This window comes from Sphaerisporangium sp. NPDC049002, from assembly GCF_040649355.1.
In the GTDB taxonomy this organism is placed as follows: Bacteria; Actinomycetota; Actinomycetes; order Streptosporangiales; family Streptosporangiaceae; genus Sphaerisporangium.
The window spans coordinates 1-57142 of record NZ_JBEZFH010000011.1; the positions used below are offsets into that span (position 1 = coordinate 1).

54 protein-coding genes (1 of these 54 cut by a window edge) are annotated in these 57142 nt (G+C 69.5%); 32 read left to right on the top strand and 22 right to left on the bottom strand.

Annotation, left to right across the window (positions count from 1 at the left end; all coding sequences use genetic code 11):
- Positions 1-114: BTAD domain-containing putative transcriptional regulator (locus AB0B89_RS04375; protein ID WP_358548120.1), on the bottom strand; the 114-nt coding region annotated here is incomplete at its 3' end.
- A gap of 204 nt (positions 115-318) precedes the next feature.
- Positions 319-1521 carry a cytochrome P450 gene (locus tag AB0B89_RS04380; protein WP_358547945.1) on the bottom strand — a complete coding sequence of 401 codons (1203 nt, stop codon included), beginning with the start codon at positions 1519-1521 and terminating at the stop codon, positions 319-321.
- A 284-nt stretch (positions 1522-1805) separates the two neighbouring features.
- On the opposite strand from AB0B89_RS04380, the gene AB0B89_RS04385 reads away from it, so the two are divergent.
- The 8 genes from AB0B89_RS04385 (at position 1806) to AB0B89_RS04420 (ending at position 10475) form a co-directional block, all read left to right on the top strand.
- Complete coding sequence (locus tag AB0B89_RS04385; protein ID WP_358547948.1) at positions 1806-2684, top strand: fumarylacetoacetate hydrolase family protein; 879 nt, start codon at positions 1806-1808, stop codon at positions 2682-2684.
- Positions 2681-3994: an L-fuconate dehydratase gene (locus AB0B89_RS04390; protein ID WP_358547951.1), complete on the top strand. Its 1314-nt coding sequence runs from the start codon at positions 2681-2683 to the stop codon at positions 3992-3994. The genes AB0B89_RS04385 and AB0B89_RS04390 overlap by 4 nt, the downstream gene beginning before the upstream one ends.
- Before the next feature lie 39 nt (positions 3995-4033).
- A complete protein-coding gene (locus tag AB0B89_RS04395) occupies positions 4034-4780 on the top strand; it encodes an SDR family oxidoreductase (RefSeq protein WP_358547954.1) in 747 nt (248 codons plus the stop codon).
- A 142-nt stretch (positions 4781-4922) separates the two neighbouring features.
- Positions 4923-5954, top strand: a complete 1032-nt coding sequence (locus AB0B89_RS04400; protein WP_358547957.1) for a sugar ABC transporter substrate-binding protein — start codon at positions 4923-4925, stop codon at positions 5952-5954.
- A complete protein-coding gene (locus tag AB0B89_RS04405) occupies positions 5954-7453 on the top strand; it encodes a sugar ABC transporter ATP-binding protein (RefSeq protein ID WP_358547960.1) in 1500 nt (499 codons plus the stop codon). The genes AB0B89_RS04400 and AB0B89_RS04405 overlap by 1 nt, the downstream gene beginning before the upstream one ends.
- The gene (locus AB0B89_RS04410) at positions 7450-8493 is read left to right on the top strand and encodes an ABC transporter permease (RefSeq protein ID WP_358547963.1); all 1044 of its coding nucleotides are present in this window, start codon (positions 7450-7452) and stop codon (positions 8491-8493) included. The genes AB0B89_RS04405 and AB0B89_RS04410 overlap by 4 nt, the downstream gene beginning before the upstream one ends.
- 130 nt (positions 8494-8623) lie before the next feature.
- Positions 8624-9601, top strand: a complete 978-nt coding sequence (locus AB0B89_RS04415; RefSeq protein ID WP_358547966.1) for an aldo/keto reductase — start codon at positions 8624-8626, stop codon at positions 9599-9601.
- 28 nt (positions 9602-9629) lie between these two features.
- Positions 9630-10475, top strand: a complete 846-nt coding sequence (locus tag AB0B89_RS04420; RefSeq protein ID WP_358547968.1) for an amidohydrolase family protein — start codon at positions 9630-9632, stop codon at positions 10473-10475.
- A 50-nt stretch (positions 10476-10525) separates the two neighbouring features.
- Here AB0B89_RS04420 and AB0B89_RS04425 read toward each other — a convergent pair whose 3' ends face one another.
- The 3 genes from AB0B89_RS04425 to AB0B89_RS04435 form a co-directional block, all read right to left on the bottom strand.
- The gene (locus AB0B89_RS04425) at positions 10526-10990 is read right to left on the bottom strand and encodes a hypothetical protein (RefSeq protein ID WP_358547971.1); all 465 of its coding nucleotides are present in this window, start codon (positions 10988-10990) and stop codon (positions 10526-10528) included.
- Entirely contained in the window at positions 10990-11520 is a 531-nt protein-coding gene (locus tag AB0B89_RS04430) for a helix-turn-helix transcriptional regulator (RefSeq protein ID WP_358547973.1), read from the bottom strand. The genes AB0B89_RS04425 and AB0B89_RS04430 overlap by 1 nt, the downstream gene beginning before the upstream one ends.
- Positions 11521-11671: 151 nt before the next feature.
- Positions 11672-11866, bottom strand: a complete 195-nt coding sequence (locus tag AB0B89_RS04435) for a hypothetical protein (RefSeq protein ID WP_358547976.1) — start codon at positions 11864-11866, stop codon at positions 11672-11674.
- A 692-nt stretch (positions 11867-12558) separates the two neighbouring features.
- Here AB0B89_RS04435 and AB0B89_RS04440 point away from each other — a divergent pair.
- Positions 12559-13143, top strand: coding sequence for a superoxide dismutase family protein (locus tag AB0B89_RS04440; RefSeq protein WP_358547979.1), 585 nt, complete (start codon positions 12559-12561; stop codon positions 13141-13143).
- A gap of 35 nt (positions 13144-13178) precedes the next feature.
- Here the strand turns inward: AB0B89_RS04440 and AB0B89_RS04445 are convergent, their stop codons facing one another.
- The 4 genes from AB0B89_RS04445 to AB0B89_RS04460 all read right to left on the bottom strand — a co-directional run bounded on the left by AB0B89_RS04445 (position 13179) and on the right by AB0B89_RS04460 (position 18902).
- The gene (locus tag AB0B89_RS04445) at positions 13179-14801 is read right to left on the bottom strand and encodes a serine/threonine-protein kinase (protein WP_358547982.1); all 1623 of its coding nucleotides are present in this window, start codon (positions 14799-14801) and stop codon (positions 13179-13181) included.
- 77 nt (positions 14802-14878) lie between these two features.
- Positions 14879-16153 (bottom strand): MFS transporter, encoded by a 1275-nt coding sequence (locus AB0B89_RS04450; protein WP_358547985.1) that lies wholly within the window; start codon positions 16151-16153, stop codon positions 14879-14881.
- Positions 16154-16248: 95 nt separating this feature from the next.
- Entirely contained in the window at positions 16249-17025 is a 777-nt protein-coding gene (locus AB0B89_RS04455) for a CPBP family intramembrane glutamic endopeptidase (protein WP_358547988.1), read from the bottom strand.
- Positions 17026-17420: 395 nt separating this feature from the next.
- Positions 17421-18902 (bottom strand): hypothetical protein, encoded by a 1482-nt coding sequence (locus AB0B89_RS04460; RefSeq protein WP_358547991.1) that lies wholly within the window; start codon positions 18900-18902, stop codon positions 17421-17423.
- A 461-nt stretch (positions 18903-19363) separates the two neighbouring features.
- Here AB0B89_RS04460 and fxlM point away from each other — a divergent pair, with 461 nt between their 5' ends.
- From fxlM to AB0B89_RS04490, 6 genes are all read left to right on the top strand, one after another.
- Complete coding sequence (fxlM, locus tag AB0B89_RS04465) at positions 19364-20608, top strand: methyltransferase, FxLD system (protein ID WP_358547993.1); 1245 nt, start codon at positions 19364-19366, stop codon at positions 20606-20608.
- Positions 20609-20677: 69 nt separating this feature from the next.
- Positions 20678-20872, top strand: coding sequence for an FxLD family lanthipeptide (locus AB0B89_RS04470; protein WP_358547995.1), 195 nt, complete (start codon positions 20678-20680; stop codon positions 20870-20872).
- 77 nt (positions 20873-20949) lie between these two features.
- Positions 20950-24030 (top strand): lantibiotic dehydratase, encoded by a 3081-nt coding sequence (locus tag AB0B89_RS04475; protein ID WP_358547998.1) that lies wholly within the window; start codon positions 20950-20952, stop codon positions 24028-24030.
- 8 nt (positions 24031-24038) lie between these two features.
- Entirely contained in the window at positions 24039-25235 is a 1197-nt protein-coding gene (locus AB0B89_RS04480) for a lanthionine synthetase C family protein (RefSeq protein WP_358548000.1), read from the top strand.
- Positions 25217-26185: a thiopeptide-type bacteriocin biosynthesis protein gene (locus tag AB0B89_RS04485; protein WP_358548003.1), complete on the top strand. Its 969-nt coding sequence runs from the start codon at positions 25217-25219 to the stop codon at positions 26183-26185. Before AB0B89_RS04480 ends, AB0B89_RS04485 begins: the two co-directional genes overlap by 19 nt.
- A gap of 2 nt (positions 26186-26187) precedes the next feature.
- A complete protein-coding gene (locus AB0B89_RS04490; RefSeq protein ID WP_358548005.1) occupies positions 26188-27327 on the top strand; it encodes a hypothetical protein in 1140 nt (379 codons plus the stop codon).
- Between the two features lie 195 nt (positions 27328-27522).
- On the opposite strand, the gene AB0B89_RS04495 is transcribed toward AB0B89_RS04490, so the two are convergent.
- Complete coding sequence (locus AB0B89_RS04495; RefSeq protein WP_358548007.1) at positions 27523-28218, bottom strand: ATP-binding protein; 696 nt, start codon at positions 28216-28218, stop codon at positions 27523-27525.
- Positions 28219-28475: 257 nt separating this feature from the next.
- On the opposite strand from AB0B89_RS04495, the gene AB0B89_RS04500 reads away from it, so the two are divergent.
- Together AB0B89_RS04500 and AB0B89_RS04505 are read left to right on the top strand one after the other, a co-directional pair.
- Positions 28476-29330 carry a helix-turn-helix transcriptional regulator gene (locus tag AB0B89_RS04500; RefSeq protein ID WP_358548010.1) on the top strand — a complete coding sequence of 285 codons (855 nt, stop codon included), beginning with the start codon at positions 28476-28478 and terminating at the stop codon, positions 29328-29330.
- A 24-nt stretch (positions 29331-29354) separates the two neighbouring features.
- On the top strand, positions 29355-29570 hold the full coding sequence (locus tag AB0B89_RS04505) for a DUF397 domain-containing protein (RefSeq protein WP_358548012.1): 216 nt from the start codon (positions 29355-29357) through the stop codon (positions 29568-29570).
- A gap of 92 nt (positions 29571-29662) precedes the next feature.
- Here the strand turns inward: AB0B89_RS04505 and AB0B89_RS04510 are convergent, their stop codons facing one another.
- The 4 genes from AB0B89_RS04510 to AB0B89_RS04525 form a co-directional block, all read right to left on the bottom strand.
- The gene (locus AB0B89_RS04510; protein WP_358548015.1) at positions 29663-30334 is read right to left on the bottom strand and encodes a FadR/GntR family transcriptional regulator; all 672 of its coding nucleotides are present in this window, start codon (positions 30332-30334) and stop codon (positions 29663-29665) included.
- 65 nt (positions 30335-30399) lie between these two features.
- On the bottom strand, positions 30400-31431 hold the full coding sequence (locus tag AB0B89_RS04515) for an MBL fold metallo-hydrolase (RefSeq protein ID WP_358548018.1): 1032 nt from the start codon (positions 31429-31431) through the stop codon (positions 30400-30402).
- Positions 31428-32588, bottom strand: a complete 1161-nt coding sequence (locus AB0B89_RS04520) for a steroid 3-ketoacyl-CoA thiolase (protein ID WP_358548021.1) — start codon at positions 32586-32588, stop codon at positions 31428-31430. The genes AB0B89_RS04515 and AB0B89_RS04520 overlap by 4 nt, the downstream gene beginning before the upstream one ends.
- Positions 32589-32672: 84 nt before the next feature.
- Positions 32673-33347: a TetR family transcriptional regulator gene (locus AB0B89_RS04525; protein WP_358548024.1), complete on the bottom strand. Its 675-nt coding sequence runs from the start codon at positions 33345-33347 to the stop codon at positions 32673-32675.
- Positions 33348-33533: 186 nt separating this feature from the next.
- On the opposite strand from AB0B89_RS04525, the gene AB0B89_RS04530 reads away from it, so the two are divergent.
- The 5 genes from AB0B89_RS04530 (at position 33534) to AB0B89_RS04550 (ending at position 38418) form a co-directional block, all read left to right on the top strand.
- Complete coding sequence (locus AB0B89_RS04530) at positions 33534-34619, top strand: acyl-CoA dehydrogenase (protein WP_358548026.1); 1086 nt, start codon at positions 33534-33536, stop codon at positions 34617-34619.
- Positions 34619-35773 (top strand): acyl-CoA dehydrogenase family protein, encoded by a 1155-nt coding sequence (locus AB0B89_RS04535; protein WP_358548029.1) that lies wholly within the window; start codon positions 34619-34621, stop codon positions 35771-35773. The genes AB0B89_RS04530 and AB0B89_RS04535 overlap by 1 nt, the downstream gene beginning before the upstream one ends.
- 51 nt (positions 35774-35824) lie before the next feature.
- The gene (locus AB0B89_RS04540) at positions 35825-36775 is read left to right on the top strand and encodes a bifunctional MaoC family dehydratase N-terminal/OB-fold nucleic acid binding domain-containing protein (protein WP_358548032.1); all 951 of its coding nucleotides are present in this window, start codon (positions 35825-35827) and stop codon (positions 36773-36775) included.
- Positions 36775-37182, top strand: coding sequence for a MaoC/PaaZ C-terminal domain-containing protein (locus AB0B89_RS04545; RefSeq protein WP_358548035.1), 408 nt, complete (start codon positions 36775-36777; stop codon positions 37180-37182). The genes AB0B89_RS04540 and AB0B89_RS04545 overlap by 1 nt, the downstream gene beginning before the upstream one ends.
- A 63-nt stretch (positions 37183-37245) precedes the next feature.
- Positions 37246-38418 (top strand): lipid-transfer protein, encoded by a 1173-nt coding sequence (locus AB0B89_RS04550; protein ID WP_358548038.1) that lies wholly within the window; start codon positions 37246-37248, stop codon positions 38416-38418.
- Between the two features lie 107 nt (positions 38419-38525).
- Here the strand turns inward: AB0B89_RS04550 and AB0B89_RS04555 are convergent, their stop codons facing one another.
- The gene (locus AB0B89_RS04555) at positions 38526-40238 is read right to left on the bottom strand and encodes a hypothetical protein (protein WP_358548041.1); all 1713 of its coding nucleotides are present in this window, start codon (positions 40236-40238) and stop codon (positions 38526-38528) included.
- Positions 40239-40615: 377 nt separating this feature from the next.
- Here AB0B89_RS04555 and AB0B89_RS04560 point away from each other — a divergent pair, with 377 nt between their 5' ends.
- The 4 genes from AB0B89_RS04560 to AB0B89_RS04575 are packed head-to-tail and all read left to right on the top strand — an operon-like array spanning position 40616 to position 43944.
- Positions 40616-41662 carry an ABC transporter ATP-binding protein gene (locus AB0B89_RS04560; RefSeq protein WP_358548044.1) on the top strand — a complete coding sequence of 349 codons (1047 nt, stop codon included), beginning with the start codon at positions 40616-40618 and terminating at the stop codon, positions 41660-41662.
- Positions 41655-42320: an ABC transporter permease gene (locus AB0B89_RS04565; protein ID WP_358548047.1), complete on the top strand. Its 666-nt coding sequence runs from the start codon at positions 41655-41657 to the stop codon at positions 42318-42320. Before AB0B89_RS04560 ends, AB0B89_RS04565 begins: the two co-directional genes overlap by 8 nt.
- Complete coding sequence (locus AB0B89_RS04570; protein WP_358548050.1) at positions 42317-42988, top strand: ABC transporter permease; 672 nt, start codon at positions 42317-42319, stop codon at positions 42986-42988. The genes AB0B89_RS04565 and AB0B89_RS04570 overlap by 4 nt, the downstream gene beginning before the upstream one ends.
- Positions 42989-43032: 44 nt before the next feature.
- Positions 43033-43944 (top strand): ABC transporter substrate-binding protein, encoded by a 912-nt coding sequence (locus tag AB0B89_RS04575; protein WP_358548053.1) that lies wholly within the window; start codon positions 43033-43035, stop codon positions 43942-43944.
- An 85-nt stretch (positions 43945-44029) separates the two neighbouring features.
- Here the strand turns inward: AB0B89_RS04575 and AB0B89_RS04580 are convergent, their stop codons facing one another.
- Positions 44030-45337 (bottom strand): CocE/NonD family hydrolase C-terminal non-catalytic domain-containing protein, encoded by a 1308-nt coding sequence (locus AB0B89_RS04580; protein ID WP_358548056.1) that lies wholly within the window; start codon positions 45335-45337, stop codon positions 44030-44032.
- Positions 45338-45857: 520 nt separating this feature from the next.
- On the opposite strand from AB0B89_RS04580, the gene AB0B89_RS04585 reads away from it, so the two are divergent.
- From AB0B89_RS04585 to AB0B89_RS04605, 5 genes are all read left to right on the top strand, one after another.
- Entirely contained in the window at positions 45858-46499 is a 642-nt protein-coding gene (locus tag AB0B89_RS04585; protein ID WP_358548059.1) for a hypothetical protein, read from the top strand.
- A gap of 257 nt (positions 46500-46756) precedes the next feature.
- Positions 46757-47002 (top strand): hypothetical protein, encoded by a 246-nt coding sequence (locus AB0B89_RS04590; RefSeq protein WP_358548062.1) that lies wholly within the window; start codon positions 46757-46759, stop codon positions 47000-47002.
- On the top strand, positions 46999-47358 hold the full coding sequence (locus AB0B89_RS04595) for a hypothetical protein (protein ID WP_358548065.1): 360 nt from the start codon (positions 46999-47001) through the stop codon (positions 47356-47358). The genes AB0B89_RS04590 and AB0B89_RS04595 overlap by 4 nt, the downstream gene beginning before the upstream one ends.
- A gap of 471 nt (positions 47359-47829) precedes the next feature.
- Entirely contained in the window at positions 47830-48309 is a 480-nt protein-coding gene (locus AB0B89_RS04600; RefSeq protein ID WP_358548068.1) for a flavin reductase family protein, read from the top strand.
- A gap of 192 nt (positions 48310-48501) precedes the next feature.
- Complete coding sequence (locus tag AB0B89_RS04605; protein ID WP_358548071.1) at positions 48502-49395, top strand: maleylpyruvate isomerase N-terminal domain-containing protein; 894 nt, start codon at positions 48502-48504, stop codon at positions 49393-49395.
- Positions 49396-49540: 145 nt separating this feature from the next.
- On the opposite strand, the gene AB0B89_RS04610 is transcribed toward AB0B89_RS04605, so the two are convergent.
- Positions 49541-50137, bottom strand: a complete 597-nt coding sequence (locus tag AB0B89_RS04610) for a MarR family winged helix-turn-helix transcriptional regulator (RefSeq protein ID WP_358548075.1) — start codon at positions 50135-50137, stop codon at positions 49541-49543.
- Between the two features lie 60 nt (positions 50138-50197).
- Between AB0B89_RS04610 and AB0B89_RS04615 the strand changes: the two genes are divergently transcribed.
- Positions 50198-50608, top strand: a complete 411-nt coding sequence (locus tag AB0B89_RS04615; protein WP_358548078.1) for a cupin domain-containing protein — start codon at positions 50198-50200, stop codon at positions 50606-50608.
- Positions 50609-50820: 212 nt separating this feature from the next.
- On the opposite strand, the gene sppA is transcribed toward AB0B89_RS04615, so the two are convergent.
- From sppA to treS, 5 genes are all read right to left on the bottom strand, one after another.
- Positions 50821-52512, bottom strand: coding sequence for a signal peptide peptidase SppA (gene sppA, locus AB0B89_RS04620; RefSeq protein WP_358548081.1), 1692 nt, complete (start codon positions 52510-52512; stop codon positions 50821-50823).
- A 115-nt stretch (positions 52513-52627) separates the two neighbouring features.
- Positions 52628-54877, bottom strand: a complete 2250-nt coding sequence (glgB, locus tag AB0B89_RS04625; RefSeq protein WP_358548123.1) for a 1,4-alpha-glucan branching protein GlgB — start codon at positions 54875-54877, stop codon at positions 52628-52630.
- A 161-nt stretch (positions 54878-55038) separates the two neighbouring features.
- A complete protein-coding gene (locus AB0B89_RS04630) occupies positions 55039-55578 on the bottom strand; it encodes a hypothetical protein (protein WP_358548084.1) in 540 nt (179 codons plus the stop codon).
- Positions 55579-55645: 67 nt separating this feature from the next.
- Positions 55646-57076: an aminoglycoside phosphotransferase gene (locus AB0B89_RS04635; protein WP_358548087.1), complete on the bottom strand. Its 1431-nt coding sequence runs from the start codon at positions 57074-57076 to the stop codon at positions 55646-55648.
- Positions 57073-57142, bottom strand: partial view of a maltose alpha-D-glucosyltransferase gene (treS, locus tag AB0B89_RS04640; protein ID WP_358548089.1) — the 3' portion only. Its footprint extends 1667 nt past the window's final position; the window shows 70 of its 1737 coding nt (coding positions 1668-1737); its start codon lies beyond the right edge, outside the window — the gene reads right to left on this strand; it ends in the stop codon at positions 57073-57075. Before treS ends, AB0B89_RS04635 begins: the two co-directional genes overlap by 4 nt.

Sequence of the window (57142 nt, forward strand, 5' to 3'; positions counted from 1 at the left end):
CCGCCGCCCCTCGGCGAGCGTGGCGAGGGCGTCGGCCTGCCGTCCTGCCTGGTAGAGCGCGTGGGCTCGCAGGCGGCGCAGGCGCTCGCGCAGGGCCACGACGGCGAAAAGCATGAGGCCGGCAAGGACGGCATAGACCCTGCGCACGGTATACCTCCATCGATCGGGTGGTTTACCGCGATGCTGGCCGAAACGGCCCGCCAGGTCGTCCGTCGTGCGGCCTCATGTCCCGTACGACGTGAGGAGTACGCCGCCGGGCGACGCCTAATCCGGCGGGCTCGAAGGAGACCCGTCCCGGGCGGCGCCTGGCGACGTGGGTCAGACCTCCACGGGGAGGGTCTTGATGCCGTTGATGAAGTTCGACCGCAGCCGCTTGGCCTCCCCGGCCTGGCGCAGGTTGGGCAGGCGCTGGGCGACGACCTCGAACAGCACCCGAAGCTCCAGCTTGGCCAGGTGGTTGCCCAGGCAGAAGTGGGCGCCGCCGCCCCCGAACCCGATGTGCGGGTTGGGATCGCGGCCGATGTCGAAGCTCGTCGGCGCGGCGAACACGTCCTCGTCCCGGTTGGCCGAGGAGTAGAAGACGACGATCTTGTCGCCTTCCTTGATCTGCTTGTCCTTGATGGTCGTGTCGCGGGTCGCCGTACGCCGGAAGAGGTTGACCGGGGACACCCACCGGACGATCTCGTCGGCGGCCGTGCGCGCGAGCGAGGGGTCGCGTACCAGCCGCTCCCACTGCGCGGGGTTCTCGAAGAGGGTGAGCATGCCGCCGGAGGCCGCGTTGCGCGTGGTCTCGTTGCCCGCCACGACCAGGAGCAGCACGAACAGGTCGAACTCGTCCTCGCTGAGCACCTCGCCGTTGTCCGCGGGCTGGAGCAGCCTGGTGACGATGTCGTCGCGCGGCTGCTCGCGGCGCTGCGCGGCGAGCTGGTTGGCGTACGCGTAGACCTCCCCGGCCGCCATCGCGCCTTCCTCGGGAGTGCCGGCGTAGTCCGGGTCCTCGCTCCCGATCATCCGGTTCGACCACTCGAAGATCTTGTTGCGGTCCTCGACGGGGGCCCCGAGCAGCTCGCAGATCACGTACAGGGGGAGGGGCGCGGCCACGTCGGTGACGAAGTCCACCGTGCCCTTGGCCGTGGCCTCGTCGATCAGGTTGTGGCAGATCTCGCGGATGTGCTCCTCCAGGGCGCCCATCTGGCGCGGAGTGAAGCCCCGGTTGACCAGCGACCGCCTGCGGGTGTGGTCGGGGGGATCCTGGTTGAGCATCATCATCCGCTGGAGCTCGCGCTGCTCCTCGGGCATCTCGTTGAACAGGGCCAGCTTCTTGCTGGAGGAGAAGAGCTCGGAGTTGCGGGAGACGTGGACGACGTCCTCGTGCTTGGTGACCGCCCAGAACCCGGGCCAGTCGAGCTGGGGATCCCCCTCGTGCCAGAAGACGGGATCGTTGGCCCGCAGCCACTTCAACTGCTCGTGCGGGACACCGTCCCTCGCGTAGTGATCCTGGTCGACGAGGTTGATTTCCATATGACCACCTGAGGTTTCGATCAAGCGCTTGGCCGAACCAGTTTTCTGAAACGTGTTCTATTACGGGTGTGCGGGCACGTCAAGTCGCGCGACCGCCACTGGTGCGCCTGCCGCGCCGATCAGCGGAAAGTGTCCGTCCCATCACCGTGCGGACGTAGTGGACATTGTACGGAAATGAAAATAGGGATCGGATGAATAAGGCCGCCTGACCTCGAAGTACTTGACGCTGGGCCATCTCCGCGTAGTCTTCTCTCTCAAGACATCCGATGAATTGAAGGAGACGCGTGAAGCTACTGCGAGTCGGACCACCCGGAGAGGAGCGTCCCGCGGTCCTGGACGACACCGGATATCCGCGTGACCTGCGAAGCCTGCTCGGCCAGGAAGCCGACCTCGACGGGGCCTTCTTCGCTTCGGGGCAGGCGGCGCGCGTCGCGAACGCGTTGCGGAGGAACGAGCTGCCGCTCCTCCGCGTGGACACGGCCTCCGGTGCGCTCGGAGGACGCATCGGGGCGCCGGTCGCGCGGCCGGGGAAGATCGTCTGCGTCGGCCTCAACTACCGCGACCACGCCGAGGAGACCGGAGCGGCCATCCCCGCCGAGCCGATCATCTTCATGAAGGCCCCCAACACCATCGTGGGGCCGAACGACGAGGTCCTCATCCCGCGTGGCAGTGTGAAGACCGACTGGGAGGTCGAGCTCGCGGTGGTCATAGGGAAGACCGCGCGTTACCTCGACTCCCAGGAGGCGGCGCTCGACTGCGTCGCCGGGTACGCCATCTCCAACGACGTCTCCGAGCGGGAGTTCCAGCTTGAGCGCGGCGGCCAGTGGGACAAGGGCAAGTCGTGCGAGACCTTCAACCCGCTCGGGCCCTGGCTCGTCACCGCCGACGAGGTGCCCGACCCGCAGAACCTTGGGCTCCGGCTCATGGTCAACGGCGAGGTCCGGCAGGACGGCGGCACCAAGAACATGATCTTCGGCGTGGCGGAGGTCGTGCGCTACCTGAGCCGGTTCATGGTCCTGGAGCCCGGCGACGTGATCAACACCGGCACGCCCGCCGGTGTGGCGCTCGGGATGCCCGGCCAGCCCTACCTCAGGAGCGGCGACGTGATGGAGCTGGAGATCGACGGCCTCGGACGGCAGCGCCAGATCGTGGGACAGGCATGAGCGGCCCCCTGATCGTCGCGCTGGACACCCACGACATCCGGTTTCCCACCTCAAGGCAGCTCGACGGCTCCGACGCGATGAACCCCGACCCCGACTACTCCGCCGCGTACGTGGTCCTGCGGACCGACACCGGCGTCGAGGGGCACGGGTTCGCGTTCACCATCGGCCGGGGCAACGACATCGAGACCACGGCGATCAGGGCCCTCGCGCCGTTCGTGGTGGGCAGGCGGCTCGACGACCTCGGCGCGCTCTACAAGGAGATGGTGTACGACTCCCAGCTCCGCTGGCTCGGCCCGGAGAAGGGCGTCATGCACATGGCGATCTCCGCGGTCGTCAACGCGCTATGGGACGCCAAGGCCAAGATCGAGGGCAAGCCCCTGTGGCTGCTCCTGGGCGAGATGTCCCCCGAGGACCTCGTCTCCCTGGTCGACTTCCGCTACCTCAGCGACGCGCTGACCCCCGAAGAGGCGCTCGGCATCCTCCAGAGAGCCGAGCCCGGACGGCAGGAGCGGATCAGCCGCCTCAAGGCCGAGGGCTACGCCGCCTACACCACCTCGCCGGGCTGGCTCGGGTACGACGACGACAAGCTGCGCCGCCTGTGCAAGGAGGCGCTCGAACAGGGGTTCACCCAGATCAAGCTGAAGGTCGGAGCCGATCTGGAGGACGACAGGCGGCGGATGCGCATCGCCCGCGAGGTCTGCGGGCCCCGGTTCCGCATCGCGATCGACGCCAACCAGCGCTGGGACGTCGGCTCGGCCATCACCTGGGTCAACGCGCTCAAGGAGTTCGACCCGTACTGGGTCGAGGAGCCGACGAGCCCCGACGACGTCCTCGGCCACGCCACGATCGCGCGGGCGCTCGCGCCGATCAAGGTGGCCACCGGCGAGCACGTCCAGAACCGTGTGGTCTTCAAGCAGATGCTGCAGGCCGGCTCGCTCTCGATCGTCCAGCTCGACTCCGCCCGGGTGGGCGGTGTGAACGAGAACGTCGCGATCCTGCTGCTCGCGGCCAAGTTCGGGATGCCCGTCTGCCCGCACGCCGGAGGCGTCGGCCTCTGCGAGCTGGTGCAGCACCTGGCGATGTTCGACTACGTGGCGGTCAGCGGCAGTCTGGAGAACCGGGTGATCGAGTTCGTCGACCACCTGCACGAGCACTTCGTCGACCCCGTCGTGATCGAGAACGGCCGCTACAGGGCTCCCCTGGCACCCGGTTTCAGTGCCACGATTCGCCCGCAGTCGATCGCCGACTACACGTTCCCCGAGGGGCCCGTCTGGGCCGTCGCGGAGAGCGGCGCTCTGGAGTCGGCGTGAGGCCGGAGAAAGTGCCGGAGGAAGAGATGGAGAAGTCAGATGAGTGAGTTCGGCGGACTCACCGCGCTGGTCACCGGCGGCGGTTCCGGCATCGGCCTCGCGACGGCGACCCTGCTCGCCGACCGGGGTGCCCGGGTGGCATGCCTGGACGTCAACCCGCCGGGCGATCCCTTCTTCGGCGTCAAGGCAGACGTCACCGACGACGCCGGGGTGCGCGCGGCGGTCGCCGGCGCGGCGGAGCGCCTGGGCGGCATCGACATCCTGGTCAACAACGCCGGAATCGGCGCGGCGGGCACGATCGAGCAGAACCCCGACGAGGAGTGGTTCCGCGTCCTCGACGTGAACCTCCTCGGCATCGTCCGGGTGACGCGGGCGGCGCTGCCGTACCTGCGGGAGTCCGCCCACGCGTCCGTGGTCAACACCTGCTCGATCGCGGCCACCGCCGGTCTGCCCAACCGGGCGCTCTACAGCGCGTCCAAGGGCGCCATCCTGTCGCTCACGCTGGCCATGGCGACCGACCACCTCGTGGAGGGCATCCGGGTCAACTGCGTCAACCCGGGCACCGCCGACACTCCGTGGGTGCAGCGACTGCTCGCCGCCGCGCCGGATCCCGACGCCGAACGCCGGGCGCTGGAGCGGCGCCAGCCCATGGGGCGGCTCGTGAGCGCCGAGGAGGTGGCCGCCGCGATCGCGTACCTGGCGAGCCCCCTCGCGAGCGGTACGACAGGCACCGTGCTGGCCGTCGACGGCGGCATGCACGGGCTACGCCCCCGCCCGAAGTCCTAGGGTTCATCAAGCCCCTGGCGCCGGAGACCCGACCGGCGGCTCAACAGATGAGACAGACCCGGGCCGCTCTCAGGAGCGTCCCGCCCCCCCAACTCCCGTTGAATAGAGGCGACAAGTGAAAATACGATCGTCGGCCACGTGCGTGGCTCTTTTCGCGGTCACCATGACGCTGTCGGCATGCGGGTCCACCGGCTCGGCGACCCCCTCGGCCTCCGCCGGGGCCGGTTCCGCCGCCACCGGTGGCAAGGTCGGCGTCGACTTCCCCCGCGCCGACTCGGACTTCTGGAACTCCTACAACAAGTACGTCCCCAAGCTGGCGAGCGAGCTCGGCATGGACCTGATGCCGCCCACCAACTCCCAGAACGACGTGTCCAAGCTGGTGTCCAACACCCAGGCGCTGGTGAGCCAGGGCGCGAAGGCCATCGTCATGGCCCCGCAGGACACCGGGGCGATCGCCACCACGCTCGACCAGCTCGCGAGCAAGAAGATCCCGGTCGTCACCGTGGACACCCGGCCCGACAAGGGCGAGACCTTCATGGTGGTCCGCGCCGACAACCGGGCGTACGGCGAGAAGGCCTGCAAGTTCCTCGGTGAGCAGTTGAAGGGCAAGGGCAAGGTCGTCGAGTTCCAGGGGTCGCTGGCGTCGGTCAACGGCCGTGACCGCTCGGAGGCGTTCGCCGAGTGCATGAAGGCGAACTACCCGGGCATCACGGTCTTCGCCGAGCCGACCGAGTGGGAGGGCACCAAGGCCTCGGCCGCGTTGCAGACCCGCCTCACCCAGCACCCCGACATCAACGGCATCTACATGCAGGCCGGCGGCGTGTTCCTCGCCCCGACCCTGCAACTGCTGAAGTCCAAGAACCTCCTGGTGCCGCCGACCGACCCCAAGCACATCTTCATCGTCTCCAACGACGGCATCCCGCAGGAGTTCCAGGCCATCCGGGACGGCGAGATCGACGCCACGGTGTCCCAGCCCGCCGACCTGTACGCCAAGTGGGCGCTCTCGTACGCCAAGGCGGCGCTTGAGGGCAAGGCCTTCGCTCCCGGGAAGACCGACCACGACAGCACGATCGTCGACGTGGGCGGCGGCCGGCTGGAGGACCAGCTCCCCGCGCCGCTGGTCACCAAGGACAACGTCGACGACCGCAACCTCTGGGGCAACCAGGTCAAGTGATGCCGGAATCCACCACCCCGGCCGTGGAGGCCCGGAGCGTCACCAAGCGCTTCGGGCCGACGACGGCACTCGACGACGTGGGGATCGTCATCGGACAGGGCGAGACCCACGCGCTGGTCGGCCGGAACGGGGCCGGCAAGTCGACGCTGGTCTCGATCCTCACCGGCCTCCAGCGTCCCGACCAGGGCGAGGTGCTCTTCCAGGGCGGCCCCGCCCCCGGCATCGCGGACCGTGACGGCTGGCGCGGGCAGGTCGCCTGCGTCTACCAGAAGTCCACGATCATCCCCACGCTCACCGTCGCGGAGAACCTCTTCCTCAACCGCCAGGCGGCCCACGGCCCGATCAACTGGCGCTCGCTGCGGGCCCGCGCCCGCGACCTGCTCGACCAGTACGGCGTGGACGTCGACGCCGGCCGCCTCGCGGGCGACCTCGACGTCGAGCAGCGCCAGCTCCTGGAGATCGCCCGTGCGCTGTCGTTCGGCGCGCGGTTCATCATCCTGGACGAGCCGACCGCGCGGCTCGACGGCCCGGCCATCGAGCGGCTCTTCGACCGGATGCGGGCATTGCGGGCCCAGGGCGTGACGATGATGTTCATCTCGCACCACCTGGAGGAGGTGTACGAGGTGTGCCAGTCGGTCACGGTCTTCCGCGACGCCCGGCACATCCTCACCAGCGCCGTCGGCGAGCTTCCGCATGACGAGCTGGTCGCGGCCATGACAGGGGAGGCCGCCGCCGGCTACCAGGCCCGCGCCCGTACGGCCGACGCCAGGGCGAAGGTCGTGCTCAGCGCGGAGAAGCTGTCGCTGGCCGGGCGCTACCAGGACGTGGACCTCACCGTCCGCGCAGGGGAGATCGTCGGGCTCGCCGGCTCGGGCAGCAGCGGCAAGATCGGCCTGGCGGAGACGCTGGTCGGCCTGCAGGCCGCCGACAGCGGTCAGGTGACGATCAACGGGGGCCGTCCCCGCCCCGGGGACGTCACCTCGGCGCTGCGCGCGGGGCTCGGGTTCGTCCCCGAGGACCGTCATAAGGAGGGCTTCGTGCCGTTGCTCTCCATCGCCGAGAACGCGACCCTTCCGATCGCCCACAAGCTGGGACGGTTCGGAGCGGTCTCCCCGGCCGCGCGGCGGGCGAGGGCCGAGCGGATGATCGACGAGCTGGCCATCAAGACCACCGGCCCGTCCCAGCCCGTCGGGGATCTCTCCGGGGGGAACGCGCAGAAGGTGGTCATGGCGCGCGCGCTCGCGGACGACCCGACGGCGCTCGTCGTGATCAACCCGACCTCGGGGGTGGACGTGCGGGCGAAGCAGGCGCTGCTCGGCGCCGTCGAGGACGCCGCAGAACGGGGCGCGGGAGCCGTGCTGGTCTCCGACGAGCTGGACGACCTGCGCATCTGCGACAGGGTCGTGGTGATGTTCCACGGCCGGGTGGTCAAGGAAGTGCCACGGGGCTGGGCCGACGCCGAGCTCGTGGCGGTCATGGAAGGTGTCGACGCACGATGACTGAAACGACCGTGGCCTCACCCGGCACACCGGGCGGACCCCCCGGCTCTGCGGGCAAGACGCGTTCGGGACCGCCCGTGGTGCGGCTCGCGCGGTTCCGCGACCTCGCGCTCGTTCCCGCCATCCTGGTTCTGATGGTCGTAGGCGCGCTGCTCGAACCGGCGTTCCTCAGCGGCGACAACCTCACCAACGTGCTCCAGCAGCAGACCGAGCTGTCCCTGCTGGTGCTGGCGGAAGCGATGATCCTCATCGCCGGTAAGTTCGACCTGTCACTGGAGTCCACCGTGGGGCTCGCCCCCGCGCTGGGCGTCGGGCTGGTCATCCCGGCGGCCTCCAACGGCCTCGGCACCGACTGGCCGGCCGCGCTCGGGATCCCGATCTGCCTGCTGATCGGCGTGCTCATCGGCGCCTTCAACGGGCTGCTGATCCTGCGGTTCAAGCTGTCGGCGTTCATCGTGACGCTGGGCATGCTGATCGTGCTGCGCGGCCTGCAGATCGGTTTCACCGGCGGGCAGAACCTGTTCGCGCTGCCCGAATCGTTCCTGTACCTCGGCAACGCGCGCTGGCTCGGGCTTCCGGCGTCGATCTGGATCTGCGGGGTCGCCTACCTCGCCGGCATCGTCACCCTCGGATATTTCCGGCACGGCCGGTCGATCTACGCCATCGGCGGCAACGTCGACGCGGCCCGCGCGGCGGGCGTACGTACCGACCGGGTGGTCTGGGTGGTGTTCATGATCGGCGGGTTGCTCGCGGCCCTTTCGGGGCTGCTGATGACCGGCCGGCTCGGCTCGGTGTCGGCCGCCCAGGGCGACGGCATGATCTTCACGGTGTTCGCCGCGGCGGTCATCGGCGGGGTCAGCCTCGACGGCGGCAAGGGCACGTTGTTCGGCGCGCTCTCTGGCGTGCTGGTGCTCGGCCTGATCAACAACATCCTCACGCTGGCCGGCGTCTCGGCGCAGTGGATCCAGGCCATCTACGGAGGAATCATCCTCGTCGCCCTGATGCTGGCCCGGGTGACCAGCGGAAAGGCGCAGGACTAGGTGGGCCGGGCCGCACGTACAAGGAAGCGAGGGACGTCGTGACGCAGTGCCTCGCCCTGCGCACCCGGCTCAGGCCGGGATCCGATGGATGCCGCTCGTGGAGGCCGGTCCGATGACGAAGGAGACGTGAGTGGAGCACGGGATCGTCGGCCGGGGAGCCCGGGTGACCGCGTTCGGGCTTGGCACCGCGCCGATCGGCAACCTGTTCTCGGCGATCAGCGACGAACAGGCCGGGGAGACGGTCGAGGCGGCCTGGGCCGCCGGGGTCCGCTACTTCGACACCGCCCCGCACTACGGGCTCGGGCTCTCCGAGCGCCGTCTCGGCGCCGCGCTCCGCGACAGGCCGCGTGAGGCGTACACGCTGTCCACCAAGGTGGGCAGGCTGCTGGTGCCCTTCTCGGCCGGCGGGCGCGACGACCAGGGATTCGACGTGCCCGCGGCATACCGCAGGGTCTGGGACTTCTCCCGCGACGGGGTACGCCGCTCGATCGACGAGAGTCTCGAACGCCTGGGACACGACTCGCTCGACATCGTCCTGATCCACGACCCCGACGACCACTGGGCGGAGGCGGCCGGCGAGGCCTACCCGGCGCTGGCCGAGCTCCGCGACGAGGGCGTGATCAAGGCGATCGGGGTCGGCATGAACCAATGGGAGCTCCCGGCGCGCTTTGTCAAGGAGACCGACCTCGACCTGGTCATGCTCGCCGGGCGCTACACCCTGCTCGACCAGTCGGGCGCGGCGGAACTGCTGCCACTCTGCGAGGCGCGCGGTGTGTCGGTGTTCGCGGCGGCGGTGTTCAACAGCGGGCTGCTCGCCACGCACGACGCCACAGGCACGTACGACTACGGGCCCGCGCCGAGTGACCTGGTCGAGCGGACACGGCGCATCGCCGCCGTCTGCGAGCGGTACGACGTGACGCTCCCGCAGGCGGCCCTGGCCTTCCCCGCGCGGCACCCGGCCGTGACCTGCGTGGTCGCCGGCGCCCGATCGGCCAAGGAGGTCGAGCGCAACGCCGCCCTGGCCACGACCCCGGTCCCCGCCGCCCTGTGGACCGCCCTCGCCGACGAATCCCTGATCCCCGCCCCGGCCACGCACCCCCACCGATGATCGCCGACCCGACCATGGAGACCCATCGATGATCGACGCGCACCACCACCTGTGGGACACCACGCGCCGCGAGTACCCGTGGATGGCGGGCGAGGCGCTCGCGCCGCTGCGCAGGCCGTACGGCATCGACGACCTGCGGCGCGAGACCACGGCGGCGGGCGTCGAACGCACGGTTCTGGTCCAGACGACCAGCTCGGCCGAGGAGACCGAGGAGTTCCTGGCGACCGCCGCCGCGTCGGGCGGGCTGATAGCGGGGGTCGTCGGGTGGGTGGACCTGACCGATCCCGGCGTCGCCGACGAGCTCATGCGGCTGCGCACCGGCCCGGGCGGCGACCTGCTGGCCGGCATCCGGCACGCCGTGCAGGACGAGCCGGATCCCGCGTGGCTCTCCCGCCCGGACGTACGGCACGGCATCCGTGCGGTGGGTCAGGCCGGGCTCGCGTACGACCTGCTCGTGCTCACGCCGCAGCTCCCGGCGGCCATAGAGATCGTCAGGGACCTGCCGGGGGTCCGCTTCGTGCTCGACCACGCGGCCAAGCCCCCGATCGCGTCGGGCGCCACCGAGCCGTGGGCGAGCGGGATCAAGGCCATCGCCGAGTCGCCCAACGTGACCTGCAAGCTGTCCGGCCTGGTCACCGAGGCCACCTGGACCGACTGGGACTCCCCCCGCGTCGCCCCCTACGCCGACCACGTGCTGTCGTGCTTCGGCCCCGACCGCGTGATGTTCGGCTCAGACTGGCCCGTCTGCGAACTCGCCGCATCGTACGGACAGGTGACCGACCTGGCCCGCGCGCTCACCACCGCCCTCAGTGAGAACGAGCGCGAACAGTTCTTCACCACCACAGCGCAGACGGCGTACGCCTTGCGTGTTTGATCGGGGTCCCGGTCCGCGCGAACCGAAAGGGAAAGGTGCGGGGTCTCTTCCTAGCCGGTGACATCCGGTTTGAGGCCACGGGCAGGACGGAGCATCGGCAACTGGAAGCCGTGTACGCGCAGGCGGCCCAGGACCGTCTGCAGTCCCTCACGCATGTAGGGGTACACCTCCACCCAGGCAACCTGGTCACCGAACACCTTTAGCGAGGGGGTGCCTTCGGTGAACGCGGCCTCCCGGCCGGAGTCACGGGGGCCGTAGGTCACCACCATCGATATGGCGAACGTGACAACGGTCTCGTCATCGTCGTCCAGGACCTCGCCGGTCAGGTCGAACTTGTAGGAAAGGGAGCCGTCGGCGGTGGCGGCCGCCGCGCGGAGCTCCAGCTGAAGCCTGGACCCGCTCCCAGGCTTCAGCCTCTCCCCGGAGAAGGCCACGGGCGCGATGTCCTGCAACTCGACGCGGTCGCTGATCCTCTTGACGAGATCGGCGGGGTCTTCTCCCGCGTGCTCGCTCATCACGTCACCAGCGAGCTCGTGCCGAGAGAGATGTACTGGTCCGGAGAGGGAACTCGTGGATCCATGGGGTGTACTTCGGCCTCCAGCCGGATGCTCTCCGTGCTTCCGATGGGTGCCGACTTCCATTGGATCAGCAGGGGGCGCCCCTCGGCCTCGCCCGTCAGGAAGACGCCGGATGAGGTGGCCTGAGGGCGCTTGACACGCCAATCGTGGCTCACCGGGCGTACGGCACGTTGCTCGACCGCGGCGCGTCGTGGCTCACCCGCGGGCACCAGTCGGATGTCCGCTTCGAACCCCATGGCGTGCAGGTAGTCCGCGAGGGTGTCTATCCGGAGGTTTCCGTCTCCGCGGAAGACCTGGTTTACGGCCGAACGACGAAACCCGAGCCGCTTGGCGAGATCACTCTGCGAACCCCCGAACAACTCCAGGGCCTGATGGAGAATCGAGAGAACTTCATGACGGAGCCGGGCCGCTGCCAGAGCTCTGGCACCCCTTGTGGTGGCCGCGAACCGCTCATACAGGTTTCTCACGACGCCAGATCCTCCTTCCTCACCCAGATGGCCTCGTCTATATGCATCCTCGGTGTCTTCAACGACCTCTTGAGGAACCCGCTGGTGATACGGATGGCGTTGGCAGGGGAGGCGGGGACGTCGAAAAATGGCAGCCGGACATCGCCCGCTTTTATCTCTTTATGCCATCACGAAGGTCGTTGAGCTCACGAGGAATGGCGAGCGAGCCTGTGTATGCATATCGCTCGAATCTCACGAGGATATCGGCGAGCCGTTTCGCGTCCTTCTGGCTGCGCGATTTTTCGAGCCTCGCGATGAACGCGTCGGCCCTGGCCTCTCCTTCACGGGTGCGTGCCGCCTCGATCATCTTGGCCGACCCCCGTTCGTAGTAGATGCGACCGCAATCGGGACACGCGCTTCGCTGTACAGTCAAAACTGTACCTCCTGGGGGGCCGCTTGTCTTCAGTAGAAGTCAAAGGATCAACCTTGACACAGAAGATTGCGATGGTGTGCTCGATTGCCGCTAATGCCCTGGATTCCAGGGCTCCCGCAGGGGCTAATTAGCCGCCTTGTAGTGGAATGTTCTGTATGCGCACTCGTACGAACGCATTGCTGCCGCTGGCCGTCGGGTTTGGCACTGCCTAGGTTTGGGGGAGTAAGCGGCGCCCGATATTGTGTCTTGTGGATTGCCGAAATTTGGTACCTGGGTATATTGCCTGGTTGATCTGTCATCGCTGCCGCGGCGTTCTGACGCGAGGTTCGCCTGTAAGACCATGAGTCGGTCCTGATCCGATGCCGCCGTCGCTCCGGATCGGGTGGGCTTGATCGCCAGGGTGTCGTTGCCGGTGCGTTCGCTGGGGCTGGTCGATCGGGGTTCCCGCGATCGTCGATGTCCATTCCAGGGGTGGAGCGCTCGGAAGGGTCCGGGGGTGGCCTCTGGTCGACGTGGCTGGTGATTGCGTACTTTTAGCGTGGTATTGGCTGAAATTAGCCCGATGTCGGGTATATCTGAAAATGCTGCCGAAGGGGCGGTCTGAATAAAGCGGGGGAGATCTCATAATGGTGGTGCGCAATGGGGTCGCGGCCATGTTGCTGCCGTTGGCGTTGCTTGATACGGGCGCCTTGGTCGCGAAAGCTCAGGCGGAGCCTGTGAGCACTGGTTCGGAGCCGGTACTGGCGCTGGGGAGATTTGGGGCGTATGTGCCGGGGCAGGTGGCCGTCACCTACGACCAGAAACTCGTTCCCGCCGGTGCCGCGGCGGCCGTGGCGTACGTGGCCTCGGGGGACGCGCTCGCTTACGTGCAGTTGAAGGCGCATGGGCTTCTTCCGAACCGCAAGTACGGCGCGCACGTGCACAACAACAAGTGCGGAGCGAAGGGCGACGACGCGGGGCCGCACTACCAGCACACGCAGGATCCCGTCACTCCCTCCACCGACCCCAAGTACGCGAACGCGCGTAACGAGATCTGGCTGGACTTCACGACCGATGCCCAGGGCAATGGATCGTCGCGCGCGGCGATGGACAGGAAGTTCACCGACCGGCATCCGCAGTCGGTCGTGATCCATGCCGAGCACACCCACACCGGAGCAGGTCACGCCGGCCAGGCGGGCGCCCGCCTCGCCTGCGTCGACGTCGGTTTCTGAGACGCGGCCGGGGACGGGGGCACGGGTGGGCGTGGTCAGGAGGATCGGGAGGCGGTGCCGGTGTAGCGGGAGGATGTCTCGCCCGGTCGGGTGACGCTGAAGGCCACCTGGTCGGAACCCTCGGGGGAGATCTCCACCGTGCTGGGGTAGCACTGGTCGCCCCGCACCTGGTCGAGCCGGAAGGCCGCCGTCGTGGCCTGTCCTTCGAGCCTGGTCAGCCGGCCCGTGCAGTGCAGGTCCGCACCCCACCGCATGGTCCCCGGCCCTGTGGCGCCCTTCAGCCAGATCTCCACGGGGAACACCCGCCCGGCGGTCGGATGCTGGGCGCTGCCGGTCCACCGGCCCGCGTACGTGAAGCCGGCGGGCGCACCCGGAGAGGCGTCCCTCGTAGTGACGAGGTCCGCCGCCCACAGCGTGACCCCGATCGCCGCGGCCGAGAGGACGGCGACCACGGCGACGAGTGCGCGCCACCTGGTGGCCGGACGGGCCGCGAGACCGGGGCTGGTCTCCGGGTGGCCATGACCGCCTACCTCCCGCCCTGAGGTGACGGTGGCCAAACCCTCGTGACCGGCGGTCCGCGGTGCGAAGGTGAGGGTCGAGGGGCCCTGGTGGTGGTCGTCCTCGGGGGTGAAGGTCAGGGTCGAGGGGCCGTCGTGGCCGGGTTCCAACGGGGTGAAGGTGAGCGTTGAGGGGCCCTGGTGGGGGGCCTCGGCCGGGGTGACGGGGTGGTGGTCGTCTTCGGGGGTGAAGGGGAGTGTCGCCGGGCCGTCGTCCACGGTGGAGGGGGGCTGTGAGGCCAGGGAGGCGCCGGTTTCCAGCACCTCGCCGGGCGACTGGGCCGGGAGGGGCGCCGCACCCTGGCCGAGGAGGCGACGCAGCACATCATCGGCGCTCGGCCGCAGGGACGGGTCCTCGGCCAGGCAGGCGACCACGATTTCGCGCAGGGGCCCGGTGAGCGCGTCGAGGTCGGCCTCGCCGAACAGGATGCGGCCCAGGGTCGCCTCGAAGGAGTCGGCGGCGTACGCGTGCCGGCCGCTGGCGGTGAAGGCGACCGTGAGAGCCCATCCGAACATGTCCGCCGAGGGCCCGGCGCGCTCACCCTTGAGCTGTTCCGGCGACAGGTAGGCGGGCGTGCCGATCGGCACCCTCCCCGTGGTGGCCGTGGTGTTCATCAGCCGCGATACGCCGAAGTCGATGACGCGCGGCCCGTCGGGGCCGAGCAGGACGTTCCCCGGCTTGAAGTCACGATGGACGACGCCCGCGCCGTGGATGGCCGCCAGCGCGGTGGCGGTGCCGACGGCCAGGCGGTCGAGCGAGCCGCCCGTACGGGGGCCCTCCGTCGTGATGTGCTGCTGGAGCGAGAGACCGTCCACGTACTCGCTGACGATGTACGGCCGGTCGCCGTCGAGGTCGGCGTCCAGCACCTGGGCGGTGCAGAACGGCGCCACCCGCCGCACCGCCTCGACCTCGCCGATGAACCGGCGGCGCGACTTCTCCTCGTCCAGCCGTGAGTGCATCAGCTTCACCGCGACGGGGGAATCGTCGGGGGAGCGGCCGAGGAACACGACCCCCTGGCCGCCCCTTCCGAGCCGTCCCTCCAGCCGGTAGCTACCGAGTTGCTCGGGGTCTTCGGCGCGGAGGGGGGCCAGGTGAGACATGTGCAATCCCTACCAGATGTGGCACCTTCGATCGCGCGATGGACGGAGATCCGCCACGCGACGAGCAGGGACCCGGGTCAGGACGGCTGGTGCTCGGTGGCCTTCGCCTCCTCGGGCTCGGAGGCGGACCGGGCCTGGTAGCGGGCGAAGGCGGGCAAGGTCAGGCCGATGAGGGCGGCGCCGGCGATGGTGGTCAGACCACCGCTCACGGCGCTGAAGGTCGGGGACACCAGCGAGCCGACCGCGCCTGCGCGGAAGTTCCCGAGCTCCGGGCAGCCCACGCCGACGACGTGGTTGGCCGCGCTGACCCTCCCGCGATAGCGGTCGGGCGTGGCGACCTGGACGATGGTCGTGCGGAACACCACGCTGAGCACGTCGGCGGCGCCGGCGACGGCGAGCAGGGCGAGGGCGAGCCACAGGTCGTGGGCCAGGCCGAAGCCGGCGAGACCGGCGCCCCAGACGGCGCCGGCGGCCAGGATGGCCAGTCCTTGGCGGGACACCTGCCCGACCCATCCGGACAGTGCCGTGCCGAGGATGCCGCCGACCGCGACCGCGGAGGTGAGCAGGCCGAGCGTCTCCGCCGCACCACCGAAGCGCTCGGCGTTGATCACGGGAAAGAGCGCGAAGGGCATCCCGAGGATCGTGGCGTTCATGTCGGCGAGGAACGCTCCGCCGAGGATCCGGTTACGGCCGATGAACCGCAGCCCCTCGCCGACCGCTCGCAGGCTGGGCCGCGTGCCGCCGCCCTCGGGCGGCATGGCCGGCAGCCGGGCGATCCCGTACAGGGCCGCGGCGAAGCTGAGCATGTCGACGAGGTAACACAGCTTCAACCCTCCTGCGGCGGCTATCACCCCGGCCAGAGCGGGGCCGATCGTCGCGCTGAAGTGGAAGGTGAACATATTGAGCGCGGCTCCGGCGGGAACCCGTTCGGCCGTGAGCAGCCGCGGCAGGAAGGTGCTTCTCGCGGGACCGTTCACGGCGCTCAGCACGGACTGGACCGCGACCAGGCAGTACAGCAGCCACAACTGGTCGAGGTCCATGAACGCCTGCACCGCGAGCACGGCCGACACTCCGGCCAGGCAACCGCTGGTGACCAGCACCAGCTTCCGGCGGTCGAAGGCGTCGATGAGCGACCCTCCGGCCAGCCCGAACACGATCGCGGGCAGGGCCGAGGCGAGGCCGACCGCGCCGACGGCGATCGCGGAGCCGGTGAGGACGTACACCTGCAGGACGACCGCGAAGCTCGTCATCTGACCGCCGACCGCCGACAGCGTCGCCCCCGCCCATAACCGCCGGAAAGCGGGTGACTCCTTCAGCGGCCGGATGTCCATGAGGAGGCGTCGCTCAGCCATGGCCTTCTCTTTCAGGGGGCGTCAGTGCCGGCGCGGGCTTTTCGCACAGGGCGGGCCTCTCGCGGTCCGCTCGGCTCGCGCGCCGTCCGGTCAGCTTAGGGGGGCGCGGCGTCGTTCGCAGGGGTCCTGGGGCGGCGCAGGAGGATGAGGCCGAAGACCAGGAGGATGACGTCCTGGGCGACCAGGATGGGGATCTTCGGGACCGCTCCTGTGGCGGCGAACAGGTCGGTGGCCATGTGCAGGACCATGAGCGGCCAGATGGTGCCGGTCCGATGGCGGAGCGCGGCGTAGCCGACGCCGAAGCAGAACGCGCCGACCGCCTGCGAGGCGACGAGGGCGGGGTTCTCGCGGAAGAGGATGTTGCTCAGGTGGGCGGCGCCGAACAGCGCCGAGCCGAGCAGGGCGGAGCTCAAGACCCCTGTCGGACGCAGCACGTGGGGGATGACGCCACGCCACATGGCCTCTTCCATGAAGCCGGTGAGGGCGTATCCGACCACGAGCATGGTCAGCAACCCGGGCTCGACGGGAGCGAAGCCCGCCACCAGCGGGGTGAAGACGAGGAGGGCCGGGAGGACGAGCAGGCGCAGGTCGCGCCACTGCCGCGGCGGGGTGAAGCCGGCCGCGTGCCATCCTCCGAAGCGCATCACGAGCACCGTGACCAGGACGACGAGAGGGATCATCGTCACGAGCGACTGGGCCGTCCCCGACCAGTGCGGCACGATCGCCTTCACGGCGAGGCCGGCGACGAAGGTCGTCAGCATATACGCGACATAGAGCAGCAGTGCGCGTACGCGGGGGCGGCGGGCGAGGTGGGCTGCGGTGCGGAGGCGTCCGCGCGGCTGGGGGGCGACGGCCGGGCCGGTCGTGGTCATTGCGGGTTCCTTGCGGTGGCGCTCAAAACGTACATATAGGGCAGACGTGACACCCTATATCTGGATAGGTGGCATGGGGAGAGGGAGTATGTTTCATCGCAGAAGCTGATATATCGGGCTAAATAGCGACAGAAATCCAAGCCGCCGAAGTGGTTCCACGACCTGGGACCACCGCGCGCATCGGCGGTCGCGCCCCGGCTACGAGACAGCCCCGTCCCCTGCCAGACGAGAGTCGGACGCGCGGGGACCTGAAAGGCTCTCGATCAGCGAGCGGAGCACGGCGTTGCCCGGCCTTTGGAATGGCCTGGCGCCCGTCGAGTACGTTGATCAGCGCCAGCGCGCACGGGCTCGCGGAGCGAGTTGCGGGAGAGTGCCTGGGCGAGGCACAGATGGGTTCAGGCGGTTGTGAAAGCTTCGGCGAACTCGCGGACTTTGGGCTGGTTAGGCCATCTTTGGGTGAGCTGGGTATGCAGGGGGCGGAGCTCAGCGACGACGTGCAGTGATCTAGCGCGGTGGGCTTCGGAGAGGGCTGCAAGGGCAGCGATGGCGGCGGCGTCGGGGGTGTCGGTAGCGGCGTGAGCGGTGCCGATGCGGGCCAGGTGCAGAGCGCGGTCGCGATGGTGGGTGGTCGGAAGACCGGTCAAACGGGCGTTGAGGATGGTGATGGCATTGGCGGGCTGTCCGCCGACCATGTAACAGGTGGCACGTTGCAGGTCTGCCCAACCGGGGCCGTAGAAGCGCAGGTAGGCAGGCTCGTCGGGAGAGGCGGACTGGGCGAGCAGCGCGTCGGCGGCGTCGAGTTTCGCGGTGTCGATGATGCCGGTAGCGGCGCTGCTACGTGCTTGGTAGAGGTGTGCGACAGCCTCCAGCGCAGGGGGGATTGTCCACAGTGTGCGGGCACGTTCGGCCAGGTTGTTCGCGCCTTGGTGATCTCCGGCGTCCAGAGTTACGGAGGCGTTGCGGAGCACCATGTAGGCGGCCATGGCCGTGTCTCCACCTGCGATCGCCCAGCTGGTGGCCCGCTCGGACCAGCGTCGGCAAAGGGTGAGGTCGCCGCGTTCGCGATGAAGCCAGCTGATGTGTTCGGCGAATTCGGCTTTGACCAGGCGTAGTTCCGTCTGGGTGGCCGGGGCGGAGGCGTCGAGGAGGGCGTCGATGTCGCGGAGTGCTTCGACCAGCGCGGTGATGTGCTGGGCGGGGGCCATGAGGTGGTGGCCGGCCTGGTGCGCGGCGAGCGTCGCGCGGAAGCGACCGGTGGGACCGGTTTCTGCCGATGCGGGGAGGGCGAAGGAGGCGGGCAGGAGCGCGGCCAGTCCGCCGGTGGCGATGAGGGCGGCGAAGTCCCTCCGGGTCAGTTTCAAGATCAGGATCCCTTCGCCGATTCCGGTATGGAGTGTCACAACGGCGTCGACGTCTTCAGGGTACGGGCCGGCGGGCGGGATGGGCAGTTCGGAGAGCAGGTCGCTGAGGACGGAGTAGGGCACGGTGACCGGGGAGCCGGCCGGGCGTCGGCGTGGCCCGACTAAGAGGTCGTCGATCAGGCACCCGTATAGCCCGGCCAGTCGCTGCAAATCCAGCATGGACGGCGGGCGTGCCGAAGCCGAACGGGATGTGCCAGGGCCGCCCCATTTCTCCCAGTAGGAAATGTTCTTCGCGGTCTTGACGACCGGATCGGGGAATCGGGCGTTGAACGCGTCGGCGGCTTGGGATTGTGACATACCGTTCGCATGCCGATAGGCGGCCAGCGAGGTGAGGCCAAAACGCTCGAACAGGGCAGCGGCGATCTGGTCGATCGGGGTGTTCTCGCGCCGCAGGCTCTGGGCCAGGTCCTTAATCTGCCCGAGGTGTGCGGCTGCGGTCATCTCACCGTCCTTCACGCGTGCATGTTCGCAGGACTCACCTCAACGGTAGCGTCTTGGGCCGTGTCACGCTGTCCCCCAATATGGGGGACAGCACGACCCTGTGCTCCTCCGGATTGGGGGAAGGCAGATCCTCGGCAGAGCAGTTGGATGAGAGATGTCCAGCAACACCGAGAGGACCGCCCTGTGATTGCCCCGCATCTATCTGCCCGGCCTCGGATCGCGTCGGACCCTGCCATGAACGTTCTGCCGGCACCCGGCGTGGTTGAGCCAAAAGCTCGCCGCTCTGCTCGCCGAGGGCCACCAGCTCGCAGGCGGTCGGCGCGTCGTTCCCCTCGTCGAACAGCGGGTCTCCAGCGGTCGTAGCTGAGTGGTAGAAGGCTTCTACGTGACACCGATCGCCACGGCGGCGGCCGAAGGATGGCCCGAGAAGCCAGTCGGCCTGCCAAACCGGCACACATCAAGACAGGGAGTGCCGCATGACTCAGACGGTTGAGATGTCCGAAGACTCCGACCAAGCGGGGAAGATCCGCGATGCTCTGACGGATAAGCTGCGTGCCAAGGGCTTGATCACGTCGCCGGTAGTAGAACGGGCCTTTCGTGTGGTGCCGCGGCACGAGTTCGCTCCGGCCGGCACATCGCTGGAGGTCGCCTACAACGCCGACGACTCGGTGACGACCAAGACCGACGAGCACGGCGCGGTCACCTCCTCGATCAGCGCGCCGTTCATCCAGGCCAGGATGATCGAGCAGGCGGAGATCGGGCCAGGCATGAGCGTGCTGGAGGTCGGATCCGGGGGTTACAACGCCGCGCTGCTGGCCGAAGTCGTCGGCCCGGAGGGTCGTGTCGTCAGCGTGGACATCGACCCGGAGGTGACCGCCCGGGCCAGTGCCCTGCTGGACGCGGCCGGGTACGGCAGCCGGGTCCGGGTCGTGCTGGCCGACGCCGAGCACGGTGTCCCCGAGCCCGGGCCATTCGACGCGATCATCGTGACGGTCGGAGCGTGGGACATACCGTCGGCCTGGCTGGAACAGCTGGCCGGGGACGGAGTGATCGTCGTGCCGCTGCGAATGAACGGGATCACCCGCTCGATCGCGTTCCACCAGCAGGGAGACCACCTGGTAAGTACGTCCGCCGAAGTGTGCGGGTTCGTCCCGATACAGGGCGACGGGGAGCACTCCGAGCGGGTCTTCCTGCTCCCTGACGCCCAAGGCCGCAACGTCAAGTTGCGGTTCGACGACGGGGTACCGCAGGAGCCGGGCCTGCTGGACGGGGTGCTGGCGACCGAACGTACGGCGGTGTGGTCCGCCGTCACGATCAATCACGGGGTGTCGTTCGCCGACCTGCACCTGTGGTTCGCCGGTTTCCTGCCCGGCTTTTGCAAGCTGGCCGCCGACAAGGGGACCGAGCTGGACCAGGAGCGGGGGAACTGGTTCCCCTTCGGTGTCGTGCGGGGAGACTCCTTCGCCTACCTGGCGGTGCGCCCGGCCCTGGAGGGCGCCGGAGTGGAGTTCGGGGCGCGCGCCTACGGGGCGCACGGCAAGGCGGCCGCGACCGCGATGGTCGAACAGATCCAGGCATGGGACCGGCAGGCCCGGTACAGTCCGGCGCCCACGTTCGCCTTCTGGCCGACTGGCAGCAACCGCGCCCAGATTCCTGACGGCTCGGCGGTCCTCAACAAAACCCATGGTCTGGTCACGATTTCCTGGCCCACAGTGGGCTGAGCAATCGCGCGCACGCGCGGGCCAGGATGCACCACACCCAACCCCCTATGGAATGAGGAGTGTGATTCGATGGCTCCATCGCTGACCCTCGACGCCACCGAGGCCCTGGACTCCACGGCCGCCGCCGACGAGGAGTTCGAGCTGGACATGCGCGTGGTGGAGGCCACCACGCCTCTAGTGATCATGATGTGTGACACCAACGACGGGTGCGGCAGCACGTGCGGCACCAGCGCGTGCAGCACCAGCTCCAACGACCCGGTCTGAACCACCATCCCTCTGCCGCCGGTGCCTGAGTCTGGCGCCGGCGGCGCGGTTCATCCCCGGCTGAGGAGGCGATCACGGTGACCGTACCACTGCGCTACCAGCACACCGGCCTGGTGATGGTGCGCGCGACGACAGACCCAGGCGACCTGGACCCGCCGACGCACCTGGAGGTGTCCGACCCGGCCGCGATCGAGCACGAAGGCCGGGCATGGCTGGCGAAGCTGTGGTCCCGCGGCGAGATACGCGAGGCGCTGCGGATGGCCAGCCCCGTCCTTGGGGCGCGCATTGACCAACTCCTCGCCGAAGGCACCGGCCCGGCGCCCGTCAAGGAGCTGCGCCGTGCCATCGTGTCCGCCGCGTCCTACCTGTTGCGCTGGCAGCGGCGCGCTACCCCGTTCGGGCTGTTCGCCGGCGTCGCCCCCGCCATGGTCGGGCCCACCATGGCGAAGGTCGGCGCCGAGCACCGGGCGGTGGTGCGGGCGGACGCCGAGTGGCTCACGATGCTGATCGACCAGGTCGAGCGGCACCTGGAGTTGCGCGCGCGGTTGATGGTGATGGCCGACAGCGCCGGGATTGTGCGCGATGGCCGCTTCATCGTGACCGCGCGGGCACAGGTGGGTGCCCGGACTCCCGGGCCCTTGCGTGATGCGTCGGTACGCCACACCCGGCCCGTGCAGTTCGCGCTGGCCAGGGCCGCCTCGCCGATTCAGTTCGACGCGCTCGCCGTGGAGTTGGCCGCCCGGTTCCCGGGCACCTCACCGGACAAGGTCCGCGCCTTGCTGCACGGCCTGGTCGACCAGGGCATCCTGATCACCAGCCTGCGTCCGCCGATGACGGCCGCCGACGGGTTGGCCCACCTGATCGGCGCGCTGCGCGCAGCCGGCGGAGAACGACTGACCGACATCGCGGCGCTGCTATCCCGACTGGAGGAGATCAGCGAGCAACTGGCCCGCCACAACGCCTGCGCCGACCCCGGGAAGGCCGCAGCGATCCGGGTATCGGCCACCGAACAGATGACCGCGCTCGCCCCCGGCGCCGGGCACGTGCTGGCCGTCGACGTGCGGCTTGACGCACAGATCGCCATCGCCGAGCGCGTGCTGTCGGAGGCCGCACGCGTCGCCAGCGTCCTGGTGCGGCTGACCACTCAACCGTTCGGCTCCGCAGCTTGGCTGGACTACCACGCCCGGTTCCGTACCCGCTATGGGCCCGGCGCTGTGGTGCCGGTGCGGGAACTGGTGGCCGACTCCGGGCTCGGTTACCCCGGCGGGTACCTCGGCGCGCCGCGCGCCCGGCCCGGCTGGCGGGTGCTGACCGAGCGCGACGCCGCTCTGCTGGAACTCATCCAGAAGGCCGTACTGGAGGGGGCCGAGGAGATCGAGCTGACCGAGGCCGACGTCCAGGCGCTGACGGTGGGCGAGCACGCCGACATCGTGCCGCCACAGCGCATCGAGCTCGGCGTCACACTGCACGCCACCTCCACCCAGGCGATTGAGGCCGGAGAGTTCGAGCTGCGCGTCATCGCCGCGCCCCGCGCTCATACCAGCATGGCTGGACGGTTCGCCTACCTGCTCGACGACGCCGACCGCGAACGGTTGGCCGCGTCCTTCACCACAGACGACGAGGACGCCGAAGTCGCGGTGCAGTTGTCCTTCCCCCCTCGCCGACCGCACAACGAGAACGTGGTGCGCGTCCCACGGCTTGTCCCCGACGTGGTGTCCCTGTCGGAGCATCCTGATAACGGCGTGATCGGCGTGGAGGACTTGGCCGTCACCGCCGACGCCGACCAGATGTATCTGGTTCAGCGGTCCACCGGGCGGCGCGTGGTCCCCCGGATACCGCACGCGCTGGACACCTCCCTCCAGAGCCCGACCCTGGCCCGGTTCCTCGCCGAGGTCGCTGACGCACGCAGTGCGGTATTCGGCCCCTTCGATCCCGGTGCCGCCCGTACCCTGCCTTACATTCCGCGTATCCGCTACCGGCGCACCGTGCTGGCCGCTGCCCGTTGGATTCTCACCTCCACCGACCTGTTGGGCACCTCGGCATGCGAAGCCTGGGATGCGGCGCTGTACTCCTGGCGGCAGCGGTGGCGGGTCCCGGCAAGGGTCGTGTTGTGCCTGGCGGAGCTGCGTCTGCCGCTCGACCTGGATCAGGGACTGGACCGCACCCTCCTGCGGACCCGGTTGGACAGAACCGGGCGGATCGAGCTGCAAGAAGACGGCGCGCCCGGCGGTCAGAGCTGGATCGGGAGGCCGGCAGAGCTGCTGATCCCGATGACCGCGATCACCCCTCCGCAGCGCAGGCCCCCGGCAACCGCAGCGCCGGGAGCTGTCCTTCGGCCGGGTGGCTCCGCTTTGGTGCACGCCCAACTGGTGGGCAACCCCGCACGGTTCGACCAGATCTTGACCACGCACTTGCCCGCGTTCGTCGACGAGTTCCCCGGGCTGGTCGAGCGCTGGTGGGTGCGGCGGCACCGCGACATGATCCGGCCCGAGACCGATCAGCACCTCGCCCTGTTCCTGCGCCTTGCCTCCCCCGACCAGTACGGACCGGCGGTCGCGCGCCTGGCCGGCTTCGCCGCCGACCTGGAGGCGCGCGGCCTGCCCGCCCAGCTCACCCTTGCCTCCTACCCGCAACATCTCGCCCGCTACGGCGAAGGCCCAGCGCTGGCAGCGGCCGAGCAGGTATTCGCCGCCGACACCGCGGCCGCCATCGCGCAGATCACGATGGCTGAGGCCGCCGGGCTTCCCGGCCAAGCCCTGGCCGCCGCGTCGATGGCGCAACTGGCCGCGGCTTTCGCCCCGGACACCGAATCCGGATACCGGGCGCTGATCCAGTGCCTGAAACAGGGCAGTGGGCCGTTGGAGCGGACGCTCCGCGACCACGCACTCCACCTGGCCGACCCCGCCGATGGTTTCCAGGCCGTCCGCGCTGCGCCGGGCGGCGACGCGGTGGCCGCCGCATGGCGCGCCCGGGATGCGGCGCTGACCTGCTACTATCGCGCGCTCGCCGAGCAGCGCGACCCGGCCACCGTGCTGCGCACCCTGCTGCACGAGCACCACGTGCGGGCTCTCGGCGTCGACCCGGTGTTTGAGAAGATGACCGGCCGCCTGGCCCGCGCGGCCGCGCTGCGCCGTCTGGCGCTGGCGGGTGCCCGGTGAACCCCGGCGTGAACACCGGCCTGGTGGCGCTCACCGCCGACGAGGCGACCGGCCAGTCCCTGGCGACCGGGATGGCCGGGGCCGCACTGCTGCATATCGAGCGGGCCCTGAACGGCTCCGGGGATTGGGCGAGCGCACGCGCGGCAATCCAGCAGGCCGCGGCCGGGCCGATCGACACTGCCGAGCACGCGGGACTGTTCTACGGGGCGCCGGCCATCGCCTTTGTGCTGCACGCCGCAGCCTCGGACGGGCGTCCCCGCTACCGTGCGGCGGCCACGACCCTGGATGGGTACGTACTCCGCCTGGCTCACCGGCGCCTGGCCACCGCCGCAGGCCGGATGAAGCGCGGCGAGACGGCAACGTTCGGCGAATACGATCTGTTCTACGGGCTGACGGGAATCGGCGCGCTGCTACTGCGTCATATGCCCGGCAGCGACGCACTCGCCGACGTCCTGCGCTACCTCACCCGGTTGACACAGCCGCGCCACCAGGATGGGCTTGAACTGCCGGGATGGTGGGTGGCGCACGACCCGGACCCGATCCTGCCGACCCCCGGAGGGCACGCGAACTTCGGGATCGCGCACGGCGTGGCGGGCCTGCTCGCCCTGCTTGCACTCGCCACCGCACGCGGCCATGTGGTCGACGGCCAAACCGAGGCGATCGAGTACCTGAGCGCCTGGTTCGACCGGTGGCGGCAGGACTCGGCTGAGGGGCCGTGGTGGCCGCAGTGGGTCACCCGCCAGGAGCTGCGCACCAGCCGCCTCGCCCAGGACGGGCCCGGGCGACCGTCCTGGTGCTATGGCGCGGTCGGGATCGCCCGCGCCCAGCAGCTCGCCGCCATCGCCACCAACGATCCGACCCGTCGCAAGGTTGCGGAGGAGGCCCTTGCCGCTTGTCTGACCGACCGGCAGCTCCACCGGATCACCCAGATGGGACTGTGCCACGGAATGGCCGGGGTGTACCAGACAGCCTACCGGGCTGCCCGCGACGCGCAGAGTCCCACGATCGGGGCACGGCTTCCTGCGGTGGCCGCCGCGCTGACCAGGTACGCGACCGCCACTCAGAACCACAGCGACGACATCGACGACATCGGCATCGGGACCGGGTTGCTGACTGGAGGCGCCGGGGTGGGCCTGGCGCTGGAAACCACGCGGCACACCACGCCGCCACGCTCGGGATGGGACGCATGCCTGCTGATCGTCTGACCGCCGCCCCGCCCTATCAGATCGCAGCAGGCGTGGGCGCGGTGCTCGCGGGCGCCAGCCTTGAGTCCACTGCGACCGCCAGCGGCATCGACCCCGCAGACCTCGCCGAAGCCCTACAGGTGTATCAAGCCGCCGGGCTCGCCGCCCTTGAGCGGCGCGCGGACAAGCAGTGGTATCAGCTGCGCGTTCAGTTCCCCGACTGGAGCACCGCTGAGAGCGCCGGCGCGGCGCGGCTCGGGCCGGGCCTGGACCAGCTCCAAGCCAGTGGAGCCGTGGCCGGATGGTGGTTCCTGCGCAAGCACCCCTGCTGGCGGGTTCGCCTGCGCGGCGCGGACACCGCAGAAGTGGACGGGGTGTTCGACGAGCTGACCGCAGCCGGGGTGCTCACCCGCTGGTGGCCGACCGTGTACGAGCCCGAAACCACCGCCTTCGGCGGCCCGGCCGGAATGTGCGCCGCCCACGACCTGTTCTGCGCCGACAGCCGCGGCGTGCTGAACTACGCCCGCCAGAGCGCACCGGGCCTGGGCCGCCGAGAACTGTCGGTCCTGCTGATCAGCGCCCTGCTGCGCGCGGCCGGGCTGGACCGGTTCGAATGCGGCGACGTCTTCGACCGGGTGGCCCAGCTGCGCCCCGCACCCTCGCATGCCGATGTCGCGCGCGTTGATGAACTGGCCACCAGCGTGCGCACCCTGCTGGCCGTACCCGCACAGGCCGGCAGCGCGCTGTTCGCGCCCGGCGGTCCGGTCGCGTTCGCCGCGCCCTGGATCGCCGCGTTCGAAGCCGCCGGCAGCCAGTTCGGCCACGCGGCGGCGGAGGGCAGGCTTGACCGCGGGGTGCGCGCCGTCCTCACCCACGTTCTGATCTTCCACTGGAACCGGTTCGGCCTGTCGGCCACCACTCAAAGCATCCTCGCCCGCGCAGCGACCGCAGCCCTCCTGCCTCGGAGCTGACCATGGACATCACGACGCTGAGCGCCGCCGCGCGCCGCTTCCCGCTCCTCGGCCGCCCCCGCCCGGCCTGCCCACCGCTCCCCGAGCGGGTGAAGGAGATCTGCGAGATCGCAAGCACCGCCGGACAACAAGGCGCGGACGTCATGCACCACGCGGCGCACGCCCTGAACAAGGCCGCGCTGCTGGCCAGCGACTGCGGCCTAGAGGACCTGGCCCGCGACCTGTGCTGGCAGCACATCAACCTCTACCGAGTGGCAGGCCTCCGGCTCACTGTGCGGCAGGCCAGGTACATGCTCGAACCCGTCCTCAACCTTGCCCGGCTCCAAATCCGCGCCGACGCCGGCGGGCAGGCCCTGCGACTTCTGGAAGCGATGTACCAGGCTGTCACGGCGAACACCGACCTGGTCGTCGACAGGAACACACTGCCGCTGGCCAATCTCACGGGCACGCGACAGGAGCACCGCAACCTGCGCGAATGGGTCTGGATGCACTATCTCGCGGACGGGATCCGTGCCCTGGCTCTCGCAGGCCGCTGGGACGACGCGGTCGCCCACGCCGAAGCACACCGGGGGATCGGACGGCACCTCATGGAGGGGCGGCAAGCCACGATCATCGCCCACTGCCTACACGGTGCCCTGCCAACGGCCCGCGCGGTACTGGCGGACAGTACGCCGACGCAACCGTGGGAACATCAGGTCGCTTCCTGCTTGAATGTGATGTGCGCGGACCCAAACAGGGCATCGATCAGCCAGGAAGTCGCAGCGATGGTCCGACACTTCCTCGAACAGGAGCCGGTGCCCGGCTACGCGGTCTTCCGGGCTCGGCTCGGGCTGACCGTGGTCAGCCTCGCTGGCGCCGCTGACCCGGAGGCGGCCGACGGCGTACTCGCCCGGGTGACGGCCGAGGCGATCGAGGCAGGTGATGGATACGCCGCACGCGACATGCTGGGTTATCTCAGCACCCGCACGGGCCTGACGAACATGCAGCGCGATGCGCTGTCCGAGCTGGTGACCCGCTCCGGGCTGGGATCTGGGACGCTGCCAGAGTCTCTGCTCAATTCGCTCGTCAACTCGGCGGAGGTCGCGAAAGAGGCGTTGGCCGCGTCGATGGTGCGGCCGGATCGTCCGGCCATCAGGCCATGACGAGGTCAGAGAGGTCTGAGCAGGGGGCGTCTCGGTCGTAGCCGTACCAGAGGCGGTCGGGGCGGTGCGGCAGGCTGGCTAGGTCGTGGGAGTAGGGCGGGCGGCCACACCAGCGGCAGCTGAGCGGCATGGGTGGCCGCTCAGGGTGCCAGCGGACCCGGATGACACGCGGGTTTCTGCTGAGGTTGTGCAAAGTCAGACCCCAGGGGCTGGAGTCGGTGACAACTCGGCCCAGGTAATGGTCTTGTGACGGCCGATGGTGAAGTCCCAGCACTCCGCCACCGCGTCGATTAGGCGCAGGCCCCGGCCTCGAAGATCAAGCTCGTCTAGCGACCCGGCCCAGTCCGGCAACTCCACCCCGTCCAAGGGGCGGAGCCGGGGGACGCCTTCTCCTCCGTCGTCGATCACCTCGATACGTACCCGGGTGCCGACGTGGAGGACATAAACCGTGACGGACCCGCCCGGAAGCGACGATCGCGAATGTTGAACGCTGTTGGACACCAGCTCGGAAACCACCAGCATCGCCGAGTCCAGCACCGGATCCCCGCTGAGCAGTTTCCGTATGAACGTCCGCGCCACACTCACCTGATCGGGGTTTCCGGCGAAGGTGATGAAGCCCGCGATCGTCCGCGGGGGCGGCGTCGGATCGCCCTCACGGCACCAGCCTTCGTGTCCGACCTTGTCCTCCGCGCCGATCCGGCGGGACTCACCCGAGCAGGTAGCCCGTACCGCCGGGACCAGCCCCAGGTTCTCACCGCTGCTGACAGGTGAGTGGCGCGTGAGCGGTACCTCGTTGTGGAGGCCGTTGATGCCCGCCACCTCACGTTCGAGCACTTGCAGCGCCCGCACCCCCGCGCCCAGCAGCTCGACTTGCCTGACCTCTTGTCTCACCTGCGACCTCCTTGCATTCGTGGCTGCCTTGCCGGAGTTCCGAGCAGGTGTCTTTCCACGTCCAGACGCGAGCTGATGTCACCTTGCGCCTCCACCTCAACCCCTTCCTTCATGCCGCATGCATCCGGAGAGTGTTGTTCCGGTGACCAAGAGTCTTACATGGGCTGTGAATATTTACATGGGTAATGGTGAAAGTTGGCAACGCTGGGTAGGCGTTAGGTAGCCTTCTGCAAGATTCAGTGGCATGGGGTGATCGCATGAGCATCAAGCGCGGCATGACTTTGCGTGCGCAGTGGCTGGGGCGTGAGCTCAGAGAGTTGCGAGAAGCCGCTGGGCTGACGGCCAGTGAGGTCGCTGGCTACATCGAGCGCACAGGAGCCACTGTCAGTCGATTCGAGGCCGGCCTTTACCCTGCCCGGACTTCGGATGTCCAGGTCCTGCTGAACCTCTACGGCGTAGATGATCCGCAGCGGAGGGACAACTTGGTGCGACTTGCGACCGAGGTATGGCAGACAGGGTGGTGGGAAAGCTATTCAGACGCTCTGTCTAAGAACACCATTGACTACGCCTGGATAGAGTCGCGGGCTCGACTTGTCCGCTCGTTCGATGCGTTGGTCGTCCCCGGCCTGTTACAGACCCGCGCGTACATGGAAGCGGTGATCAGCGCTGCTGATCCCGATGCGTCTGCCGAGCAGATGATGTCGTGGGTACGGTTCCGGCTCACACGTCAGCAGGTACTCACCGACCGTGAACCGCCTCACATCGAGGCCATTCTGGACGAGAGCGTCCTACATCGTGCGCCTGGGGCATTGGAGACCATGGCGTCGCAGCTTTCATACCTGATAGACCTGGCCGAACGCCCCACCGTCGACATCCGAGTGCTGCCTTTCGCGTCCGGAGCACATGCCAGTCCTGAAGGCGCCTTTATGATCTTCGAGTTGCCGTCACCTTACCCGGATGTCGCTTTCGTAGACACTCCCGCAGGCGGCATCTATGTTGAAACGCGGGGCGTACAACGGCTTGAGACGAAATATCGGCACATCAGGCGCAGAGCGTTGGACCCGGATGAATCTGTCGGGCTGATCCGAGCCGCTGCGGACAGGTACGCATAGACCCCCTAACTAGTAGGAGAGAGCATGTCGACTGAGTCACGGGCTGAGGTTGCGTGGCACATCAGTAGTTTCAGTCCCAATGGGGGTGGTGACTGTGTTGAAGCCGGTCCCGTTCTCGACGGGAGTGGGCGGATCGCCGTACGGCACAGTCATCAGCCCGATGGTCCAGCCATCCTCTACACCCAGTCCGAGTGGAAGGCATTCCTCGCAGGTGTCCGCATCGGCGAGTTCGACTTCTAAGCGTGCTTATCCGTTCGGTGTGGCCGCCCTTGGTCAGCGTCTTTCGAGGAAGGTGGCCTCCTGCTGAGCGCCGCCGCGAGGCCTGGTGGAGGTCACAGGGCCCTGCGGAGCCATTCTTCGACGCCGGCGACGTGAACGGTGGCCCAGGCGCGGGCGACGTCGGGCTGGTGGCCGGCGATCGCCTCGTAGATCGCCATGTGCTGCTCCCTGGTCTTCACGGTGGCCCCCTCCTGGGTGAGGCCCCGCCAGATGCGCGCCCGGGTGGTGGGACCCGACAGGCTCTCGATCAGCGAGCAGAGCACGGTGTTGCCCGACCCCTTGGCGATGGCCTGGTGGAAGTCGAGATCGTTGGCCACGAGCTGCTCGATGTTGGGGTCCTCCGGCAGGGCCTCAAGGATCATCCGCAGTTCCTCGACGCCCTCCGGGCTCATGTTGGCCGCGGCCATCGCCGTCGCCGACGGCTCCAGGATGCGGCGGACCTGGAAGAACTCCAGCACGGTGTCGTCGCGGTGGAAGTCGACCACGAACGAGAGGGCGTCGAGGAGCAGCCGGGGCTCAAGGCTCGTGACGTACGTGCCGTCGCCCTGGCGCACGTCCAGCACGTTGATCAGCGCCAACGCGCGCACGGCCTCGCGGAGCGAGTTGCGGGAAAGGCCGAGCCGTTCGGCGAGGTCGGCCTCCTTCGGCAGCCTCGCGCCGGGGGCGAGCTCACCCGAGACGATCATTCCCTTGATCTTGTCGATCGCCGCGTCCGTGACCGCCACGGAGTCACCACCCCTAGAGTTGCGCAGTTCAAGCCCATACATCCGATGTCTAGGAGTGTATGCCGTCAGTGTGTCGCGGCTGTGAACCGTACGGGATCGCCGGGAGCACCAGGCTCGCGACGGATCAGGCCGCGGACCTCCAGCGTGCGCAGGTGCGCGGCCGCCTCGCCCGCCGCCATGCCGCGCTGCATGGGCGCGAGGTCGGCCCAGGGGCGATTCCAGGTCATCCGCTCGGCGACGTCCCAGATGGTCGGTGAGGCCGGGGAGAGCCCGGCCAGCAGCTCGCGCACCTGGACCAGCTTGTCCTCATGGTGGGCGCGGATCTCGGCCGCGCGCGTGCCGACGTCGGGGAACGTCCACTCATGGGCGGGAAGGGCCTCGGCGCTCCCGAGGCCGCCCACGCGCTCCAGGGAGGTCAGGAAGTCGCCCAGCGGGTCGACGTCGCTCCTGTCGTACGGATAAATCCCGATATGGGGGGTGATGCCAGGCAGAACGTGGTCCCCGGTGAAGAGCCGGTCCGCGTCCTCCAGGTGCAGGCAGACGTGGCCGGGTGTGTGTCCGGGGGTCCAGACCGTACGGAGCCTGCGGCCGGGCAGGTCGATCAGGTCGCCGTCCCTGAGCTCCAGGTCGGGTACGGCGGGTGGGTCGGGACGGCCGGACAGGGCCACCGCGTCCGCGTCCGATCCCGCGCCCGCCCGGCGCATCATGTCGGCCTGGAAGTTGCGGTGTGACCCCTCGGCCAGCTCGTGGATCAGCCGTACGAGCGCGGCGTCCGCCTCGTGCATGGCGATCCAGCCGCCGGACTCCTCGCGCACCCGCCCGGCGAGCCCCGCGTGGTCGGGGTGGTGGTGCGTGACGACCACCCCGCGCACCGTGCGGACGTCGATGCCCAGGGTGGCGAGCCCGTCCCGGAGCGCCAGCCAGGCGTCCTCGTGGTTCCACCCGGCGTCGACCAGCACCGGCCCGGCCGGGGACTCGACGGCGTACACCAGCGTGTACCCGAGGGGGTTGCCGGGGATCGGCACCGGGACGCTCCACACCCCGCCGCCGAGGTCGGCGGGCCGCTGCGCGCTGTACGGCCTGCGGCGCGTCTTCACACGCGCTCAAGAACGGTCGCGGTCGCGAGGGCGCCTCCGGCGCACATCGAGACCAGGGCGGTCGAGGTGTCGGATCTCTCCAGCTCGTGGAGGGCCGTGGTGATCAGGCGCGAGCCCGTCGCGCCCACCGGATGGCCGAGCGCGATGGCCCCGCCGCTCACGTTGACGTGGTCCATGTCAGGCTGGTGGACACTCGCCCACGACAGCACGACGGCGGCGAACGCCTCGTTCACCTCGAACCTGTCGATGTCGGCCACCTTCATGCCCGACATGGCCAGCGCCTTGGCGGTCGCGTCCACCGGCCCGTCCAGGTGGTAGTACGGCTCGGCGCCGACCAGGGCCTGGGCCAGGATGCGGGCGCGCGGGCGCAGGCCCTGCCGGGCGGCGGCCTCCTCGCTCATCAGCAGCACGGCCGCCGCGCCGTCGGAGATCTGGGACGACGTGCCCGCGGTGTGTAACGCGTTCTCGCCGAGCACCGGCTTCAGCCTGGCGAGCCCCTCGGCCGTGGTCTCGCGCAGGCCCTGGTCCCTCGCGACCGTACGGCTCTCACCCGTCGGCCGTCCGTCGTCGTCCAGCACGGGGGCGGCAACCGGGATGATCTCGCGCTCGAACCGGCCGTCGGCCCACGCCTTGGCCGCGAGCCGCTGTGACCGCGCGCCGAACGCGTCGAGCCGCTCGCGCGTGAGCCCCCGGCGCTTCGCGATGCGCTCGGCCGCGTTGAACTGGTCGGGCATGTCGATCGACCAGTCGTCAGGCCGGGGCTTGGCGGGGAGCACGTTGCTGCCGAGCGGCTGGCGGCTCATGGCCTCGACGCCGCAGGCCACGCCGGCGTCGATGACGCCCGCCTGGATGAGCGCCGCGACCAGGTGGACGGCCTGCTGGGACGAGCCGCACTGGGCGTCCACGGTCGTCACGCCCGTCTGGTACGGCAGGCCCGCGTACAGCCAGGCGTAGCGGCCGATGTGCCCGCCCTGCTCGCCCGCCTGGGTCACGCACCCGGCGAACGCCTGGCCGATGGTCGAGGGGTCGACGCCGGACTTCTCGACCACGCCTCTCATGGCCGTCGCGAGCAGCACCTGCGGTTTGAGCCCCGAAAGCCAGCCGGCGCGCTTGCCGATCGGGGTGCGTACGGCCTCGACGATCACCGGCGTGCCCATGCGGGCCTCCTCAACGTCCGAACGTTGTTCTAGCCGAGACTGTAACGGGTTCTATTTTGACGTGGAAGTCCCCGGTGGCGGGGCTCAGCGGCCGAAGTCGCTGAGCAGGCGCCCGGCGGCGATCTCGATGCGGCGCTGGATCTGCTCGTAGGTGCGGCGGCCGCGCAGCATTTCGAGCAGCTCGTGCACCCAGATGCTCGCCAGCGAGCCCGCCAGGGCGAACTCCTCCTCGGTCGCCGACTGCGCGGTGAGGCCGTTGCCCGACACGCGCAGGAGCAGGCCGGCCATGCGGTCGCCGAAGGGGGTGTCGACCTCGGCCATGATCAGTGAACGGATCAGCGCGTCGGCCAGCTCGGGCTCGCGCATGAGACCGCGGGTCGCCCGCATGAGCACGTCGACGGCCCTGCCCGCGGGGGAGGCCGCGCTCGGCGGACGCCGCTCGATGCTGCTCTCAAGCAGGTCGAGCTCCTCGCCGACGACCGCGACCACCAGGTCCATCTTGGAGGGGAAGTAGCGGTAGAGAGTGCCGAGGGCCACCCCGGCGCGCTCGGCGACGGTCCTCATCTGCATGGCCTCCACGCCGCCGCGTGACGCGAGCGCGGCGGCGGCCTGGACGATGCGCTTGCGCCGCTGGTGCTGGCTGCGCGTGCGGACGCCGGAGGAGACCGGGGCCGCCGGAGGCGGGTGCGCCACGTGATCGTCGCCGTCGGGCCCGGTGGGCGCCGGGACGGCTGTGGTGCCGGCATGCGGAGTGCGCATAAGAACACGTTACCGGATTACTCGCAGGTAGGCCTTGTTACTCACCGGTCACAACGAATGCCGGTCTTCCATGACGTTTGTGTTGCGAGCAGATATCCGGTGGTCTCTCCGGAAATGCCCCTGGACAGATATTAGAATCTGTTCTAGTTTGCGGCTGACCAGGTCATGCCACCCCCTGGAGCGACGATGGACTTCACCCTGGACGAGACGCAGGCAGAGCTGAGGGAACTGGCCGCGCGCCTGTTCGGCCGGGAGGCCACGCAGGAGCGGCTCGCGGACCACGAGAAGGGCGGGCGGCCGTACGACGCCGGGCTCTGGGAGGGGGTGGCGCAGGCCGGGCTGATCGCCGCCTGCCTGCCCGAGGAGGCGGGTGGCGCCGGGCTGGGCGCGGTGGGGCTGGCCGTGATCCTGCGCGAGGCTGGGACGAAAGTGGTCCCGGCCCCGATCCAGGACAGCCTGGTCGCGGCGATGGTGATCGGCCGGTACGGGTCCGCGGAGCAGCGCGAGAGGCTGACCCGCCTTGCCGAGGGCGAGATCGTGCTGACCGCCGCGCTCCTGGAACCGGGGCGGGACCTCGGCGCGACGCCCCTGACGACGTCCCGGCGATCGGGCGACGGATGGGTGCTTTCCGGACGCAAGACCATGGTGTCCTACGCCGCCGAGTCCGAGGCCATCCTGGTGCCCGCCGAGACCGAGCACGGCACCGGCCTGTTCCTGGTGAGGCCCGGGGACGCGGCCGTACAGGCCGTGCCGGCCTCCACCGGAGAGCCCACGGCGGCCGTCGTCTTCGACGACGCCCCCGGTGAGCCGGTCGGCGAGCCAGGAGGCGCGGCGTACGGCACGCTGCGGCTGCTCATGCTGGTCGCGATCACCGCCAGTGCCTCCGGCGTGCTGGCGGGGGCACTGGAGCTGACGACGGAGTACATCAAGACGCGCAAGCAGTTCGGCCGCGCGCTGGCCGAGTTCCAGGCGGTGACCGTGCAGATCGCGGACGTCTACATCGCCGGGCGGGCGCTCGACGTGGCGGTCTGGTCGGGCGCGTGGCGGGTCGACGCCGGCCTCGACGAGGAGGCCGAGCTGGACCTGGCCGTCGCGGCGCACACTGTGACCGACGCCGCGCTCGCCGGCCTGTACACCTGTCAGCACCTGCACGGCGGGATCGGCCTCGACGTGACGTACCCGCTGCACCGCTACTTCGCCTGGGGCAAGCATCGTGCCCACCTTCTCGGTGGCGTGGAGGCCCGGCTCGACACGATAGGAGCGCTCGTCTGATGCTGATCGACCTCACCTCCGAGCAGAAGCGGCTCCGTGCGGAGCTGCGCGACTACTTCACCGCGTGCCTGACCGGCGAGGACCGCAGGAAGATCGCCCAGGACCCGTTCGGCCAGGCGTACATCGAGCACTGCCGCAGGCTCGGCCGCGACGGCAAGCTCGGCCTCGGCTGGCCCAAGGAGTACGGCGGCGCCGGCCTCGGGCCGCTGGAGCAGCAGATCTTCGCCAACGAGATCGCCCGCGCCGAGGTGCCGTACCCGATCATCACGCTGCAGACGGTCGGCCCCACCCTGATGCAGTACGGCACGGCGGAGCAGAAGGAGTTCTTCCTGCCGAGGATCCTCGCGGGGGAGTGCCACTTCGCCATCGGGTACAGCGAGCCGGGAGCCGGGACGGACCTCGCGTCCCTGCGCACCACGGCCGTCAGGGACGGGGACCACTACGTCGTCAACGGGCAGAAGATCTTCACCTCGGGCGCGCACTACGCCCAGTACATCTGGCTGGCCGCGCGTACGGACCCGGAGGCCAAGAAGCACCGGGGCATCTCAATGATGATCGTCGACACCACCGATCCGGGATACTCCTGGACGCCCATCATCACGATGGACGGGCGCCACCACACCAACTCGACCTACTACGCGGACGTGCGTGTGCCCGCGGACATGCTGGTCGGTGAGGAGAACAAGGGCTGGGACCTCATCGTCAACCAGCTCAACCACGAGCGGGTCACGCTCGGCCCCGCCGGGAACATCGCCCATGTGTACGACAGGTTCGTCGCGTGGGCCCGGCGCACAGGGGCGATCGAGGAGCCGGCGGTGCGGCGGGCCATCGGGCGTGTCTACGCCTACTTCCGCACCAACGAGCTGCTGAACTGGCAGGTCGCGGCCAACATGGACCTCGGCTGGCTGGGCGCCCCCGACGCCTCAGCCACCAAGATCTACGGCTCCGAGCGCATGCAGGACGTCGGCAGGATCGTCGGCGAGGTGCTCGCCCGGTACGGCGACCCGTCCGACCCGGAGACCGCCGCGTTCGTCGACGTGCTGGACCACGGGGTCAAGGGCGCGGTCGTGCTGACCTTCGGCGGCGGGGTGAACGAGGTCCAGCGCGAACTGATCGCGATGCTCGGCCTCGGCCTCCCGCGACCGCCTCGATGACGCCCTTCCCATGACCCGGCCCGAGGGCCACCGCAGCGCTGAGGAGAGACAGTGACGGTTGAGTCGAGCGTCCACGAGCGGCTGACCGCCCTGGCGGAGCGGCAGATCGCGGCGGGTGAGGTACGGGGGGTCGCCGCCACCGACCCGGTGAACCTGCCGATGATCCACCACTGGACGGACGCGATGGGGGACGCCAACCCCGTCTACACCGACGAGAAGTTCGCCGCCGGGAGCGTACACGGGGAGATCGTCGCGCCGCCCGCGATGGTCCAGGTGTGGACGATGCCGGGGCTGCGGCGCGACAAGGGCGTGGCGAGCCCGGTGGACGGCGTGCTCGCCCTGCTGGACGAGGACGGCTTCACCGGGGTCGTGGCCACCAACTGCGAGCAGACCCACCACCGCTACCTGCGGCTGGGGGAGCGGCTCACCCCCGCCACCCGGATGACGGGCCTGTCGGGCCCGAAGACCACGGCCCTCGGTGTCGGATATTTCGTGACATGGGTGGTGACCTGGTACTCCGAGGCCGAGCCGGTGGCGGAAATGATGTTCCGGGTACTGAAGTTTCGCCCCCGGGAGAAGAAAGCAGCGCCCGAAGCGCGGGAGCCGTACCCCCTGAAGCCGGCCGTCAACAGGGACACGGCGTTCTTCTGGGAGGGTGTGCGGCAAGGCGAGCTACGGATCCAGAAATGCGGCGACTGCGGCGAACCGCGGCATCCGCCGGGGCCGGTCTGCCCGTCGTGCCGGTCGGTCAACCGGTCGTACACCGTGGCGAGCGGGCTCGGCGAGGTCTACAGCTTCGTCGTCCACCACAACCCGCCCGTTCCCGGGATCCGGACGCCTTTCGTGGTGGCCGTGATCGAACTACTCGAAGGTGTGCGCATCGTCGGCAACGTCGTGGGATGCGCGCCAGAAAAGGTGGGTATCGGTATGCCGGTGCGTGTGACATACCGCGAGATGGACGACGACCTCGTCCTGCCGTTGTGGGAACCCCGGGAGCCGTGATGCGCACATTGACGGAAGACGAGATCGAGTGCGGGGCGGCGCTCCCGCTCCTGCGCGTCGAGCTGAGCCCGACGATGGTCATCTCGACGGCGCTGGCCACCATGGACTACACACCCGTACACCACGATGTGGAGATCGCGCAGGCTCAGGGCTCCAAGGACATCTTCCTGAACATCCTGACGACCATGGGGCTGGTCGAGCGCTACGTCACCGACTGGGCCGGGCCCGAGGCGCTGATCCGTGGCATCAACGTCCGGCTGGGCGTGCCCGCGTACGCGGGTGACGCGATCACCTTCAGCGGGACGGTCGCGTCGCGCGAGGGCCGCGAGGTCTCCGTCGACGTGCGCGGCACGGTCAGCCTGGGCGACCACGCCACCGGCACCGTCCGCTTCTTCCTCCCCGGCTGAGCCGCCGCCGGCGGAGACGTCGCCAGGGCTGTCACAAGGGTCGCCATCAGAAGGGCACATCACGTGTACTCGCTTTCCGGCCGTACGGCCGTCGCGGGCGTCGGCGCCACCGAGTTCTCCAAGGATTCCGGCCGTTCGGAGCTCCAGCTCGCCGCCGAGGCCGTCCTCGCCGCGCTCGACGACGCCGGGCTGTCGCCGTCCGAGGTGGACGGCCTGGTCACCTACACGCAGGACAGCAACCAGGAGATCTCGGTCGCCCGCGAGGTCGGGATCGGCGACCTGTCGTTCTTCTCCCGGGTCCACTACGGGGGAGGGGCCGCGTGCGGGACGGTCCTGCACGCCGCGATGGCCGTCACGACCGGGGTGGCGTCCACCGTCGTCTGCTACCGGGCCTTCAACGAGCGGTCCGGGCGCAGGTTCGGCCAGCCGGACGCCCGGCTCGGCGGCGAGCCCTCGTCGCAGGGCATGGAGATGAGCTGGCACGTGCCGTACGGGCTGATGACGCCGGCCGCCTGGGTCGCGATGTTCGCCCAGCGGTACATGCACACGTACGGCGCGACCTCGGAGGACTTCGGCCGGGTGGCGGTGGCGATGCGCCGCCACGCCGCCGCGAACCCGGCGGCGTGGTTCTACGAGAGGCCGATCACCCTGGAGCAGCACCAGCGGTCGAAGTGGATCGTGGAACCGCTGCACCTGCTGGACTGCTGCCAGGAGAGCGACGGGGCCGTGGCCCTGGTCGTCACCTCGGCCGAGCGGGCGAGGGACCTGCGGCGGTCCCCGGCGATCGTCACTGCCGCCGCGCAGGGGTCGGGGGCGGGGCAGATGATGATGACGAGCTTCTACCGCGATGACATGTCCGGCCTGCCGGAGATGGGGGTGGTGGGACGCGGCCTCTGGGAGATGTCGGGAATGTTGCCTGATGACATCCAGACCGCCATTCTCTACGACCACTTCACGCCATTCGTGCTGAGCCAGCTGGAGGAGCTGGGATTCTGCGGCAGGGGAGAGGCCAAGGACTTCATCGCCGGCGGCGGCATCGAGATCGACGGTCACCTGCCGGTGAACCCGCACGGCGGGCAGCTCGGCGAGGCGTACATCCACGGCATGAACGGCATCGCCGAGGCCGTGCGCCAGATCAGGGGAACGTCCGTCAACCAGGTGCCCGGCGTCCAGAACGTGTTGGTCACCGCGGGCACCGGCGTCCCGACAAGCGGCCTCATCCTCTCCCAGGACTGACCGCTCGTCCGGCGACGTCTCCCAAGGAGACGCCTCTGACGGTGAGCCCTCTGAAGGTGAGCCCTCTGACGGTGACGCCTCTGAGGGTGACGTCGGCCGGACGTCGGTCAGGGGGTGACGATCGTGGGGACCGCGAAGAACACGATCATCGCGATCGCGACGCAGAGGATGAACCCGGCCAGCTCCCAGAGCCAGTCGTAGTGGTGCTCGCCCAGCTTGATCGGCTTGGGCCGGTCGTGCCGGTGTGGCCGCGCCGCCTGCCCGGGTTCCTTCCCCGCCGCCGTGGCCCGCTTGGGCACACTCACCGCCGTGGCCGTCGGGGGCTCGGGGTCAGGGTCCGGGGTGGGCAGGCCGTCCACCACGGTCTGCTCGGCCGGCTCCGCCGGCGACGTGTCGCCGGACGCCGGGGACCCTTCGCCGGCAGCGGTCTCTGTGGACGCACTCGTCTCGGTAGAGGTAGGCGTCTCAGCGGACGTGAGCGTTTCGGCGGACGTACGTGTCTCGGCGGACGTACGTGTCTCGGCGCCGGTCGTTTCGGTGGTGGCGAAGGTGCGCCGGAGGGTGGGCCAGTTCCTGGTGGCCAGCGCCTCGCTGAAGGACGACTTCGCGGGCGCCGGGCCGCGCCCGGTATGTGACGAGCCGTCCAGGGCCGGAGCGCCGTCCTGCGGGGGAGCCGCAGGCCCCGTCGACGCCACCAGGGAGTCGGGAAAGACGGTCGGCGGATCAGACGCCGCGACCAACACGTCGGGGGCCGTCAGCACGTCCGGGACCGCCGGTACGTCCCGGACCGTCGGCTCGGGGACCGCGAGTGTCTCCGGGACTGCCAATGCCTCGGAAACCGCTCGTGTCTCTGGGACTGCCAGTGTCTCCGGGACCGTAAGGGTCTCCGGGGTTACCGGGGCGGTCAGAGGAACCGGAGCGGTCAGGGGAACCGGGGCGGCGAGAGGGGCCGGGGCGGACTTACCAGACCGGCGGCGGCGGGATCTCGGGAGACCGTTCGGTGCTCCGGGGCGTGATGCCCGGATCCTCGGCATCGGCTCGGTGGTCGCCTCGTGCCCGGATCCGCGGCCGGGCTCGGGAGGCGACAGCTCCTTGGCGGGGAAGACGCCGGTGTTGGTGATGGGATCGGGCTCGGCGAGGGGCAGCGGCCACCTGGGCGTGGTTGGCCAGAGCCGCTTGCTCGCCGATCGCGCGCCACCGCCGGCCGTACCGGTCTCTGCGGGGATCGCGCTGAGGATCGACACCCGCAGGGCCCCCGACGGCCGGCGCCAGGGCAGCCGGGCCAGGGCATCCTCGGCGGGCCCGATCGCGAGGCCCGCGTACACCTCGGCCACCTGCGGCGGCACGACGGCTCCTGACCGCGCGGCGGTCACGGCGGCGGCGAGGGAATGGGTGAACCGCTGGCGGGCGGTGAGCTCAAGCTGCTCGGCGGTGTCGGCCGCGACGTCGAGGACCCAGGCCAGCTCGGCCGTGTCCAGCCCGCAGACCGCCGACAGCAGGAGCACCTCGCGCTGGTGGGGGCGGACCTCACGTACAGCCCGCTCGACCAGCGCGGTCGCGGGGTCGGCGACGGGATCGACCGACGGCGGGACGTAGGTGACGTCGCGCCGGTAGATCTCACGGCGCGCGAGCGCGTAGAGCGCGGCGCGCGGGGGCTCCACCACCGGAACATTGGTGAGAACGGCCGTCAGTGCGTCGGCGGCGGAGGCGGTGTCGGCGAGCTGATCGTGGCAGTACGCGAACAACCCGGCGGCGTGACGGTCGTAGAGCTCGGCGACCAGCTCGCCCCTGGGGCGCTGATCGATGAGCGATGAAGTCACAACCGCTCCTCTGGAATTCTCGTGCGGGCTGGAAGGTTTGGCCTGGCTGAGGGGGATAGGGAGGGGGAGCCAATCATGCCAAGGCCCTCCCGGGGAGTCGCACTAATCGATGCCACTTTGATAGATATCGCGAAAGTACCAGGAAGAAGCGGCCGGACAGCGAACATTCGAACCTTTCTGAAATGCTGACAAGTCGGTATGACGGTTGTCTTGGGACAGATTGCTGAAGATCCCCATAGGGTGTGTCGGGAAAGATCAAGTGGACCTGCGGTCGGACCGTCACCTACCGTGGGGGCTGCCGAGCGGGTGGTAGCTGCGCGCAGCCGACTCGACGATTCCGGGCCACGCGGTCCCGGCCGAGAAGCACGAGGTCGTGCGTGATCACATTTGAAGGCGTAACCAAGCGCTATGGCGACGGCACGGTAGCCGTCGACAACCTCAACCTCCAGGTTCCCACCGGGGCCATAACCGTCTTCGTGGGGCCGTCCGGCTGCGGTAAGACCACGTCGTTGCGCATGATCAACCGCATGATCGACGCGACCGAGGGGCGCATCCTCCTCGACGACCAGGACATCCGGAAGATCGACCCGCCGACCCTGCGCAGGGGCATCGGCTACGTCATCCAGCAGTCCGGCCTGTTCCCGCACCGCAAGATCGTGGACAACGTCGCCACCGTGCCCTACCTGCTCGGATGGGACAAGAAGAAGGCGCGCGAGCGGGCGATGGAGCTTCTTGAGCGCGTCGGGCTCGACACCAAGCTGGCCGGGCGCTACCCCTTCCAGCTCTCCGGCGGCCAGCAGCAGAGGGTCGGGGTGGCGAGGGCCCTCGCGGCCGACCCACCGGTGCTGCTCATGGACGAGCCGTTCAGCGCTGTGGACCCCGTCGTGCGCACCAGCCTGCAGGACGAGCTGCTCCGGCTCCAGGCCGAGCTCCAGAAGACGATCGTGTTCGTGACCCACGACATCGACGAGGCGATCAAGCTGGGCGACACCGTCGCGGTGCTGCGCGTCGGCGGTCACCTGGCGCAGATCGCCGACCCCGCGACCCTGCTCGCCGAGCCCGCCGACGCCTTCGTCGAGGGGTTCCTTGGCAAGGACCGCGGCATCCGGCGCCTGTCCTTCGTCCCGGCCAGCGGCATCGAGGTGCGGTCCGAGCCCGGTGTGGCCGGCTGGTCGGTGGTCCTGGACGACGACAACCGGCCGACCGGGTGGCGTGCGGACGGCGCCGGCGGCGTGAACGGGCTCCAGCCGTTCGGGACCTTCGACCTGAAGAAGGACTCCTTGCGCGCCGCGCTCGACGCGGCGCTGCTCGCGCCGTCCGGCTGCGCGATCGCGGTGGACGGCGACGGCAGGTTCGCCGGGGTCGTCACCAGGGACGCGCTCGACGCGGCCCTCATCCGGAGCACGGGGGTGGCCGATGGGTGACGGCGAGCCGCTGGTCCGCTGGGACTGGATCGGCCGCAACTGGCCCAGCATCCAGACGCTGCTCGTCGACCACGTCGTCATGGCGGTCGTGCCGGTGCTGCTGGGGCTGGTCATCGCCCTGCCCCTGGGCCTCGCGAGCGCGCGCTGGCGCGTGCTCTACCAGCCCACGGTCGGCCTGATGAACGTCGTCTACTCGCTGCCCTCGCTGGCCGTCTTCATCGTGCTGATCCCGCTGACCGGGCTGGCGGAGCGGGCCACGGTGATCATCCCCTTGACCTTCTACTCCCTCGCTGTGCTGATCCCGTCGGTGGTGGACGGGCTCGGGGCGGTGCCCGACCACGTGCGCCAGTCGGCCGTGGCGATGGGCTTCGGGCCGTTGCGGCGGCTGCTGCAGGTCGAGCTGCCCATCGCGGTGCCCGTCGTGCTCGCCGGCCTGCGGGTGGCGACGGTGTCCAGCATCAGCCTCGTCAGCGTCGGCGCGCTGGTCGGGCGGGGCGGGCTCGGCTACCTGTTCATCGACGGATGGCAGCGCCAGTTCTACACGCCGATCGTGGTGGGCATCGTGCTGGTCGTGGCGCTCGCCGTGCTCGCCGACGGCCTCATCGTCCTCGCGCAACGCCTGCTGACCCCCTGGGCCCGTGCGAGGAGGACGACATGAACTGGCTGATCGACTTCTTCGGCGACGCGGCGAACTGGTCGGGTCCCGGGGGCATCCCCACCCGGCTCCTGGAGCACATCGAGTTCTCCGTGGTGGCGCTGTTCCTGTCGATGGTCGTCGCGATCCCGCTCGGCCTGCTGATCGGGCACACCCGGCGGGGCGCCGTCCTCGTCGTGGTCGCCGCGAACGCCGCCCGCGCGCTGCCCACCCTGGGCCTCGTGGTGCTGATCGTGCTGCTGGCCGGGGTCGGCACGACCTGGCCCGTGCTGATCCCCCTGGTGGCCCTCGCGATCCCCCCGATCCTGGTCAACACCTACGAGGGCATCCGGGGCGTCGACGAGGACCTGCGCGACGCGGCGTACGGCATGGGCCTGCGCGGCCGCCAGGTGCTGACGAAGGTGCTCGTCCCGGTGGCGTCGCCGCTGATCCTGCTCGGCCTGCGCGTCGCGGCGATCCAGGTGGTCGCGACGGCCACCGTCGCCGCGTACGTCGGCCTGGGCGGGCTCGGCCGTTACATCATCGACGGGCTGGCGACCAAGGACTTCCCGAGCACGATCGGGGGAGCGGTCCTCGTCGCCGTGCTGGCGTTGATCGTGCAGCTCGCCTTCTCGCTGCTGCAGCGCGTGGTGGTCTCCCCCGGGGTGAGCCAGCGCGTGAGGGTCCGCTAATCTCTACATTACCCCCTGATTTGGAAGGGAATTAAATGAGGCGAATGATCACCACCGCGGCGGTCGCTCTGACCGCGGTGTTCACCCTAGGCGCGTGTGGTGGCGGGGACCCGCTCGACACGACCAGCAGCGTCAGCGCGGCCCCCAGCGCGTCCGGTTCCGGTGGCGGCTCCAAGGTCGTCATCGGTTCCGCCAACTTCCCCGAGAACGTCCTGCTCGCCTCGATCTACTCCCAGGCCCTCACGGCCAAGGGCGTGCAGGTGGAGGAGAAGTTCAACATCGGCAGCCGTGAGGTCTACTACGACCAGATCAAGACCGGCGCGCTGACCGTGCTTCCCGAGTACAACGGCGGCCTGCTCAGCTTCATCGACCCCAAGAGCACCGCGGCCAGCACCGATGACGTCAACACCGAGCTCAAGTCGAAGCTCCCCGCCGAGCTGGAGCTCCTCGACTCCTCGACCGCCCAGGACAACGACTCATTGACGGTCTCCAAGGAGACCGCCACGAAGAACAACCTGACGACCATCGAGGACCTGGCCAAGGTCGCCAAGGACTTCGTCGTGGGCGGCCCGCCCGAGTTCAAGAAGCGCCGCGAGGCCCAGTTCAAGGACGTGTACGGTCTCACGTTCAAGGAGTGGAAGCCGACCGACGCGACCACGGCCGACGCGCTCAAGAGCGGCACGATCCAGGTCGGCAACGTCTTCACCACCGACCCCAAGCTGCTGATCAACGGTCTTGTGTCGCTCCAGGACCCGAAGAACGTCTTCAGCGCCCAGAACGTCACGCCGCTGATCAACAAGGCCGGCGCCGACGACACCGTGCGCACGACCCTGAACGCCATCTCCGCCAAGCTCGACACGAACGCGCTGGTCGACCTGATGAAGCGCGTCGCCGTCGACAAGGACGACCCGCCCGCGGTCGCCAAGGACTGGCTCACCCAGAACGGTCTCGTCTGACCTCGCCGAGGCCCGCCACGACGCGAGCCGGGGCCCGCACCGTGAAGGTGCGGACCCCGGCTTTCTGTTCAGTAGAGGCGGTTCATCAGTAGAGGCGGTTCTCAGGCACGGGCAGGTTCTGCTGCTGCGGGCCGTGCCACTTGACCTTGTCCTTCGCCAGGTCGAGCAGCAGGGAGCCGAGGGCGAGCGGGAACTGCACCTTGCTCTTGCTGAGGTCGATGGTGACGTTCGCGCCTGTGGCCCTCTCGCCGCTGTAGGTCGAGTCGGTTCCGGCGATCACGAAGCCCAGGCGGTGACCCTTCTTGAAGACGTAGTCCTGCGGCAGGGTCTCCCACTTGACCGTGCCGTACTCACCCGGGGTCATCGGTGAGGACGTACTGAGCGAGTCGCGGTTCTGCACGTCGATCCAGCCGCGTGCCACGATCTCCAGCGGGCGGGTGGCGAGGTTGTTGACGACCTTCCTGTAGCAGCCGTCGTCGGAGGCCGTGCTCTCGCCGTGGCAGGTCTCCTCGGTCAGGGTCGTCACACCCTGCCCTCGGCGCCAGTCGATCCGGGTGTCCTCGCCGAAGTCGACGATGAGCGCGGTCAGGTTCGACGTGGGCTTGTCGAGGGCGACGCGCAGGTCCACGACGGGCGTACCGGACAGGCGCAGGTCCACCGGCAGCGCACCGGTGGTGTACGCCACCCGTCCCGGCTTGTCGGTGCCGACGTCGGCCACCATCGCGTCCTCGGACTGGCGGACGTCGGTGAACGTGGCCGTCGTGTTCTTCTTGGCGGGGAGCAGCCCGAGCGAGCCGTCCGCCGCGGGGTGGAGGGGGATCTTCACGGCGAGCGGCGCGGGCCAGTCGGGCTGGGTGATCCAGCCGGTCGGGGTGGTCTGCACGTCGGCGCGGGGCTCGCGCATGATGCCGTTCTGCACGCCGAGCAACCAGAAGTCGAACCAGCGGTGCAGCGTGTCGACCCACAGGTCGCGGCGTCCGTCGAAGTCGAAGGGATCCACGTGCTGGTACTGCCCGACCCAGATCTTCCGGGGCACCTTCCTGTCGGCCAGGGCCTGCCACCACTTGGAGAAGTTGTCCGGCTTGACGTTCAGGTCGTTGACCGTGTGCACGGCGAAGACGCTGGCGTGCACCTTGGAGGCGTCGGCCAGCGAGCCGGCGATGTAGTCGCGCTCGGCCCAGAAGGCGACCCGGACCCGGTCCAGGTTCCCGTCGGAGTCGCTGTCGACGCTCGACTCGACGTACACGTGCTCGCGGACGGCGTCGGCGTAGGAGAAGACCGGTTGGGTCCGTCCCTGCGCGATGGTGATGGAGGGGTCGGCACTCGCCTGGGCCGGCGTGGCGACCACCACGACCAGGGCGAGGGAGGCAAGGACTGCTCGTAGCTGGGGCACTCGAAGTCTCCTGGGGGTGTGGGGAAACACCCACAATCTCCACGAGTGTCCATAAAGCCAGCAAGATCCCTTTATGCGTTCGACATCACCTTGGTCCTGGTATGTGATATATCATTCGCCTGCCCGCGAGCTGCCGTGGTGCCTTCTTCACGGTGATGGGGACCTGTCGCCTTGCGCGATTCAGGTTGAAAACGGGCGGTGTTAGCCTGGCTGTCGAAGCCCCTCGACGATCACCGCCTGCCCTCCCACCCTGGACGCGTTCACAATGAATCGCATTCGCGCCACCACGATGGCCGCGGCCATGACCGTCCTGACCCTCGCCGGGTGCTCCCCGACGCCGGGCGAACAACCCCCGGCACCGCCGACGTCGAGCGGTGAAACTCCCGCACCCGCGACATCGAGCGGGGAAAGCCCCGCACCCGCGACATCGAGCGGGGGGACCCCGGGGCCGGTGACATCGAGCGGGGAAAGCCCCGCATCTGAGGGCGGGGAAAGCCCGCGACCCGCGACCGGTCGCCAGATGGTCGCGCTGTGGAACACCTACGGCGGGTTCGCCGGGAACCGAATGAGTAAGAGCGATCCCCCCGCCCTCGCCGTCTTCGGCGACGGCCTGGTGGTCGCCGACGCCGACCGCGGCCTTTCCCTGAAGGCGAGCGAACTCACCGATCTCCTCCGCGCGCTCCGCGCGGACCTGGCCTCACAACCCGCCACCGCCGACCCGGCCGGGGTGTCCCAGATCGCCGACGCCCGCACTGTCGTGCTGGGCGTCCAGGTCGACGGTGCGATGCATACGGTGACCGCGTACGCCCTCGACGAGACCCGCTCCGATCGCGGCTATGCCGATGGGCTGTACGACGCGCGTGACCTGCTGGGCGCGCTGGCCGACCGGGTGAACCGCGAGGGAAGCCCCTACACGACCGACCGGGTACGCCTGATCGCGCAGCCCCGCCCCGGGCAGACCGGCGAGAAGTGGCCCTCCTCGATTCCGGAGCCGTCCGCCTCGGACGAGGGCGGCTTCGAGAAGATCCTGAAAGGCACCCAGGCGGCGGACGCCCGCCGCGTGTTCACACGCGCGCGGCAAGCCGGAGCCTGGCCCGTCTACCGCGACCACCAGGGCCGCCCCTTCGCCGTCACCTGGCGATACGTACTGCCCTCAGAGTGACACGACCGACGGTGCCCCCGTACGCCGGCATGGTCCACGGCGACCAGGTGAGCCTGGCAGTTTCGTCACCGCCGTTCGAGAGCATCTCGTACGGCGGGCCATTCCTCCTATATGACGCGCCTTCCACGTCGAGCCGTTGATCGCTCCCCCTGTTCGCCTTGATCACCATCACAACGGGCACGCCACGGGCGTGCTGAGACGTTCTTCTGCCGTCTGATCGACCCAACAAGCCTGGTTGTGTCTGACATAATATGGGTATGAAGAAGTTGCGCTTCTACCGGTCGGCACGGAAGCACCGCATCGGGCGGGCGCATGCCCTTCATGTGATCCGGTCTGGACCGCCGGCTATCGTTCCGGCAGCCGACCCGGGCCTAGAGGACCGATGGGTGTGGATCGGCCAGGACGATCGGGGCATCGAACTGGAAGTGATCGGCATCCTCACGGACAAGTACCTAGTGATCATCCATGTGATGCCGACCGCGCTGAGGAGGAAGAAGCCATGACCGAGCACGAGGCAGCCTGGCCACCCGAAGACATCGAACTGGTCCTGGACCACGACTCCGAAATCGACAGTGACCTCGAAGAGATCTACGACAGCAAGGGCAACCGGATCACCGACGAGTACGTTGATGACGCGATCGCTGACGTTCACCGGGCGATCGACGAGGGTCGTGTGCCCGTACCGACCGGTCGTGGCGGGCGTCCGTCACTGACGGGCGAGGGCACGCACTCACCGAAGGTCTCGTTCCGGGTACCCGAGGAATTGCGCGAACGCGCGAAGGCTCGCGCCGAAAAAGAGGGCAAGACGGTCTCCGCGCTGGCTCGAGAAGCCTTCGAGCAGTTCCTCAGGGCAGGTTGACTTTCAGACCTCAGAGCGGCTCGGTCGATGGCGGAAAGGCTATCGACTGAGCTGGCTTTGGAGCCCTCGGCGCATTGACTCCAGCTCTGTGGCGACCTGGTCTACCTCAGTCGGCCGGTGGGCCGTCCAAAATGACTCGCCGAACCAACGATCAAAGACCGCGGCGACGACACTCTGCGGTGATCACTTCGTTTCCTCGTACCAACACGACGAGGTCTTGTATCTCCGAGTCGTGCTCGTCAAGAGGCGCACCGTCCTCCAGCAACCCCTCAGGTCAAACAGATTGATTAGTCGCCGGACTGATTCACACAACGGGTCATCGTCCACCTACTCGTGGCCGCATGCATGCTACGAGAACATCCCCAGCACGTAGCTCCGGACTTTCCGGCATGAGGCTGTTCTGTACGACCCGATCCGCGGCTCCGGAGGCGGGGCGGCGCGCTGGGGTGATCGGTGGTAGGAGTGGGGGCCATGAACGAGTTCACGGAGGCGATGAGGCAGCTCGTCGCGGGGGTGGCCGTGGTCACCGTGCACGATGAGCGCGATGACATCGGCACGACGGTCACCACCTTCTCCTCCCTGTCGGCCGATCCGCCGATGGTCATGCTGAGCCTCATCTCCTCCGGCTACCTCTGTGAAGTACTGCTCCGCCAGGACCTCTGGGCGGCGAGCCTGCTGTCCGGCGGCCAGGCCGTGATCGCCAGCCGGTTCGCCACTCCGGGCCGTCCCAGCGCGCGCCTGCTGCTCGCCGGGACGCCCCACCACCGGGGCGCGCGGACCGAGGCCTTCATCGTGGACGGCGGCGTGGCCGCGCTGGAGGCCGAGACCGCCCGGGTGATCCCGGCCGGAGACCACACCCTCTTCCTCGCCCAGGTCCTCGCCGTCGACTACGTCGACCCCTCGCTCCCGCCCCTCGCACGCATGCGCGGCCGCTACCGTCCGGTCAACTGACGCGCTTCGGAACCGGTGGCTCAGGTCGCTTCCAGCGTCAGAGCGCACATGAGAAGAACCATGGTTTCGGGGCCGGGTGTTAGCTTGGCCGGGGCTCTGCCGTGAGGCGGGCGGGAGCGCGGTGCCGGACGCCGGGCGGTTCGGCTGCGACAGGTGCCGCGGTGGTCTTGGACGAGGTTCCGTGGAGGGCAAGTGGTCACACCCATCACGCGAGGCCAGTGGGACGCGGTGCGCGTGTCTCTCAGGGAAGCCGGTGGCCGGTTCGCCGAGATGGTGGCCTCCGCCCGCGAGCCGCACGCCATGGCGACTCGTGAATGGACCGTCGTGGAGAGCGCCGCCCACGTGGCCTCAATCGCCCGGTGGTACGGATCCATGCTGAGGTTCGACAACGGTCCCCACCCGTTCCCCACCATCAAGGACGCGCTGCTGGCCACCACCGTGGACACCGTCAGCGATGTCAACGACGTGGCTCTGGGGCTCTTCCCTGAGCGGGATCAGCACAGGCTGGCCCATCTGCTGCGGACCTCCATCGACGAGATCCTGCGGGTGACCGAGGGCCTCGACCCGGCGCGGCCGGTCATCTGGCTCGGCGACTCCCGGGTTCCCCTCGCCGGGGTGCTCGCCCATCTGGTGAACGAGCTGCTGGTCCACGGATGGGACATCGCCTCCGTGACGCGGACGCGCTGGGTGATGCCGCCGAGGGAGGCCGCACTCTTCTTCGACCTGTTCCTCGTCGGGATGATCCAGGGGGACGTGGGGCGGCTGCTGGACACGGGCGAGCCTGCCCTCGACCGGCGCATCGCCGTCCGGTTCCACTCCAGGTACACGACCCCCGTGACCCTGGTCCTGCGCGATGGGCGAGTGTCGATCGAACAGCCCGGCCCGGACACCGACGTCCACCTGTACTTCGATCCGGCCGCGCTCAACCTGATGCTGTTCGGCCGGATCGGGCGGACGCGAGCCGTGGTCACCGGCAAGCTGGCCGTGTGGGGCCGCCGCCCGTGGCTGCTGCCGGCGTTCCTCCGTACGGTGCGCCTGCCGACCAACGCGCGACCGCGCTCCGCTGACGAGCCCGTCGGCGCCTAGCGCGGAGGCGGCGACCTGTTTGCTCAGGGTGTCCGAGCCCCTTGATCTCGCTGAATCTGGATACCGCATCAACATCACCATCCGCTCCCTCGCCGGCTCACACCGCCGACCGGCGGAGCCCGCAGGGTTGTGATCGAGTCCGCCGTCAGCCGCCGAACCAGCCAGGGATGTCCAGGCGGAAGAAGTCGGGTGGGGTCACAAGGCGGAGGTCGGATTCGAGGGCGCGGAGGCGGTCCTCGCCGAGGGTCTCGGCCCAGCCGGCCCGGAGCTCGTCGAAGATGCGGGCTGATCGGAGGAGACTGTCGACGCCGCGCTCGGTGAGCCGTACGACCTTGCGCCGGGCGTCGTTCGGGTCGGTGCCGCGCTCGACGTAGCCGATGCGTTCGAGCGCGTCGATCGTCTTGCCCGCCGCCTGCTTGGAGACTCCGAGCCTGCGCCCCAGGTCCGCCGCCGTCATGCCACGCGTGCCGATGGCCTGCATGACGAACCCGTGCATCGGCCGCACGTCGGGGTGGCCCTGGCGCGCGAGTTCGGCATGCAACTCGTCGATGAGGACGCGGAACCCCAGGAACAGTCGCAGGGGCAGCTCGAACCCGGGAGGCGCGGGCGGCACCTCGGCCCGGGGAGGGGCGGGTGGCACCTCGGCCCGGGGGGAGGGCGACGTCTCGGCCTCCGAGGGAGCTTCGACCTTGCCGCCGGTGAGGGCCGTGGCCGATCCGGCGCGCGGGGGCTCAGTTGACACGATGGACAACCTCGTTCACTATATAGACAACCACATTGTCCATTGTAGGAGATGTTCGCGATGCCCATCATCCGCAACGCCGAAAGCCGCGTAACCGAGACCCCCAACGCCGTCATGACCACGTTCGCCTCGCCCACGCAGGGAGGGGCGGGCCTGTCCGTATGGCGCGTGGACATGCGTTCCGGTCAGACGGGCCCCCTCCACGCCTTCGACACCGAGCAGGTGTGGACGTTCCTGTCCGGAGCCACGACCGTCGTGCTCGACGGAGAGAAGCTGGACATGGAGCCGGGGGACACCCTGGTCATACCCGCCGACGTGCGCCGCCAGGTCTTCGCGGGCGAGGACGGCATGACCGCGATCGTCGCCGCGCCGGCCGGCAGCCGGGCGTACACCCCCGACGGTCCCATCGACGTCGCACCCGCGTGCGCCCTGCCCGACGGCGACAAGCTCGTGCCCGCCTGGGTGGCGTGACAAGCATCCAGGAACCACCCGTACGCCGGTCACCCGCCGCAACCGGCGCCGACTTCACAGCCCCTCACCCCGCCGTACCGGCGCCGGTTCTTGGCAGCACCGGTGGCGGATGGGGTGGGCGGGCACCGTCCTAGGCAGGCGCGGCGGGCCTGGTCAGTGGGTTGGCCGTTGGCGGAGGGGCGGGCGTCGTCTCAGGGGGGCGGCGCGGTAGGTCAGTGGATCGACCACCAGCCGGGGAGGATCAGGGGGCCGTACGCCGGGAGTCCTAGTTGGGTGGCCAGGTGGGTGAGGGGGCCCCAGGCTTCCAGGCGGATCTGGCTCAGGGCGGCGGCCTTGTCGTCGCTTGAGTCCGGCGGGCGGAGCCGCTCCAGGGGGTGCATGCGCGGATACGAGCGCACCGGGGCGTCCTTGGGCAGGTTGACCCTGCTGCGGGCCAGCGCCAGAGCGTCCTCCAGGCCGCCCAGCTCGTCGACCAGGCCACCGGCGAAGGCGTCGGCACCCGTCCAGACACGGCCGCGCGCCAGTTCGTGAGCGCGGTCGCGGTCGATGCCACGGCCCTGGGCGACCTTGCCAACGAAGTCGTCGTAGATGCGGTCGAGCCAGGCGTTGACCCGCTCCCACTGCGGCTCGGAGTAGGCCCGGCTCGGGGAGAACATCCCCGAGTTGACGCCCACGTCGACCGACTCGGAGGTGACGCCGATGCGGCCGAGCAGCTCGCCCACCGCCGGCTTGCCGCCGAACACGCCGATCGAGCCGGTCAGCGTGCCGGGCTGGGCGACGATGACGTCGGCGGCCATGGAGACGAAGTATCCGCCCGACGCGGCGAGGTCGCCCATCGAGATGATCACCGGCTTGCCTGACCTGCGGGCGAGCACGACCTCACGCCAGACGGCGTCCGAGGCGACGTACGACCCGCCGGGGCTGTCGACGCGGAACACGATCGCCTTGACGTTGTCGTCGCGGCGGGCGGCACGGAAGGCCGCGCAGATCGTGTCGGACCCCATGGCGCCCCCGCCGCCGAGCGGGCTGCGACCGCTGCGGCCGAGGCGGATCATGCCGTTGCCGTGGATGAGCGCGATGACCCGCTCGCCCGGATGCGGGAGCTTCCTGGTGAGGGCGCCCTTGGCGTACCGCGAGACGAACAGCAGCAGGTCGCCCTCGTCGCGGACCTCGTCGTACACCTCGTCGCGGTAGGCGAGCTTGTCGACCAGCCCGGCGGAAAGCGCCTCCGGCCCGATGAACGGCCCCTGGTCGATGAGCTCGCGCACGCGCTCGGGAGGCAGGCCGCGCCCGTCGGCGATGCCGGACACGATCTGCTCGATGACGGACTCGGCGATGCGGGCGGCCGACTCGCGGTGCGCCTCGGTCATGTGATCTTGGGTGAACATGTTGGCCGCGGTCTTGTACTCGTGCCGCTGGCCGATCTGGTAGTCGACACCGATCTTCGAGAGCGCGTTCTTCACGAAACGCTGCTCCATCGAGATGCCGGTGAGCCCGACGTCGCCCGACGGTTGCAGGTAGATCTTCTCGAAGGCGCTGGCCAGGTAGTACGGCACGGTGCCCGCGCCGAACTCGCCGAACGTCTCGGCGTAGGCCACCGTCAGCTTGCCGGCGGCCCGGAGCTGGACGACGGCGGTGCGCAGCTCCTGCACCATGGCCAGCCCCATGGGCCGTCCGCCGAGCTTGACGACGAGGCCCTTGACCCGGGGATCCCTGCGTGCACGGCGCAGCCCCTCCAGCACGTCGGCGAGCCGGGTCCTGCGCATGGCGAGGACGGCGCTGAGCGGATCGGACGGCGGGCCCTCCGTGAGCCCCTCGGTCAGATCCAACTCCAGAACCAGGGGGGCGGTGCGCCGCTGCCGGAACCGGTCCACCGTGTCCAAGATCGCTTTCGTCGCGTCCATAGCGACACCCTAGGCGACGTTCCGGCCCAACAGGCGCGTGCTTCCGCGTCTGGTCGCGCCGTCTTGCGCCGGCGTCAGTGCACCGAGGTCCCGGGAGCCCATCGGTGCACTGGCGTCACGGAGATTCAAGTACGGGCCGCGGCTCGTCGGCGGGGAGCGCGCTGAACGGGACGGCCTGTGCCTCCGTGGCTTCGGATGTGGTCTCCGTCAGGGGAGGGCCGGAGTAGCGGAGCCAGAGGGCGCCGAGGGGTGGGACCCGGAGACGGGTGGAGTACGGCAGGCCGTGCCAGGGCTCCTCGACGGCGTCCACGGAGCCGAGGTTGCCCACCCCGCTGCCGTAGTAGTTGTAGGCGTCGGTGTTGATCACCTCGTCCCAGCGGCCCCCGGCGGGCAGGCCGATCACGTAGTCCTCGTGCGGCTGCCCCGAGAAGTTCGCCACGCAGGCCACCATCGACCCGTCGTCGCCGTGACGCAGGAAGGAGAAGACGTTCCCCGAGGCGTCGTCGGCGTCGATCCACTGGAAGCCCCTCGGCGAGTGGTCCTGCGAGTGCAACGCGGGCGTCTCGGTGTACACGCGGTTGAGGTCGCGGACCAACTGCTGCATGCCCTGGTGGGGCTCGAAGTCGAGCAGCCACCAGTCGAGGCCGCGCTCCTCGGACCACTCGGAGCCCTGGGCGAACTCGCCGCCCATGAACAGCAGCTTCTTGCCGGGATGCGCCCACATGAACGCGAACAGGGCCCGCAGGTTGGCGAAGCGCTGCCACTCGTCGCCGGGCATCTTGCCGAGCAGCGAGCCCTTGCCGTGCACCACCTCGTCATGGGAGAGGGGCAGCACGAAGTTCTCCGAGTACGCGTACATCAGCGAGAACGTCATCTGGTGATGGTGGTACTGGCGGAACACCGGCTCGTGGTGGAGGTAGGCCAGGGTGTCGTGCATCCAGCCCATGTTCCACTTGAAGCCGAACCCGAGCCCGCCCAGGTGTACGGGCCGGGAGACGCCGGGCCACGCGGTCGACTCCTCGGCGATCGTGACGATGCCGGGCGCCTCGCGGTAGGCCACGGAGTTCATCTCCTTGAGGAACTCCACGGCGTCCAGGTTCTCGCGCCCGCCGTAGACGTTGGGCGTCCACTCGCCGTGGCGACGGGAGTAGTCCAGGTACAGCATCGAGGCCACCGCGTCCACGCGCAGGCCGTCGATGTGGAACTCCTTGAGCCAGTAGACCGCGTTCGCGACCAGGAAGTTGCGGACCTCCCGGCGGCCGAAGTCGAAGATGTACGTCCCCCATTCGGGGTGTTCGCCGCGCCTCGGGTCGGCGTGCTCGTACAGGGGCGTGCCGTCGAACCGGGCCAGCGCCCACGCGTCCATGGGGAAGTGGGCGGGCACCCAGTCGAGAAGCACGCCGATGCCGGCCTCGTGCAGCTTGTCGACGAGGTGGCGGAACTCGTCGGGGCTGCCGAAACGCGAGGTGGGTGCGTAGTAGGAGGTGACCTGGTAGCCCCAGGAGCCGCCGAACGGGTGCTCGGCCACCGGCAGGAACTCCACGTGCGTGAAGCCCATGTCCTTGACGTAGTCGACGAGCTGGGTCGCCAGCTCCTTGTAGGTCAGGCCGGGACGCCACGAGCCGAGGTGTACCTCGTAGGCGCTCATCGGCGCCCCCATCGCGTTCGTCTCGGCGCGCCGGCGCATCCACTCGTCGTCCTGCCACGTGTACGCGGACCCGTCGACGATCGACGCGGTCGCCGGCGGACGCTCGGTGCGCCGGGCCATCGGGTCGGCCTTGGACCGCCAGACGGCGTCGGCGCCCAGGATCGAGAACTTGTAGTGCTCGCCCACCCCGACACCCGGGATGAACACCTCCCACACCCCGGACCGGCCGAGGGACCGCATCGGATGGCCCGAGCCGTTCCAGTGGTTGAAGCCGCCCTCCACGCGGACGCCGAGCGCGTTCGGCGCCCAGACGGCGAAGGCCGTGCCGTCCTCGTCGTCGTGCCGCATGACCCGGGCCCCGAGCACCTCCCACAGGCGCTCGTGGCGGCCCTCGCCGATCAGGTGCAGGTCGACCTCGCCCAGGGTGGGCCAGTGCCGGTACGGATCACCCGTCTCGTACGTCTCGGCGCCCGGGTAGGTCACCCGCAGCCGGTAGGCGGGGATCTTGTCCACGCCGGGCAGCGTCACGCCGAAGACGCCGTGGGCCTCGTGGGGCATTTCGTGGGTGCTGTCCTCCAGCACCAGCTCGACTCTCTCGGCGAGTGGCTTGAGCGCCCGTACGGTCAGACCGTCGGGGGAAAGGTGCGCGCCCAGGATCGAGTGTGGATCGTGGTGCGCGCCGCCGGCCAGCCGGTTCAGGTCCAGGTCCGCGTTCATCAGATCGCTCACCGCTCCTCGGCACCGTGATTGCTTTTATGAGCTAACCCTGCCCCACATCGCGGGGCCAACCCATGTTGTTGCCCGGATCACACCATGGGGACGGCAAACGTGCACCTCGCGGGGTCACGGATGGCTGCGTCCGCCCACTTCAGGCGGTATCACCACTTCAGCACGTGGACGCTGCCCTCGGGCATGCCGACGATGATCCGGCCGATGTCGAGCTGCTCGCCGCCCGGGAACCACACGAAGAGCTGGAGGCAACGGCGGGTCTCGCAGCCGTGCCGCCGGAAGACCAGGGAACGTACGCGCAGGTCGGCGGCGGACGCCGGCGGCCTGCCCGCCGCCCTGGCGTACGCGTCGCGCACCCTCTGGCCGAGCACGGGATCGGCGAGCAGCAACTCGGCGGCTCGGGCCTCCTCCCACCTGGTGGGGGCGGGTGACGTGGCGGGATCGCCGGGGGTGGTGCTCGGGGAGGGCAGGCCCCGGGTCTCGTCCTCGCGCCGCCGGGCACGGGTCTCGTCCCGGTGGCGGGTGCCGGGATCATCCTTGTACGCGGTGTCGTGCCCGGCGCCGGCGGGTGGCGCGGGGGTCTCGTGCCGCCCCGGCCAGACCAGCGCCACCGTCATGACCGCGCCCATCACCGCGGACAGGGTGGCGCCCGCCGCCGCGAGCGTGACCGCGAGCCGCCTTCGATCCATCGACCACCGCCTTCACGCCAGGTACCCATCTGGCTACGGATCGTATCGAAGGATGAAGGCGGTGCGGTCACCGCACGGCGTGGGTGAAGGCCGCGAGCGGGATGGGGAGCCAGGCCGGGCGGTTGCGGGCCTCGTAGACCACCTCGTAGGCGGCCTTGCTCAGCTCCAGCGCGCGCAGCAGCACGGCGTCGTCGCCGCGGATCCGGCCGCCGCCCGCCGAGTACCCCGCGATGAAGGCCGCGCGGTTGCGCTCGGACCATTCGGCGGCCCGGAGCTCCAGGGACTCGGCGTCCGGGTGGTCGGACAGCAGGTGACGCGCCGCGTAGTCGAAAGACCGGAGCATGCCCGCGACGTCCCTGACCGGGGAGTCCAGGGCCCTGCGTTCGCTCAGCGGCTGGCCGGGCTCGCCCTCGAAGTCCAGGACCACCCACTCGCCGGGCGTGCGCATGACCTGGCCCAGGTGGTAGTCGCCGTGGACGCGCTGGACCATGATCGGCCGGTCGATGTCGGCCAGTAGGTCGAACGCCTCGTGGGCGACCCGCGCGTGGGCGGCGAGCTCGGGCACCTCGGCGATGGCGGCCTCCAGGCGGCGCCTGAACCCCTCGGCCATCCGCTTGACCTCGGGGGCCTCCACCACACTCGTGGGGAACGCCGCGGCCAGCTCCTTGTGCAGGTGGGCGGTGGCCATGCCGAGGCGGTGCGACTCGGCGGCGAAGTCCCCTCCCGCGTCGCCCGCCTTGGTGCCGGGGAGCGAGCCGTACAGGTCGCGCACGCTGGTGAGCGCGAGGGCCCAGCCGTCGCTGGCGGTGGGAAGGAACTCCTGGGTGAACGCGAGCGTGGTGTTCTGGCCGTCGACGTCGGCCTCGATCCAGCCGTACGGTCTGGCGATGTTGGGGGAGCCGCGCTCCGCGAGCGCGGACACCACTTCCAGCTCCGGGTTCACGCCGGGGACGAGCTTGCGGAACAGCTTGCAGATGTAGGCGTCGCCGAACACCAGCGAGGTGTTCGACTGCTCGCCGCCGAGCACGAGGCTCCGGGGCGAGGTGTCGATCTCGGTGCCCGGCATGTGGCGGAAGCGGAGCGCGCCGAGGTCGGCGTCCGCGGCGATCGCCGTGAGCAGGACGCCGGTGACCTCCGCGTCATGGACGGCGTCGTAGGCGAAGCCTTCCGCGGTCTCGCCGATCGCGACGTGCTTCAGCCGCTGGGGAAGCTCCGGGCGGAAGCCCACAAGTAGCTGGTAGCGGTCGGTGTGCGTGTCCTGCCTCACGGTGATGACCAGATGGCGCAGGCAGACTCGATCGCCGGCCGAAGGCCTCGCCGAGTCTTCCGTGGTCCTGGAGGAACCCGCCACATCGCTGTGGAAGGATTCTGCAGGACCACGAAGGGGTAGCGGGGTGGCGGCCTCGACGGCCAGGTCGGTGATCGCGCGGCCCTTGCCGGCGAACCACCGCTGATGGGTGATCCAGCCGGCAAGTAGCTCTTCGAGAGTATGTGTCACGTCTCCTCGGCTGCTGCGCTCGTGGGCGGAAGGGTGAACCAATAGAACCCATGCCCAGGAAGCGTC

Coding starts and splice junctions, on each gene's coding strand:
- AB0B89_RS04380 (WP_358547945.1), bottom strand. CDS start 1,521: ATGGAAATCAACCTCGTCGACCAGGATCACTACGCGAGGGACGGTGTC.
- AB0B89_RS04390 (WP_358547951.1), top strand. CDS start 2,681: ATGAGCGGCCCCCTGATCGTCGCGCTGGACACCCACGACATCCGGTTT.
- AB0B89_RS04395 (WP_358547954.1), top strand. CDS start 4,034: ATGAGTGAGTTCGGCGGACTCACCGCGCTGGTCACCGGCGGCGGTTCC.
- AB0B89_RS04405 (WP_358547960.1), top strand. CDS start 5,954: ATGCCGGAATCCACCACCCCGGCCGTGGAGGCCCGGAGCGTCACCAAG.
- AB0B89_RS04410 (WP_358547963.1), top strand. CDS start 7,450: ATGACTGAAACGACCGTGGCCTCACCCGGCACACCGGGCGGACCCCCC.
- AB0B89_RS04420 (WP_358547968.1), top strand. CDS start 9,630: ATGATCGACGCGCACCACCACCTGTGGGACACCACGCGCCGCGAGTAC.
- AB0B89_RS04425 (WP_358547971.1), bottom strand. CDS start 10,990: ATGAGCGAGCACGCGGGAGAAGACCCCGCCGATCTCGTCAAGAGGATC.
- AB0B89_RS04435 (WP_358547976.1), bottom strand. CDS start 11,866: ATGATCGAGGCGGCACGCACCCGTGAAGGAGAGGCCAGGGCCGACGCG.
- AB0B89_RS04440 (WP_358547979.1), top strand. CDS start 12,559: ATGGTGGTGCGCAATGGGGTCGCGGCCATGTTGCTGCCGTTGGCGTTG.
- AB0B89_RS04445 (WP_358547982.1), bottom strand. CDS start 14,801: ATGTCTCACCTGGCCCCCCTCCGCGCCGAAGACCCCGAGCAACTCGGT.
- AB0B89_RS04450 (WP_358547985.1), bottom strand. CDS start 16,153: ATGGCTGAGCGACGCCTCCTCATGGACATCCGGCCGCTGAAGGAGTCA.
- AB0B89_RS04455 (WP_358547988.1), bottom strand. CDS start 17,025: ATGACCACGACCGGCCCGGCCGTCGCCCCCCAGCCGCGCGGACGCCTC.
- fxlM (WP_358547993.1), top strand. CDS start 19,364: ATGACTCAGACGGTTGAGATGTCCGAAGACTCCGACCAAGCGGGGAAG.
- AB0B89_RS04470 (WP_358547995.1), top strand. CDS start 20,678: ATGGCTCCATCGCTGACCCTCGACGCCACCGAGGCCCTGGACTCCACG.
- AB0B89_RS04485 (WP_358548003.1), top strand. CDS start 25,217: ATGCCTGCTGATCGTCTGACCGCCGCCCCGCCCTATCAGATCGCAGCA.
- AB0B89_RS04490 (WP_358548005.1), top strand. CDS start 26,188: ATGGACATCACGACGCTGAGCGCCGCCGCGCGCCGCTTCCCGCTCCTC.
- AB0B89_RS04500 (WP_358548010.1), top strand. CDS start 28,476: ATGAGCATCAAGCGCGGCATGACTTTGCGTGCGCAGTGGCTGGGGCGT.
- AB0B89_RS04505 (WP_358548012.1), top strand. CDS start 29,355: ATGTCGACTGAGTCACGGGCTGAGGTTGCGTGGCACATCAGTAGTTTC.
- AB0B89_RS04520 (WP_358548021.1), bottom strand. CDS start 32,588: ATGGGCACGCCGGTGATCGTCGAGGCCGTACGCACCCCGATCGGCAAG.
- AB0B89_RS04525 (WP_358548024.1), bottom strand. CDS start 33,347: ATGCGCACTCCGCATGCCGGCACCACAGCCGTCCCGGCGCCCACCGGG.
- AB0B89_RS04530 (WP_358548026.1), top strand. CDS start 33,534: ATGGACTTCACCCTGGACGAGACGCAGGCAGAGCTGAGGGAACTGGCC.
- AB0B89_RS04535 (WP_358548029.1), top strand. CDS start 34,619: ATGCTGATCGACCTCACCTCCGAGCAGAAGCGGCTCCGTGCGGAGCTG.
- AB0B89_RS04545 (WP_358548035.1), top strand. CDS start 36,775: ATGCGCACATTGACGGAAGACGAGATCGAGTGCGGGGCGGCGCTCCCG.
- AB0B89_RS04565 (WP_358548047.1), top strand. CDS start 41,655: ATGGGTGACGGCGAGCCGCTGGTCCGCTGGGACTGGATCGGCCGCAAC.
- AB0B89_RS04570 (WP_358548050.1), top strand. CDS start 42,317: ATGAACTGGCTGATCGACTTCTTCGGCGACGCGGCGAACTGGTCGGGT.
- AB0B89_RS04575 (WP_358548053.1), top strand. CDS start 43,033: ATGATCACCACCGCGGCGGTCGCTCTGACCGCGGTGTTCACCCTAGGC.
- AB0B89_RS04585 (WP_358548059.1), top strand. CDS start 45,858: ATGGTCGCGCTGTGGAACACCTACGGCGGGTTCGCCGGGAACCGAATG.
- AB0B89_RS04590 (WP_358548062.1), top strand. CDS start 46,757: ATGAAGAAGTTGCGCTTCTACCGGTCGGCACGGAAGCACCGCATCGGG.
- AB0B89_RS04595 (WP_358548065.1), top strand. CDS start 46,999: ATGACCGAGCACGAGGCAGCCTGGCCACCCGAAGACATCGAACTGGTC.
- AB0B89_RS04600 (WP_358548068.1), top strand. CDS start 47,830: ATGAACGAGTTCACGGAGGCGATGAGGCAGCTCGTCGCGGGGGTGGCC.
- AB0B89_RS04615 (WP_358548078.1), top strand. CDS start 50,198: ATGCCCATCATCCGCAACGCCGAAAGCCGCGTAACCGAGACCCCCAAC.
- sppA (WP_358548081.1), bottom strand. CDS start 52,512: ATGGACGCGACGAAAGCGATCTTGGACACGGTGGACCGGTTCCGGCAG.
- glgB (WP_358548123.1), bottom strand. CDS start 54,877: ATGAACGCGGACCTGGACCTGAACCGGCTGGCCGGCGGCGCGCACCAC.
- AB0B89_RS04630 (WP_358548084.1), bottom strand. CDS start 55,578: ATGGATCGAAGGCGGCTCGCGGTCACGCTCGCGGCGGCGGGCGCCACC.